Origin of the sequence: Campylobacter concisus (assembly GCF_002913765.1) — a bacterium.
GTDB classification, from domain to species: Bacteria; Campylobacterota; Campylobacteria; order Campylobacterales; family Campylobacteraceae; genus Campylobacter_A; species Campylobacter_A concisus_BB.
This window is the reverse complement of the sequence record NZ_PPCH01000025.1, coordinates 115,343-170,831: the sequence shown is the minus strand read 5'-3', so window position 1 is coordinate 170,831 and position 55,489 is coordinate 115,343. Positions and strand designations below refer to the sequence as shown.

At 39.3% G+C, this 55,489-nt stretch carries 64 protein-coding genes, 1 tRNA gene and 1 pseudogene (2 of these 66 cut by a window edge); 35 read left to right on the top strand and 31 right to left on the bottom strand.

The genetic code is table 11. The annotated features are described in order from the left end of the window. Positions 1 to 521 carry the 5' portion of a GTP cyclohydrolase I FolE gene (gene folE / locus CYO89_RS07640; RefSeq protein WP_004317386.1) on the bottom strand. It extends 52 nt beyond the left edge of the window, so the window shows 521 of its 573 coding nt (coding positions 1-521); its start codon is at positions 519 to 521; its stop codon lies off the left edge, out of view. 137 nt (positions 522 to 658) lie between these two features. Here folE and tig point away from each other — a divergent pair, with 137 nt between their 5' ends. The 11 genes from tig (at position 659) to CYO89_RS07585 (ending at position 10,504) form a co-directional block, all read left to right on the top strand. After that, on the top strand, positions 659 to 1,990 hold the full coding sequence (gene tig / locus CYO89_RS07635; protein ID WP_103597849.1) for a trigger factor: 1,332 nt from the start codon (positions 659 to 661) through the stop codon (positions 1,988 to 1,990). Further along, positions 1,990 to 2,580 (top strand): ATP-dependent Clp endopeptidase proteolytic subunit ClpP, encoded by a 591-nt coding sequence (gene clpP / locus CYO89_RS07630; RefSeq protein WP_004317374.1) that lies wholly within the window; start codon positions 1,990 to 1,992, stop codon positions 2,578 to 2,580. Before tig ends, clpP begins: the two co-directional genes overlap by 1 nt. An 8-nt stretch (positions 2,581 to 2,588) precedes the next feature. After that, on the top strand, positions 2,589 to 3,623 hold the full coding sequence (locus tag CYO89_RS07625) for a GGDEF domain-containing protein (RefSeq protein WP_103597848.1): 1,035 nt from the start codon (positions 2,589 to 2,591) through the stop codon (positions 3,621 to 3,623). A gap of 1 nt (position 3,624) precedes the next feature. Continuing rightward, the gene (def, locus tag CYO89_RS07620) at positions 3,625 to 4,143 is read left to right on the top strand and encodes a peptide deformylase (protein ID WP_012001014.1); all 519 of its coding nucleotides are present in this window, start codon (positions 3,625 to 3,627) and stop codon (positions 4,141 to 4,143) included. Continuing rightward, a complete protein-coding gene (locus CYO89_RS07615; RefSeq protein ID WP_103597847.1) occupies positions 4,140 to 5,645 on the top strand; it encodes a YifB family Mg chelatase-like AAA ATPase in 1,506 nt (501 codons plus the stop codon). The genes def and CYO89_RS07615 overlap by 4 nt, the downstream gene beginning before the upstream one ends. A 1-nt stretch (position 5,646) precedes the next feature. Then, the gene (locus CYO89_RS07610; protein WP_103597846.1) at positions 5,647 to 7,050 is read left to right on the top strand and encodes an NAD(P)H-hydrate dehydratase; all 1,404 of its coding nucleotides are present in this window, start codon (positions 5,647 to 5,649) and stop codon (positions 7,048 to 7,050) included. Next, on the top strand, positions 7,032 to 7,619 hold the full coding sequence (gene purN, locus CYO89_RS07605) for a phosphoribosylglycinamide formyltransferase (protein ID WP_009295075.1): 588 nt from the start codon (positions 7,032 to 7,034) through the stop codon (positions 7,617 to 7,619). Before CYO89_RS07610 ends, purN begins: the two co-directional genes overlap by 19 nt. Next, a complete protein-coding gene (locus CYO89_RS07600) occupies positions 7,612 to 8,340 on the top strand; it encodes a TerC family protein (protein ID WP_103597845.1) in 729 nt (242 codons plus the stop codon). Before purN ends, CYO89_RS07600 begins: the two co-directional genes overlap by 8 nt. A gap of 238 nt (positions 8,341 to 8,578) precedes the next feature. After that, on the top strand, positions 8,579 to 9,904 hold the full coding sequence (locus CYO89_RS07595) for an MATE family efflux transporter (protein ID WP_103597844.1): 1,326 nt from the start codon (positions 8,579 to 8,581) through the stop codon (positions 9,902 to 9,904). 52 nt (positions 9,905 to 9,956) lie between these two features. Next, a complete protein-coding gene (locus tag CYO89_RS07590; protein ID WP_087583405.1) occupies positions 9,957 to 10,196 on the top strand; it encodes a hypothetical protein in 240 nt (79 codons plus the stop codon). Next, positions 10,193 to 10,504 (top strand): type II toxin-antitoxin system RelE family toxin, encoded by a 312-nt coding sequence (locus CYO89_RS07585; RefSeq protein ID WP_021088842.1) that lies wholly within the window; start codon positions 10,193 to 10,195, stop codon positions 10,502 to 10,504. Before CYO89_RS07590 ends, CYO89_RS07585 begins: the two co-directional genes overlap by 4 nt. 9 nt (positions 10,505 to 10,513) lie before the next feature. Here CYO89_RS07585 and CYO89_RS07580 read toward each other — a convergent pair whose 3' ends face one another. From CYO89_RS07580 to CYO89_RS07565, 4 genes are read right to left on the bottom strand one after another with little or no spacing between them, the layout of a single operon-like run. Then, entirely contained in the window at positions 10,514 to 11,320 is an 807-nt protein-coding gene (locus CYO89_RS07580; protein WP_103579174.1) for a metal ABC transporter permease, read from the bottom strand. A 9-nt stretch (positions 11,321 to 11,329) separates the two neighbouring features. Continuing rightward, a complete protein-coding gene (locus CYO89_RS07575) occupies positions 11,330 to 12,112 on the bottom strand; it encodes a metal ABC transporter ATP-binding protein (RefSeq protein ID WP_021086647.1) in 783 nt (260 codons plus the stop codon). Next, positions 12,109 to 13,602 carry a DUF1007 family protein gene (locus tag CYO89_RS07570; RefSeq protein ID WP_103597843.1) on the bottom strand — a complete coding sequence of 498 codons (1,494 nt, stop codon included), beginning with the start codon at positions 13,600 to 13,602 and terminating at the stop codon, positions 12,109 to 12,111. Before CYO89_RS07570 ends, CYO89_RS07575 begins: the two co-directional genes overlap by 4 nt. Before the next feature lie 2 nt (positions 13,603 to 13,604). Further along, entirely contained in the window at positions 13,605 to 14,513 is a 909-nt protein-coding gene (locus CYO89_RS07565) for a metal ABC transporter solute-binding protein, Zn/Mn family (RefSeq protein WP_103597842.1), read from the bottom strand. Positions 14,514 to 14,657: 144 nt separating this feature from the next. On the opposite strand from CYO89_RS07565, the gene CYO89_RS07560 reads away from it, so the two are divergent. Beyond that, positions 14,658 to 15,017, top strand: a complete 360-nt coding sequence (locus CYO89_RS07560) for a Fur family transcriptional regulator (RefSeq protein WP_103597841.1) — start codon at positions 14,658 to 14,660, stop codon at positions 15,015 to 15,017. Here CYO89_RS07560 and CYO89_RS07555 read toward each other — a convergent pair. Beyond that, positions 15,008 to 15,400, bottom strand: a complete 393-nt coding sequence (locus CYO89_RS07555) for an acyl-CoA thioesterase (RefSeq protein ID WP_103597840.1) — start codon at positions 15,398 to 15,400, stop codon at positions 15,008 to 15,010. The two genes, CYO89_RS07560 and CYO89_RS07555, sit on opposite strands and share 10 nt — an antisense overlap. A gap of 46 nt (positions 15,401 to 15,446) precedes the next feature. On the opposite strand from CYO89_RS07555, the gene CYO89_RS07550 reads away from it, so the two are divergent. Beyond that, positions 15,447 to 16,172 (top strand): class I SAM-dependent methyltransferase, encoded by a 726-nt coding sequence (locus CYO89_RS07550; protein WP_103597839.1) that lies wholly within the window; start codon positions 15,447 to 15,449, stop codon positions 16,170 to 16,172. On the opposite strand, the gene CYO89_RS07545 is transcribed toward CYO89_RS07550, so the two are convergent. Together CYO89_RS07545 and CYO89_RS07540 are read right to left on the bottom strand one after the other, a co-directional pair. Beyond that, positions 16,169 to 17,047 carry a DMT family transporter gene (locus tag CYO89_RS07545; protein ID WP_103597838.1) on the bottom strand — a complete coding sequence of 293 codons (879 nt, stop codon included), beginning with the start codon at positions 17,045 to 17,047 and terminating at the stop codon, positions 16,169 to 16,171. The two genes, CYO89_RS07550 and CYO89_RS07545, sit on opposite strands and share 4 nt — an antisense overlap. Next, entirely contained in the window at positions 17,044 to 17,793 is a 750-nt protein-coding gene (locus CYO89_RS07540) for a DUF4197 domain-containing protein (protein WP_103597837.1), read from the bottom strand. Before CYO89_RS07540 ends, CYO89_RS07545 begins: the two co-directional genes overlap by 4 nt. A 108-nt stretch (positions 17,794 to 17,901) precedes the next feature. Here CYO89_RS07540 and CYO89_RS07535 point away from each other — a divergent pair, with 108 nt between their 5' ends. After that, the gene (locus CYO89_RS07535) at positions 17,902 to 18,459 is read left to right on the top strand and encodes a manganese efflux pump MntP family protein (RefSeq protein WP_103597836.1); all 558 of its coding nucleotides are present in this window, start codon (positions 17,902 to 17,904) and stop codon (positions 18,457 to 18,459) included. On the opposite strand, the gene CYO89_RS07530 is transcribed toward CYO89_RS07535, so the two are convergent. Next, positions 18,456 to 19,214: an exodeoxyribonuclease III gene (locus CYO89_RS07530; protein ID WP_004317338.1), complete on the bottom strand. Its 759-nt coding sequence runs from the start codon at positions 19,212 to 19,214 to the stop codon at positions 18,456 to 18,458. The genes CYO89_RS07535 and CYO89_RS07530 overlap by 4 nt on opposite strands. A 53-nt stretch (positions 19,215 to 19,267) precedes the next feature. Between CYO89_RS07530 and CYO89_RS07525 the strand changes: the two genes are divergently transcribed. Both CYO89_RS07525 and CYO89_RS07520 read left to right on the top strand, forming a co-directional pair. Next, complete coding sequence (locus CYO89_RS07525) at positions 19,268 to 19,633, top strand: diacylglycerol kinase (protein WP_004317396.1); 366 nt, start codon at positions 19,268 to 19,270, stop codon at positions 19,631 to 19,633. Beyond that, entirely contained in the window at positions 19,624 to 19,857 is a 234-nt protein-coding gene (locus CYO89_RS07520; RefSeq protein ID WP_004317364.1) for a winged helix-turn-helix domain-containing protein, read from the top strand. The genes CYO89_RS07525 and CYO89_RS07520 overlap by 10 nt, the downstream gene beginning before the upstream one ends. Positions 19,858 to 19,886: 29 nt before the next feature. Here CYO89_RS07520 and CYO89_RS07515 read toward each other — a convergent pair whose 3' ends face one another. The 4 genes from CYO89_RS07515 to rpsT all read right to left on the bottom strand — a co-directional run bounded on the left by CYO89_RS07515 (position 19,887) and on the right by rpsT (position 23,895). After that, entirely contained in the window at positions 19,887 to 21,452 is a 1,566-nt protein-coding gene (locus CYO89_RS07515; RefSeq protein ID WP_021083834.1) for a flavocytochrome c, read from the bottom strand. Positions 21,453 to 21,811: 359 nt separating this feature from the next. Next, complete coding sequence (locus CYO89_RS07510; protein WP_009295093.1) at positions 21,812 to 22,231, bottom strand: TOBE domain-containing protein; 420 nt, start codon at positions 22,229 to 22,231, stop codon at positions 21,812 to 21,814. Between the two features lie 312 nt (positions 22,232 to 22,543). After that, positions 22,544 to 23,611 (bottom strand): peptide chain release factor 1, encoded by a 1,068-nt coding sequence (gene prfA, locus CYO89_RS07505; RefSeq protein WP_103597835.1) that lies wholly within the window; start codon positions 23,609 to 23,611, stop codon positions 22,544 to 22,546. Between the two features lie 14 nt (positions 23,612 to 23,625). Beyond that, a complete protein-coding gene (gene rpsT / locus CYO89_RS07500; RefSeq protein ID WP_004317319.1) occupies positions 23,626 to 23,895 on the bottom strand; it encodes a 30S ribosomal protein S20 in 270 nt (89 codons plus the stop codon). A 157-nt stretch (positions 23,896 to 24,052) separates the two neighbouring features. On the opposite strand from rpsT, the gene glmM reads away from it, so the two are divergent. The 6 genes from glmM (at position 24,053) to CYO89_RS07470 (ending at position 28,745) form a co-directional block, all read left to right on the top strand. Continuing rightward, positions 24,053 to 25,393: a phosphoglucosamine mutase gene (glmM, locus tag CYO89_RS07495; protein ID WP_021086624.1), complete on the top strand. Its 1,341-nt coding sequence runs from the start codon at positions 24,053 to 24,055 to the stop codon at positions 25,391 to 25,393. Next, a complete protein-coding gene (gene lspA / locus CYO89_RS07490) occupies positions 25,386 to 25,838 on the top strand; it encodes a signal peptidase II (RefSeq protein WP_103597834.1) in 453 nt (150 codons plus the stop codon). Before glmM ends, lspA begins: the two co-directional genes overlap by 8 nt. Beyond that, positions 25,828 to 26,190: an NINE protein gene (locus CYO89_RS07485; RefSeq protein ID WP_103597833.1), complete on the top strand. Its 363-nt coding sequence runs from the start codon at positions 25,828 to 25,830 to the stop codon at positions 26,188 to 26,190. The genes lspA and CYO89_RS07485 overlap by 11 nt, the downstream gene beginning before the upstream one ends. A 9-nt stretch (positions 26,191 to 26,199) precedes the next feature. Continuing rightward, positions 26,200 to 26,634 (top strand): CopD family protein, encoded by a 435-nt coding sequence (locus tag CYO89_RS07480; RefSeq protein WP_021086620.1) that lies wholly within the window; start codon positions 26,200 to 26,202, stop codon positions 26,632 to 26,634. Between the two features lie 9 nt (positions 26,635 to 26,643). Beyond that, complete coding sequence (locus CYO89_RS07475) at positions 26,644 to 27,189, top strand: hypothetical protein (protein ID WP_103597832.1); 546 nt, start codon at positions 26,644 to 26,646, stop codon at positions 27,187 to 27,189. 116 nt (positions 27,190 to 27,305) lie between these two features. Continuing rightward, positions 27,306 to 28,745 (top strand): acetyl-CoA carboxylase subunit A, encoded by a 1,440-nt coding sequence (locus CYO89_RS07470; RefSeq protein WP_004317286.1) that lies wholly within the window; start codon positions 27,306 to 27,308, stop codon positions 28,743 to 28,745. Positions 28,746 to 28,785: 40 nt separating this feature from the next. On the opposite strand, the gene CYO89_RS07465 is transcribed toward CYO89_RS07470, so the two are convergent. Further along, positions 28,786 to 29,715: a PQQ-binding-like beta-propeller repeat protein gene (locus CYO89_RS07465; protein WP_103597831.1), complete on the bottom strand. Its 930-nt coding sequence runs from the start codon at positions 29,713 to 29,715 to the stop codon at positions 28,786 to 28,788. Between the two features lie 99 nt (positions 29,716 to 29,814). Here CYO89_RS07465 and CYO89_RS07460 point away from each other — a divergent pair, with 99 nt between their 5' ends. The 4 genes from CYO89_RS07460 (at position 29,815) to CYO89_RS10425 (ending at position 32,544) form a co-directional block, all read left to right on the top strand. Then, complete coding sequence (locus CYO89_RS07460) at positions 29,815 to 30,387, top strand: SMI1/KNR4 family protein (RefSeq protein ID WP_103597830.1); 573 nt, start codon at positions 29,815 to 29,817, stop codon at positions 30,385 to 30,387. Positions 30,388 to 30,517: 130 nt separating this feature from the next. Next, a complete protein-coding gene (gdhA, locus tag CYO89_RS07455) occupies positions 30,518 to 31,876 on the top strand; it encodes an NADP-specific glutamate dehydrogenase (protein ID WP_103597829.1) in 1,359 nt (452 codons plus the stop codon). A 326-nt stretch (positions 31,877 to 32,202) separates the two neighbouring features. Continuing rightward, positions 32,203 to 32,331 (top strand): hypothetical protein, encoded by a 129-nt coding sequence (locus CYO89_RS10615; protein ID WP_258032550.1) that lies wholly within the window; start codon positions 32,203 to 32,205, stop codon positions 32,329 to 32,331. 39 nt (positions 32,332 to 32,370) lie between these two features. After that, entirely contained in the window at positions 32,371 to 32,544 is a 174-nt protein-coding gene (locus CYO89_RS10425; RefSeq protein WP_181001908.1) for a hypothetical protein, read from the top strand. 1,161 nt (positions 32,545 to 33,705) lie between these two features. Here the strand turns inward: CYO89_RS10425 and infC are convergent. The 3 genes from infC to CYO89_RS07435 form a co-directional block, all read right to left on the bottom strand. Beyond that, positions 33,706 to 34,224 (bottom strand): translation initiation factor IF-3, encoded by a 519-nt coding sequence (gene infC / locus CYO89_RS07450; protein WP_103597828.1) that lies wholly within the window; start codon positions 34,222 to 34,224, stop codon positions 33,706 to 33,708. Further along, a complete protein-coding gene (gene thrS / locus CYO89_RS07445; protein ID WP_103568693.1) occupies positions 34,221 to 36,041 on the bottom strand; it encodes a threonine--tRNA ligase in 1,821 nt (606 codons plus the stop codon). Before thrS ends, infC begins: the two co-directional genes overlap by 4 nt. A gap of 341 nt (positions 36,042 to 36,382) precedes the next feature. Beyond that, the gene (locus CYO89_RS07435; protein WP_103597827.1) at positions 36,383 to 36,958 is read right to left on the bottom strand and encodes a YbaK/EbsC family protein; all 576 of its coding nucleotides are present in this window, start codon (positions 36,956 to 36,958) and stop codon (positions 36,383 to 36,385) included. 62 nt (positions 36,959 to 37,020) lie between these two features. Between CYO89_RS07435 and ung the strand changes: the two genes are divergently transcribed. Continuing rightward, the gene (ung, locus tag CYO89_RS07430) at positions 37,021 to 37,707 is read left to right on the top strand and encodes a uracil-DNA glycosylase (protein WP_103597826.1); all 687 of its coding nucleotides are present in this window, start codon (positions 37,021 to 37,023) and stop codon (positions 37,705 to 37,707) included. 7 nt (positions 37,708 to 37,714) lie between these two features. Here ung and CYO89_RS07425 read toward each other — a convergent pair whose 3' ends face one another. Then, positions 37,715 to 38,008 (bottom strand): hypothetical protein, encoded by a 294-nt coding sequence (locus CYO89_RS07425; protein WP_103597825.1) that lies wholly within the window; start codon positions 38,006 to 38,008, stop codon positions 37,715 to 37,717. 80 nt (positions 38,009 to 38,088) lie between these two features. On the opposite strand from CYO89_RS07425, the gene CYO89_RS07420 reads away from it, so the two are divergent. The 4 genes from CYO89_RS07420 to CYO89_RS07405 all read left to right on the top strand — a co-directional run bounded on the left by CYO89_RS07420 (position 38,089) and on the right by CYO89_RS07405 (position 41,869). Further along, a complete protein-coding gene (locus tag CYO89_RS07420) occupies positions 38,089 to 38,619 on the top strand; it encodes a pyridoxamine 5'-phosphate oxidase family protein (RefSeq protein ID WP_103597824.1) in 531 nt (176 codons plus the stop codon). A 20-nt stretch (positions 38,620 to 38,639) separates the two neighbouring features. Further along, entirely contained in the window at positions 38,640 to 39,806 is a 1,167-nt protein-coding gene (locus CYO89_RS07415; protein WP_258032561.1) for a replication-associated recombination protein A, read from the top strand. 40 nt (positions 39,807 to 39,846) lie between these two features. Then, complete coding sequence (locus tag CYO89_RS07410) at positions 39,847 to 40,362, top strand: ATP-dependent DNA helicase RuvA (RefSeq protein ID WP_103597822.1); 516 nt, start codon at positions 39,847 to 39,849, stop codon at positions 40,360 to 40,362. A gap of 88 nt (positions 40,363 to 40,450) precedes the next feature. Continuing rightward, entirely contained in the window at positions 40,451 to 41,869 is a 1,419-nt protein-coding gene (locus CYO89_RS07405; protein WP_103597821.1) for an alanine/glycine:cation symporter family protein, read from the top strand. 45 nt (positions 41,870 to 41,914) lie between these two features. Here CYO89_RS07405 and CYO89_RS07400 read toward each other — a convergent pair whose 3' ends face one another. Both CYO89_RS07400 and CYO89_RS07395 read right to left on the bottom strand, forming a co-directional pair. Beyond that, the gene (locus CYO89_RS07400; RefSeq protein WP_103597820.1) at positions 41,915 to 43,228 is read right to left on the bottom strand and encodes an Ig-like domain-containing protein; all 1,314 of its coding nucleotides are present in this window, start codon (positions 43,226 to 43,228) and stop codon (positions 41,915 to 41,917) included. A gap of 245 nt (positions 43,229 to 43,473) precedes the next feature. Continuing rightward, positions 43,474 to 43,549, bottom strand: a tRNA-Val gene (locus CYO89_RS07395). A 224-nt stretch (positions 43,550 to 43,773) separates the two neighbouring features. Between CYO89_RS07395 and CYO89_RS07390 the strand changes: the two genes are divergently transcribed. From CYO89_RS07390 to CYO89_RS10415, 4 genes and pseudogenes are all read left to right on the top strand, one after another. Then, positions 43,774 to 44,211, top strand: coding sequence for a cytochrome c3 family protein (locus tag CYO89_RS07390; protein ID WP_103597819.1), 438 nt, complete (start codon positions 43,774 to 43,776; stop codon positions 44,209 to 44,211). Then, entirely contained in the window at positions 44,208 to 44,912 is a 705-nt protein-coding gene (locus CYO89_RS07385; protein ID WP_103597818.1) for a cytochrome c3 family protein, read from the top strand. Before CYO89_RS07390 ends, CYO89_RS07385 begins: the two co-directional genes overlap by 4 nt. Then, a complete protein-coding gene (locus tag CYO89_RS10420; protein ID WP_181001907.1) occupies positions 44,912 to 45,265 on the top strand; it encodes a hypothetical protein in 354 nt (117 codons plus the stop codon). Before CYO89_RS07385 ends, CYO89_RS10420 begins: the two co-directional genes overlap by 1 nt. Before the next feature lie 74 nt (positions 45,266 to 45,339). Next, positions 45,340 to 45,525 (top strand): annotated as a pseudogene (locus CYO89_RS10415) (helix-turn-helix domain-containing protein); the annotation flags it as partial. 18 nt (positions 45,526 to 45,543) lie between these two features. On the opposite strand, the gene CYO89_RS07375 reads toward CYO89_RS10415, so the two are convergent. The 11 genes from CYO89_RS07375 to CYO89_RS07325 form a co-directional block, all read right to left on the bottom strand. Further along, on the bottom strand, positions 45,544 to 46,290 hold the full coding sequence (locus CYO89_RS07375; RefSeq protein WP_103597817.1) for a glycosyltransferase family 2 protein: 747 nt from the start codon (positions 46,288 to 46,290) through the stop codon (positions 45,544 to 45,546). Then, on the bottom strand, positions 46,256 to 47,437 hold the full coding sequence (locus CYO89_RS07370) for a glycosyltransferase family 4 protein (protein ID WP_103597816.1): 1,182 nt from the start codon (positions 47,435 to 47,437) through the stop codon (positions 46,256 to 46,258). Before CYO89_RS07370 ends, CYO89_RS07375 begins: the two co-directional genes overlap by 35 nt. Next, complete coding sequence (locus CYO89_RS07365) at positions 47,434 to 48,459, bottom strand: glycosyltransferase family 4 protein (RefSeq protein ID WP_103597815.1); 1,026 nt, start codon at positions 48,457 to 48,459, stop codon at positions 47,434 to 47,436. Before CYO89_RS07365 ends, CYO89_RS07370 begins: the two co-directional genes overlap by 4 nt. Beyond that, complete coding sequence (locus CYO89_RS07360; RefSeq protein WP_103597814.1) at positions 48,452 to 49,402, bottom strand: acyltransferase family protein; 951 nt, start codon at positions 49,400 to 49,402, stop codon at positions 48,452 to 48,454. Before CYO89_RS07360 ends, CYO89_RS07365 begins: the two co-directional genes overlap by 8 nt. Beyond that, on the bottom strand, positions 49,371 to 50,162 hold the full coding sequence (locus CYO89_RS07355) for an FkbM family methyltransferase (RefSeq protein ID WP_181001906.1): 792 nt from the start codon (positions 50,160 to 50,162) through the stop codon (positions 49,371 to 49,373). The genes CYO89_RS07360 and CYO89_RS07355 overlap by 32 nt, the downstream gene beginning before the upstream one ends. Next, positions 50,149 to 50,913 (bottom strand): glycosyltransferase family 2 protein, encoded by a 765-nt coding sequence (locus CYO89_RS07350; RefSeq protein WP_103597812.1) that lies wholly within the window; start codon positions 50,911 to 50,913, stop codon positions 50,149 to 50,151. Before CYO89_RS07350 ends, CYO89_RS07355 begins: the two co-directional genes overlap by 14 nt. Further along, positions 50,910 to 52,055: a glycosyltransferase family 4 protein gene (locus tag CYO89_RS07345; RefSeq protein ID WP_181001905.1), complete on the bottom strand. Its 1,146-nt coding sequence runs from the start codon at positions 52,053 to 52,055 to the stop codon at positions 50,910 to 50,912. Before CYO89_RS07345 ends, CYO89_RS07350 begins: the two co-directional genes overlap by 4 nt. Before the next feature lie 331 nt (positions 52,056 to 52,386). After that, positions 52,387 to 52,800 (bottom strand): class I SAM-dependent methyltransferase, encoded by a 414-nt coding sequence (locus CYO89_RS07340; protein ID WP_103597810.1) that lies wholly within the window; start codon positions 52,798 to 52,800, stop codon positions 52,387 to 52,389. Positions 52,801 to 52,834: 34 nt separating this feature from the next. After that, positions 52,835 to 53,935 (bottom strand): DegT/DnrJ/EryC1/StrS family aminotransferase, encoded by a 1,101-nt coding sequence (locus tag CYO89_RS07335; protein ID WP_103597809.1) that lies wholly within the window; start codon positions 53,933 to 53,935, stop codon positions 52,835 to 52,837. 89 nt (positions 53,936 to 54,024) lie between these two features. Further along, a complete protein-coding gene (locus tag CYO89_RS07330) occupies positions 54,025 to 54,885 on the bottom strand; it encodes a hypothetical protein (protein WP_103597808.1) in 861 nt (286 codons plus the stop codon). Between the two features lie 20 nt (positions 54,886 to 54,905). Further along, a protein-coding gene (locus CYO89_RS07325; protein WP_103597807.1) for a lipopolysaccharide biosynthesis protein crosses the window boundary here: on the bottom strand, positions 54,906 to 55,489 show its final stretch. 649 nt of this gene lie beyond the right edge of the window; the window shows 584 of its 1,233 coding nt (coding positions 650-1,233); its start codon lies off the right edge, out of view; the stop codon is at positions 54,906 to 54,908.

Sequence of the window (55,489 nt, the reverse complement as noted above, 5' to 3'; positions counted from 1 at the left end):
GTGTCTGCGTTTTTGATAAAGCAGCCTCTAAGCGCCGAGGTCGTAGTAGTCGAGTTTATCTTCTCCACGCCCCTCATCTCAACACACATATGTCTAGCCTCGACGACGACGCCAACGCCTTTTGGAGCGATAACGTCCTCAAGTGCCTTTGCGATCTGCTCGGTCATCTGCTCTTGAATTTGCAAGCGTCTGGCGTAGATATTTACCATGCGTGGAATTTTACTAAGGCCAACAACTTTGCCATTTGGGATGTACGCCACATGCACGCGGCCGATAATAGGCAGCAAATGGTGCTCGCAAAGGCTGTAAAACTCGATATTTCGCATTAAAACCATCTCGTTATTTGAGCTGGTAAATAGCGCGTCACCAAGGACTTCTTTTGGGTCTTGATCGTATCCGCTAGTTAGAAATTTAAAAGCTTTATAAACGCGCTCTGGGGTTTTAATAAGCCCCTCTCTGTTTGGATCTTCGCCGATGATAGTTAGCATATTTTTAACTGAATTTTCAAAACTCTCTTGCATAAATTTTCTCCATAATTTTATCGCCAAATTCTACGTTAAAACGCCTTTTATATCTATAAAAATTTACAAATTTACAATGAAATAAGGAAAATTCTGCTATATTTTGGGCTAAAAATTTGTATTCATAAAGGAATTCGATGGAAATCAAAATCAAAGCTCTAGATAGCGTAAATACCCTAGCTAGCACAACCGTAAGTGCAGATGCTATAAAGTCTAGCGTAGAAAAACTAGCAAAAAAAGCAGCAAAAACTATGAAAGTAGATGGCTTTAGGCAAGGCCATGTTCCAGTCGCTGTCGTGCTAAAACGCTACGAGAAAGAGCTAACAAACGACGCTGAGCAAGATGTCTTAAGAGATGTAGTCGAAGAGGCTATCAAAAAAGCAGGCAAGAAAAATGACGACCTTATCGGCGAGCCTATCGTTTCAAAATTTGATAGAAAAGATGACAAGATCGACGTTGAGCTAACTGTTTCATTTAAGCCAAGCGTCGATGTGAGTGGCTATGAGAGCTTGATACCAGAGTTTTCAAACCCACGCGTTTTGAAAAAAGATATTGATGAAAAGAAAACTGAGCTTCTAAAAATGATAGCTCCACTTGAAAAAGTAGATGGCAAAAGAGGCCTAAAAGTAGGCGATTTTGCTAAATTTGACTTTGAAGGCTTTGTTGATGGCGTTGCATTTGAAGGTGGCAAGGCTGAAAACTACGTGCTTGAGATCGGCTCAAATCAATTCATCCCAGGCTTTGAAGATGGCATGGTAGGCATAAAAGCTGGCGGCGAAAAAGATATCGAGGTTAAATTCCCAGAAAACTACGGCGCTGCACATTTAGCTGGCAAAGACGCTGTTTTTAAAGTCAAACTTCATGAAATTCAAGAGAGAAAGATCCCTGAAAAACTAGACGAAGAGATGCTAAAAACTATCCTTCCAAACGAAGAAAAACCAACTGAAGAGCTACTTGAAGAGCGCATAAAAGAGCAAATTCGCCAAGAGAAAATTTATAAGCTTATAAACGAAGAGCTAAAACCAAAATTTGCTGAAGCTGCGGTTGAGAAATTTAAATTTGACGTGCCAAAAAATATCGTTGAGCAAGAGATCGATATGCAGTTTAGAAACGCATGGAGCTCATTTACTCCAGATGATATGAAGAAATTTAGAGAAGACAAAGACGCTCTAGCTAAAAAACGTGACGAGTATAGAAAAGACGCTGAAAATAGCGTTCGCCTAACTTTCATCATCGATGAGCTAGCTCGCGTAAGAGGCGTGAAAGTGAGCGATCAAGAGGTTGTTCAAGCGATCTATTTTGAGGCGTATAGAAGCGGTCAAGATCCAAAAGCACACCTTGAGATGTACCGCAACCAAGGCATGCTTCCAGCTATAAAGATGTCGATGATCGAAGAGAAGCTATTTAGCGAGCTTTTCAACAAAGAAAAAGACGAGAAAAAAGCAAGCAAGAAAGAGAAGGCTGAGTAATGAGCTATTACGTTCCTGTCGTAGTTGAAAGAACTAGTAGAGGTGAGCGAAGCTATGATATATACTCCCGTCTTTTAAAAGACAGGATCGTTATGCTAAGTGGCGAGATAGAGGACGGCATGGCCGCTTCTATCGTCGCTCAGCTGCTATTTTTAGAGGCCGAAGATCCAGATAAAGATATCTACCTTTACATAAACTCACCAGGTGGCGTTATAACAAGTGGCTTTAGCATCTATGACACGATGAACTACATAAAGCCAGATGTTTGCACTATCTGCATCGGTCAGGCCGCTAGTATGGGTGCATTTTTACTAAGCTGTGGCGCACCTGGCAAGAGATATGCACTGCCAAATTCTCGTATCATGATACACCAACCACTTGGCGGTGCTAGGGGACAAGCGACTGATATCGAGATACAAGCTCGTGAAATTTTGCGTTTGAAAGAAATTTTAAATGGAATTTTGGCAAAAAATACAGGTCAAAAACTAAGCAAGATCGTGAAAGATACTGAGCGCGACTTCTTTATGAGCTCAGCTGAAGCTAAAGAATACGGACTTGTCGATAAAATTTTGGAGAAAAGTTTTAAATAAGGCCCAAAGTGATAAAGATAGATAACGCACCAGATCCAAAAAGAAAAGCAGCCGAAGCAAAACCAGCTGTCAAAAAAGAAAAGGTAAATATCTATAAATTTTCAGAGGACGTTTTACACGAACTAAGTGACGACAACGTCCCATCTACGCCGACAAACTACTCTATCTACTTTGAAAAGATGCTTGATGGGCAGTCAGATGAGTTTAGAAAAGAGATCGGCGATATCATAGTGGCAAATTCTGAAAACTCAGTGCCAACAAATGGCAACATCTCTATCGAAAAAGAGGTAAAACAAGGCTTTATCCAGATAAAGAGCATGCTTCAAGCAGTCGTGCTCATCTATAAAAATTTAGGCGTTATGAGAAGCCTAGTGCAAAAGCGTATGGATGGTCTTAAAAACAACACAAACGTCCTTGCGCTGCAAAACGTCCTAAGCGCCTTTAACCAAGACCTCATCAAGCTAAACGATCTCATGGACAAGCACCTTGACGTCATCAAGATGAGCTACGAAGAGGTCGGCAAGATGTTTAAGGCGATCGAAGAGCAGTCGATCTACGACACGACCTACGAGGTCTATAACAAGAAATTTCTGGTAGCGACCATAAGCAGCGAGATCGAGTCTGTTAGGCGCTACGGCTATAATGCCTCATTTTTGCTAGTCAAGATAAAAGATAAATTTGCAAACCGCGTTAAAAATTTAAAAGAGCGAAACAATATGCTTAAAAGCATGTCACAGCTTCTTTTAAGGACTTCACGTAGAAGCGATATAGTCGCACACTACGGCGATGGCTGCTTTGCTATGGTGATGAAATACACCGACGAAAACGGCACAAAGCAAGCGTGTGCGAGAATTTTAAACATGCTCTCATCCATGCCTTGGAAGATCGACAACGAAGAGTGCAAACTAGACGTGCAGATCGTCTCAAGCATGATCTCAAAGACAAAGAGCACCGAAGAGCTGCTCTCTCACGCGCTTGACAAGCTAGAGACCAACCAAGACCTAAATGAGCCGCTATTTTTAGACGAGAAAGCAGAGAATTAGTTTGATCCTAGAAGTTTTATCCTATCCAAATAAAAAACTTTATGAAATTTCAAAAGAGGTTGAGGTCTTCGATGAGAAGCTTCACAAACTTCTTGATGATATGTATGAGACGATGATCGCAAAAGAAGGCATCGGTCTTGCAGCCATACAAATAGGCGTTGCAAAGAGAATTTTCATCATAAATTTAGCCAACGAAGAGGGCGTGCAAGATAAAGAAAATTTAATCGAGATCATAAACCCAAAATTTGAGCTACGTGAGGGCGAGTGCGTCTATCAAGAGGGTTGCCTTAGCGTGCCTGGCTACTATGAGGACGTTAAACGAAGCGAGGTCGTTGCTATCAAATTTCAAGACCGCTTTGGCAAGGAGCAGACCTTAAAAACTGACGGGCTACTAGCGATCGCTATCCAGCATGAAAATGACCACCTAGACGGACATCTTTTTATAGAAAAAATAGGCTTTAACAAACGCAAAAAATTCGACAAGGAATACAAAAAGCAGAAAAAAGAAAAGACATCATGAAGTCCCTAAAATGTGCTACTTACGGCGACGGACTAAAGATCATTGATGTTGAGTCGATCTTTTCTCGTGGGCTTCCTGGCTTTAGCATCGTGGGCCTTGCAAGCACCAGCATCAAAGAGAGTACAGAGCGCGTAAAAGCGGCACTTTTAGTGCTTGACTTTGCCTTTCCAGCGCAAAAAATAACCATAAATTTATCCCCCTCAGACCTGCCAAAAAGTGGCTCACATTTTGATCTAAGTATCGCCCTTTTAATCGCTCTTCAAAAGGCAAAAAGCTTGGAGAAAATTTTTGTTTTTGGAGAGCTTGGGCTTGATGGCAGTGTAAAAAGCACGGCAAATTTGTTTTCGATCCTACTTTTTTTAAGCACGCAGGTGCAAAAGGCAAAAATTTTAGTGCCTAGTGAGATAGCTGCTAAAGCCTCGATGATCCCAAATTTAGAGGTTTATGGCGTTAGCACACTAGAAGAGGCGATAAAGTTTTTTAGCGACGCAGAATTTGCTAAAAGCACGCATTTTAGCGCCACACACGAGCTATTTTCAAATGTGATAGAAATTTCTGGCAAAAGATATGTTCCAAATTTAAACTTCGAGCTTGATTTTAAGGACGTTTTGGGTCAAGAAAGAGCCAAAAGAGTCTGCGTCATCGCAGCCGTTGGCATGCACAATATCTTATTTGAAGGTAGCCCAGGCAGCGGCAAGAGCATGTGCGCAAAACGCCTCGTCTATATCATGGCACCACAAAGCCTAGAAGAGGTGCTAAAGTCCGCCGCCTACCGCTCGCTAAATCTGCAAGATAGCGAATTTACAAGCACTAGAGCCTTTCGCTCGCCGCACCACACCTCGACTAAAAGCTCGATCTTTGGCGGAGGCTCAAACGTCGCAAAGATCGGTGAGATCGCACTTGCAAATGGCGGAGTGCTATTTTTTGACGAGTTCCCACACTTTGCTAAACAGGTGATAGAAAGCCTCAGAGAGCCGCTTGAGGACAATCAAATCCACATCGCAAGGGTAAATTCAAAAGTGACTTATGAAACAAAATTTATCTTCGTAGCCGCTCAAAATCCCTGCCCTTGTGGGAATTTGTTTTCTCGCAACCTAAACTGCAAATGCAGCGAAAACGAGATAAAAAACTACAAAGCCAGAATTTCTGCCCCAGTGCTTGACCGCATAGACTTAAAAGTCGCGATGGATGAGAGCTCGCCAAGCGACAAAGCAAGTTTAAGCTCACAGCAGATGAGCGAGATGGTTTTAAAAGCCTTTATCTTTCAAAAAAGGCGGGGTCAAGATGAGCTAAATGGCAAGCTAAATGACGCGCAGGTGGCTAAATTTTGCAAATTAAACGCCGAGGCGAGTGAAATTTTACAAAAGGCCGCCACAAAGTATAACCTCTCACAAAGGGGCATAAAAAGGACGCTTAGAGTGGCTAGAAGCATCGCCGATCTTGATGAGAGTGAGCAAATTTTAAAGCCCCACATCCTAGAGGCGCTTAGTTTTAGGGCATAGAATGAAAAATTTATATTTAGACACGAGAGTTTTAGACGAGCGAGCGAGCGAGAAATTTGGCCTTAGCGAAGAGCTTTTAATGGAAAATGCAGCCGCAGGCATAGCAAATTTCATCCGTAAGAAATTTAAAAAAGGCGAGAGGGTGCTTGGCATTTGCGGTGGCGGAAACAACGGCGCTGACGTACTTTGTGCTTTAAGGATGCTAGAAGGCGAGTATGAGTGTGAATTTATCCTAGCTAGTAAAAATTTAAAGCCACTAGCCATTAAACAGCTTGAAAGGGCCAAATTTGCTGGTGTGCGAGAGAGCAAAGACGCAAAAAATAGCTTAAATAGCGCAAAGTGTGTCATAGACGGGCTTTTTGGCTCAGGGCTAAATAGAAATTTAGACGAAAAGCACATAGAGTTAATCTCAAAAATAAACGCTAGCCCCGCTTGCATCATCGCTTGCGACGTGCCAAGCGGGCTAAGTAGCGATGGCAAGGTGCTTGGCGCTTGCGTAAAAGCAGACGCGACGATCACAATGGGAGCTAGAAAGCTAGCTCTTTATAGTGACGCGGCAAAGGACTACGTGGGCAAGATAAAGCTCGCCACTCTTGGCATAAGCGCGCAAAACTACGAGTGCGAAAGCGAATATCACCTGCTTGAAAAACGCGACCTCATGCTTCCAAATAGAAAAAATCAGTGCGTAAATAAGGGCGACTTTGGCCACGCATTTATCATATCTGGCGAGCACATAGGGGCTAGCAAGCTTTGCGCAAGGGCGGCATTTGCCTTTGGGGCTGGGCTAGTTAGCGTGATAGGCGAGCAAGGTTTAAATTTACCAACGCATATCATGCAAGCTAGCAAGATAAGTGAGAAAATGAACGCTGGAGCCCTTGGCATGGGGCTTGGCAAAAAGGGCATAGAAGAGCTTGAGGTGCAAATTTTAAATGGCAAAAAGCTTGTCCTTGACGCTGATATCTTTTACAGCCCAAAAGTGCTTGAGCTGCTAAGCAAAAACTGCGTCTTGACGCCTCATCCAAAGGAGTTTTGCTCTCTTTTAAAAATTTGCAAAATAGCCGATATAGATGTGCAAACTTTGCAAGAAAACAGATACGCTTACGCGAGGACTTGGAGCGAGAAATTTAAGGCTGTACTTGTGCTAAAAGGTGCAAACACCATAATCGCCAAAGAGGGACAAATTTACGTCATGCCTTATGGCAAAAGCGCGCTTGCAAAAGGTGGTAGCGGCGACGTGCTAAGCGGTCTTGTGCTAGCACTTTTGGCTCAAGGCTACGAGCCGCTAGATGCTGCCATTTCGGCCACTTTAGCTCATGCGCTTAGCCTTAGAAATTTTGGCAAAAACAGCTACGCGCTAGAGCCAACAGACATCATCAAAGGAGTAAAATGCTTACGAAAAAGATAGCCGTGCTTTTTAGCGGCAGTGGCTCAAATTTAGAAGCGATACTTAAAAAAGTTCATAATCAAATTTTTAACGGCGTAAAGATAGAAGTTTGCCTTTGTATCTGCAACAAGCCTGGTGCTTTTGGCATCGAGCGAGCTAAGAAATTTGGACTTGAAACGCTCGTCATAGAGAGTGCTAAATTTAAAAATCGTGAGGAATTTGACGCTGTTTTGGTGGAGCAAATTTTAAAAAGTGGGGCCGATCTAACGGTTCTTGCAGGCTTCATGAGGATACTAACGCCAGTTTTTACGGCGCAGATAAAAGCCATAAACCTTCACCCCTCTATCCTGCCGCTTTTTAAGGGCGCGCATGCGATAAAGGAGAGCTTTGAGAGCGACATGATGATAGGCGGTGTGAGCGTGCACTACGTGAGTGAGGAGCTTGACGGGGGCAAACTGATCGCGCAAAGGGCGTTTGAGCGCGAGGACGGCATGAGTTTAGATGAGTGGGAGGCTAAAATTCACGCCATAGAGCATGAAATTTTGCCTGAGAGCATAATAAAAATTTTAACAAAGGAAGTAAATGTTTGAATGGTTGAGTTCGCCAGAGGCGTGGATATCGCTACTTACGCTAACTGGCTTGGAGATAGTTTTAGGCATAGATAACATCATATTTATCGCTATTTTAGTAGGCAAACTGCCGCCAGAGCAAAGGGGCAAAGGCCGCATTTTAGGGCTTGGCTTTGCGATGATCACTAGGATCATCCTGCTACTTTCGCTATTTTGGATCATGAAGCTTACAAAGCCGCTCTTTAGTATAGGCGAGCTTAGCATCACTGGACGCGATCTAGTGCTCATAATAGGCGGTCTATTTTTGATAGTAAAATCATCAATGGAGATCCACGCAAACGTCACTGGCAAGCATGAAGAGGCTCACGAGAGCAAGTCTCACCCAGGATTTTTCGCAACTATCCTTGAGATAGGCATTTTAGACATAGTCTTTTCGCTTGATAGCGTTATCACCGCAGTTGGTATGGCTCAGCACATCGATATAATGATACTTGCCGTCATCATCGCAGTTGGCGTGATGATGTTTGCCTCAAAGGCGATCTCAGAATTTGTCGATAACAACCCAACCATAAAAATGCTCGCACTAGCATTCTTGGTGCTAGTTGGCTTTGCGCTCGTGCTTGATGGCTTTGGTGTGCATGTGCCAAAAGGCTACATCTACTTTGCGATGGGCTTCTCGTTAGCGGTTGAGTGCCTAAATATCTACGCTAGAAAAAGGGCATCAAGAGATCAAAAGAGCTAAAATTTAGTTTCAAATTTGTCTCATAAAAGATAAATTTAGATAGTTGAAGGCGAGCTTTGCTAGCGACATATAAAGCTCTCGCCTTCTCCAGTGATGATATAAAAATACTCGCAAAAGACGCAGGGATCAAGCTTAGTAAAGTGGAGCGAAACGGAGCACTTAAAGCAATGAAAATTTATATATTTATGGCAGAAATTTGATAGAGCTTAGTCCAGATAAAATTTAACAAGAAGACAGCTTGGACCTACTAAAAGACCCGCTAAATAAACTAATCATCTCGCTCTCGCTGCCAGCTGGCGTGGGCATGATGTTTAACACCCTTTACAATGTCACTGGCACATTTTTCGCCGCTAAAATTTCAACCATTGCAGTTGCTGGCATGGCAATGAGCTTTTTGCTCTATCTAAGTGTCGTAGGCATCGGACTTGGCTTTGGCTCGGCACTCACCGCGCTAATAGGCAACAGTCTAGGCGCAAACAAACCAAAAATGGCTAAGCTTTATGCGGCAAATGGCATCATCTTTGTGCTTCTTTTTGCCCTATTTATGGGACTATGTGGCTACTTACTAGCGCCAAATTTACTAATTCTTTTAGGCGCCGATCACCACTACATCAAAGAAGCACTTGACTACGCTGGCGTCATCTTTCTTGCAGCTCCATTTTTCTTGCTTATAAAATCGCTTAATGGTGTTCTAGTCGCACTTGGCGATACTAAAAGCTACCGCAACTGGCTATTTTGCGGCCTTTTTATCAACGCATTTTTTTGCTATCTTTTTGCTTTTATCTTTGCTCTTGGCGTAAAAGGTCTTGCTCTAGCAACGGCTAGCGTGCAGTTTTTAGGTATGATCTATCTCTTTTTTAAAGTTAGAAAAAGCAAGATGATAGAGCCTAGAAATTTAGGCTATTTTATGCCAAATTTAGCCGTCTGGGCAAAGATACTAAAGCAAGCTTTGCCAGCTTGTCTAAACTACCTCTCAATGTCACTTGGCTCGCTCGTGCTTTTAAAATTTGTAAGCTTTTACGGCGTCAATGCAGTGGCAGGTTATGGCATAGCCTTAAGGATCGAGCAAATTTTAGTGCTTCCAACCATCGGCATGGCAGCAGGAGTGCTTAGCATCATCTCAAGAAACTACGGCGCTAAGAGCTTTCAAAGAGCGATGCAGTGCTACAAACTATCGCTTCTTTTTTTGCTCATCTACTGCGCCTTTGCCTACATCTTCATCAGGCTTTTTGGCGAGAGCGCGATCAGGCTCTTTGACAACACGCCAGCCGTGCTAGAAGTGGCAAAGCTCTACCTTGGCATCAACTCACTTGCCTACATGGCTTATGGCACGATAAACATCTCAGGCAGCACGCTACAAGCGATAAAACGCCCAGTGGCGATCTTTTTACTAAATGGCTTTAGACAGCTCGTGCTTCAATGCTCGCTCTTTTACGTGGTGGTCTTTTGTCTGGGACTTGAGATCAAATTTATGTGGCTAGCGCTCTTTTTTAGCGTCTATTTTACGGCGATTTGCTTTTTGGCTTGGACGCTTTTTAGGTTAAAAAGAGCTAATAAATTTTAGCCACAAACATCTATGATATAATCTCGCAAAATATAAATTTTAAGGAGCTAAAGTGACTAACACAGTAATGCTTCAAGGGCAAAATGGCTTTATAATCACAAGCGAAATCATCAGCGCTATGAAACAGCTTTTTGGCGAAAAGATCAAAGTAGTAGAGATAGATGATGAGTTGATCGATAATGTTTTGGATATAAAAGATGCAAAAGAGGCTGAGGAAATTTATGCTAGATTTGTAGCAAGTAACAGCAAAGGCACAACGCTTGATGAACTCAAAAAAGAAAACTGCTTATGAAAGTTATCATTACCGATGAAGCAAAGGTAAATTTTAACAAACTTGATGGCTCTGTTAAAAAGCAAATCATCAAGGCTCTCGAAAAACTAGAAACCCTAAAAGACCCGCGTGATAGCGGAAAGGCTCTAGTAGCAAATTTAAGCGGACTTTGGCGTTATAGAGTTGGCGATTATCGCTTGATTTGCTTGCTAAAAGACGACGAACTAATAATCCTGCTTTTAAATATCGTAAAAAGAGATGAAGCTTACTTAGACAAAAACGTAAAACTACTTTTAAAGCTCAAAGAAAAAGCAGAAAAACCTTCTTAAGAGCTAAATTTAACTCCTCAAGCTTTTAAATTTAAAGCTAAACGCAAAAAAGCAAAGCGAGGCGACTAAGATGATGCTAGCTCCGCCTGTGAGGTTAAAGTAAAAGCTTATCACAAGCCCGATAAAGCAAAAAATGATAGAAAAAATGGTTGAGATTAGCATCATTAGTCCAAGTCTTTTGGCAAAAATTTGCGCAATATATGGCGGTATGGTAAGTAGAGCGATGACAAGTATTAGCCCTACGACGCGGATCGTAGCCACCACACAAAGCGCCATCATGCAAACTAGCAGATAGTGAAAAAATGTCGTATTTACCCCGCGAAGTTTTGCAAACTCCGCATCAAAGCTGATCGCCACAAACTGGCGGTAAAAAAGTGCGATGAGCGCCAAAAACAAGAGGTCTAAAACGCTCATAAACGCGATATCTGTGCCGCTAACTGCAAGGATCGAGCCAAAAAGATAGCTCATGAGATCAGCGTTATAGCCAGGCGTTAGATCGATGAAGATGATGCCAATCGCCATGCCAATCGCCCAAATAGCGCCTATAACAGAGTCGATGTTTGTCTTATCTTTTAGCGTGATCGTGGCGATGATGAGCGCTAAAAATAGTGAAAATATGCTCGCTCCAAAAAGTGGCTCGAGTGAGAAGAAAAATGCAAGTCCTATGCCGCCATACGCGCCGTGTGCTATGCCTCCAGCGATGAAAGTCATCTTGTTTATCACCACAAGCGAGCCTATCATGCCGCATATTATGCTTACTAAAATGCCCGCAATAAAGGCATTTTGCATAAAATTTAACTCTAAAATTTCGCTCATTTTCTCTCTTTAAAATTTAAAAACATTGCTCTTTGTTTTTTCGCAGCCGCACTCGCCAAGCGCGATCTCGACATCACAAAAATGGCTATGCGTTCTAGCTAGATGCTCGATAAATTCCCTCTTTGCAAGGTTTTCATGCGTTTTATGAATGTGTAAATTTTTACTCACGTAAGCGATCTTTGTAGCATAATTTAGCACGATATTTAGGTCGTGACTGACTAAAACCACGCCCACGCCATTTGCGTTTATGCCCTTTAAAATTTCATAAATTTCAGCCTGCCCTTTTGTGTCGATGCTGGCTGTTGGTTCGTCTAAGATGAGCACTTTTGCGTTTGCACAAAGCGCTCTAGCGATATAGACGCGCTGCCTTTGACCGCCGCTTAGCTCGCCGATCCTTGCGTTTGCAAACTCCCTCATACCGACTTTTTCAAGGGCACTTAGCGCTAGGGCTTTTTCATCTTTTGAGTAAAAACCAAAGATTTTTTTATCGATTAGACCCATTAAAACGACTTCTAAAACCATCATCGGAAAGCTTTGATTTGATAAGAAATTTTGCGGTACGTAGCCTATAAATTTACTAACCTCGCTTGGCTCTTTACCAAAGAGCTTTATCTCGCCACTTTGAGGCTTAAGCAGACCCAAAATGAGCTTTAAAAGCGTGCTTTTGCCCCCGCCATTTGGGCCAATTATCGCTAAAAACTCGTCGCTACTATAGTCTAAATTTATGTCCTCTAAAACGACTTGTTTATCGTAGCTAAAGTTTAAATTTCTAATTTTTATAATATCTTTCAAAACAGACTCTTTTGCGTAAATGTCGTGACAAAAATGAAAAGTCCAAGCCAAAGCATGATGCCAAGGGCTGCAAATTCTGCATAGATTTTAAACTTTTTTAGCTTAATGTTCGTGCTGATCTTTGAGCCAAAAACTGCCGCTACAAATATCACCACGCTCATGCCAAGCGCCATAAATACGCCACTTATCACGCCTGCAAAGTAGCTACCTATCTCATTTGCCAGCACAAAAACTAGGATCGTGCCTGGACAGGGCACAAGAGCTGCAGCGGCCGCTACTAGCCACTCCTCTTTGCTCTTTGGCTTTTTGGTTGAGCAAATTTGACAGCCACATTCACTTTTAAATTTTGTATTTTTACTCAAATTTTGGCTTAGATTTGATCTAAAAATATAAAATTTAGTCTCATTTTTGTTTGAGAGATAAAATTTGATCTTTTTAACGAGCATAAAAATCGCTACAAAAAAGATCACGACACCTGAAAACGCAGTCGTTATGCTAGCAGTGTCTCTTGTAAGGTCGCTGCTTACTTCACGAAGCAGCAAAAAGCTAGCAAAGACAAAGACAAATGCACCCACAACGTGCAAAAAGCCGATCTTTAAGGCAAATAAAAACGCCCTTTTGTAGCTGCCACCAGTTGCGGCAAAATATGAGCTTGTTAGCACCTTGCCATGGCCTGCTCCAGCAGCGTGCAAGAAGCCATAGCCAAATGATATAAATGCCAAAAATAGCAGCGCAAGCGGACTTTTGTAATCCACGCTTCTTAAAATTTGCTTTAGCCTATCAAGCAAGCTTAGGCTAGTTTTTGAGACGATGTCAAATTTCGCCTCATCGATCTTATCTATCTGGCTTAAATTCTCATCGCTCACGCCTACTACTGGCTCTTTTAGCAGCTCTTTAAGCGCTGGCTTTTCGTTGTGAGCTTTGGCTACTTCTTTGCTTGAAAATGTAAAAAATATCAAATTTGAGTTTGAATTTGGTATCACCCAGAAGCTTTTACCCACCAAAAATGCGTTATTTTGCGTGAATTTGAAGTTAAAATAGCCCTCTTTATCCTCCATATCAACCGACACGACAAGTCCGTCAGCGATCACTAAATTTGTCTTAAAACTCACGTCAAATTTAAGCCTGCCCTCGTCAAAATAGAGCTTGTATTCATTTAAATTTGGCTCTATTTTAGTGGCGTTTTCATCCTTGTAATAGTACTCGATCTCCGTTAGATAGTGCCTTGGCACGAGGTAGTCTAGCAAATTTAAGCGGATCTTTCTAAGCTCTTTATCATCTATCTTTTCATCTTGATTTAGGTCAAAATTTTGCTTCATCAGGTCTGAGAAATTTTGCGAAAAGGTCCAAGTAAAGGCTATTTGCGTGATATTATTTTCGTGTGCGACAAATTTCGCGCCAACATGAGCTGTTGGGCTATAAAGCGAGCATAGAGCACACCCGAAAGCATTTATCGCTAGTAGGCAAATGACGATCAGGCGTGCTAACATTTTTATAGACTTTTTGCGAAAATTTCAGCCGTTTTTTTCATCTCGGCTAGCCAGTTTTCAGGCAACTGATCTATCATGACGACCTTTGAGCCAGTCTCTTTTGCGATCAAATTTGCAGCCTTTGTTGGGAACTGTGGAGCTACGAAAATGACCTTTACACCGTGCTCTTTAGCCTCTTCTATGAGCTCTTTTAGCTCAGCTGGCTTTGGCTCTTTGCCCTCTATCTCGATGGCGATTTGCTCTAAGTTATAGCGCTTTGCAAAGTAGCCCCAAGATGGGTGATATACGATAAATTCGCGAGTTTTGACATCTTTTAGCTCGTTTTTGATAAAGCTATCAAGCTCGTCAAGGCTAGCTTTAAATTTAGCCAAATTCTCCTCATAAAGCTTTGCATTTTGCGGGAATTTCTCTATTAGCGCCTTTGCGATATTATCAGCTTGAGTTTTTACTAAGATAGGGTCAAGCCAGATGTGTGGGTCAAGGCCGTCATGGTGGTGGTGATGGTGCTCGCCCTCGTGGTCATGGTGCTCATGCTTATGCTCACCCTCGTGCTTGTGCTCGTGGTGCTCTTCATGTTCATGCTCCTCGCTCATAGCGATCTTTTCGATGCCCTCTTGCGTCTTTACGATGCGTAAATTTTTAAATGTCTTTGAGAAGCGATCAAGCCACGCGTCCTCAAACTCGATGCCGATAGCAAAGTAAAGCTCGCTCTTTTCAAGCTCCTTCATCTGCTTTGGCTTTGGCTCATAGGTGTGCGGATCAGCCCCTTTGCCAACCATCGCATTTACGCTAAGCGTATCTCCAGCGATCTGCTCGACAAAAAATTTCGTTGGCAGTATGCTAGTAGTCACAACCGGCTTTGCAAAAAGAGACAAAGCACAAACAGCTAAAAAAACGATAATTTTTCTCATTATCTCTCCTTTAAAAAATAATTGCGAAGTTTAGCAAAATGCAACTTGGTTGCAACTTAAAAAGCAAATGCCTAAATTTAGCCTTTTCTTTTAAATATAGTTTAAATCTTTTAGCGTTAATATACGAAAAATAAAAGGGCAAAGATGAACGCGAGAAATTTCTTAGAAGAGCACAATATCAAGGCTACGACGCTTCGAATAAAGCTTGTTGAAATTTTACAAAACGCCAAAACACCGCTAAGCTATGATGAAATTTTAGAGGGCCTTGACGCAAACAAGACGACTTTTTATAGAAGTATGGAAATTTTTGAAAAAGAAAATCTCGTTATAAAAACTGAAAACAACCACAAGAGCTACTACGAGCTAGCAAATGAAGCAAAAGCCTACTTCATCTGCGACGTCTGCCACAAAGTAACAAACATCGACATGCCACGCCTAAGCGTCGCTAAAAATATAAAAAGCGCCGTGATAAAAGGCGTTTGCAACGAGTGCGGTCACGAGTAAAGCGCGATGATCTCAGCCGGGATAGCTTTTGGGCGGTTTGTCTTTAGATCGATATAGACAAACTCTGTCTTGCCAGTTGCTATTAGCTCGCCATCTTTTTTAAACTCAAAATATCTGCAAGATGTCGCCTTACCCTCAGTCTGCGTGTAGGTGTGAATTTCTATCTTATCCATCAGCTTTGCGCTTTTTATATATTTTGCTTCATTTTTTCTAATGAGCCAAATTTCACCCCTTTTATACTGCGCCTCGACTGTGTCGCCAACAGCGGCGGAGTGGGCAAATGCGGCCTCTTGCATAAGGATGAAATAATAGACATTATTCATATGTCCGTGCATGTCGATGGCTTGTGGTGGGATGGTGACGTGATATATAAAATCTCTCATTTTTGACCTTTTTTGCTAAAATTATAACCAAAAATAAGGAGCTAAAATGCAAAATTTATGGGATAAAAAGGCGTCAAACTACCAAAGATTTGACGGCAAGATCAGCACTATACAGCAGCAAATTTTTGGTAAAGCCTTGGCTTGGGGGATAGACTTTAACGGTAAAGAAATTTTAGATATAGGCTGTGGCACGGGCGTTTGGAGCATATTTTTATCCAAAACCGCCAAAAGCATAACTGGCATAGATAGCTCTGAAAAGATGATAGAAATTTTAAACGAAGACGCAAAGAGATTTGGCGTGACAAATTTAAGTAGCGAGATTTGCTCGTGGAGAGAATTTAAGCCAGCAAGGCTCTTTGATATCGCCATTTGCACGATGAGCCCAGCCATTGCGAGCGATGAAGATTTTGCTAAATTTCAAAACTGCGCCAAGCAAAAGCTCTATCTTGGCTGGGACAAGCCTAGAAGCTCTGACCTACTTGAGCCGTTTTTTGAAAAATTTGGTCGCACGCTCTCACAAAAAAACGTTGTAAATAGGCTTGAAGCGTGGCTAAACGAGCAAGACATCGCTTACAAAAGCGAAATTTTAAACGAAACTAGGATCGCTAGACGAAGCGTGCAAGAAGCTGCTGAGAATATCTGCTGGCACCTTGAGATAAATGGGGCTAAAAACTACGATGAAAAGACAGTTTTAACGATGTTAAAAGAGAGATTTGAGGGTGAGTTTATAGATGAGAAAATAGACTCACAAATGAAGCTTTTTGTCTTTTAGAGCTTAAATTTAGAGCAAATTTGCTTGCCAAATTCGCTAAAAATGACGCCAAAGATGATGAGCATGGCTCCAAAAATTTGCCAGATACTAAGTATCTCGCCAGCAAAAAAGTAGCCTATTAGCCCAGCAGAGACTGGCTCCAAGCAGAAAAACAATGCCGCCTTGCTAGCGGTCGTGTATCTTTGAGCGATTGTTTGCACAAAGTAGCAAAAAATGGTGCCAATCACCGTCGTGATAAATATCGCTATGAAAAATTCCCTATCAAATTTTGGCACAACGCTACCTTCAAAAAACGCAAAGACAAACGAGAGCAAAGAGACGGTGAGAAAGACCACAAAGACAAGCAAATAAAGCTCGCTCTTTCTTACAAAGTGGCCATTTAGCGTAGTATAAAGTGCGTAAAATATCGCGCAGACAAGCGCTAGTGCCTCGCCGCTCCCAAGTGCGAATGTGGCGCCACTTAAGAGCCAAAGCCCAAAAATAGCGATGATAGCGCCAAAAATGGCAAAAATGCTTATCTTATTTTTAAAAATAAAAGCTGCCATAAAAGGGACTATCACACACTCAAGCCCCGTGATAAAGGCGACACTCGAGCTAAATGTGAGCTTTAGGGCGTAAGTTTGCGTGGCAAATGATAAAAATAGTACCGAGCCAAGGATAAGCCCGTAGATGACGCTTTTTTTGTCAAATTTCTTAGCAAATTTAAGCGCGACAAAGCCCATAAAGATAGCCGAGAGAAAAAACCGACAAAAAAGCATGACAAAGACGCCATTTGTCTTTAGCGCGTTTGCCATGGGTAAAAACGTAGCGCCCCAAACGACGGCAACTACGATAAGAGCGATGTCGGCTTTGTTTTGAGCGCTTAAATTTCTCATTTAAAGATCGAGTCAAGCACCTTTTTGCCGCTATCTAGGCTAAAGCCGCTTCTTAGCCCCTTTTCCTTCTCGCTCATCACGTTAAATAGCCCATCTAGCGTCTTTCTCGTGATATATGCGTTTAGGTCTTCGCCATCATCTGGCACATATTCGCTCGCGCCTAAATTTTTAGCTAGGCTCTTTACTGATTTTATAGTTTCGTTGTTTTTTGCTGAGTTGCCGATGAAAGAATTTAGCCCATTATAGGCAGTCGCAAAGCTATTATCACTCATCATTTTCTCAATTATCGGCGTAAATGCCGCCTTTAGCTTTTTGCTAGAGCTTTCCTGCAGATACTTCGTAACGCTGTCACTGCCGCCGTTAAAGAGCTTTTTCACGTCAGCCTCGCTCATATTTTTTATGCTCTCGCTAAAAATTTCAGCAGCCTTTGGCACGGCCGTGGTCGCAGCGTTGTTTATCGACTTGCTAAGGTCTTGCGCCCACTTCTCGCCGCCCACTTTTTTGGCTAAATTTGACGCCATTTCAAGGCTTTTTGGAAGCGGGATTTTAGCTGTGGCGTTGTTTATAAAGCCCTCTTTTGAAAGCTCGCTAACAGCGGCATTTAGTGCCTCGCTAACTAAGCTTTTATAGTCGCCACTTGATGCGTGAGTAGCGATTTTCACGCCTTTATTTATCATATCATCCATGCTTGCGGCTTGTAAATTTAAAGCAAGCGCGCCACAAAGAATAACAAGAGATCTCTTCATCTTCTCTCCTTTTTTAAATTTAAAGCAAAATCATACAAAAAATATCTAAACGCTTAAAATAAATTTAATATTTTTGCACTAGAATTCACCCTTTTTTGAGGGGAATTTATGCAGCTTTTACTTCTTAGCTTCGCTCTTAGCATGGATAGCGCAGCGCTAAATATGGCAAACGGCGCAAGGTATAAAAGCCTTGTCCTTGGCAAAATTTTATTTATCGCTTTTATGCTTGGCTTTTTTCAGTTTCTAATGCCGCTTCTTGGCTATTTTCTAGGCATTAGCTTTGCTAAATTTATAAGCTCTATCGATCACTTCATCGCATTTTTTATACTTTGTTTTCTTGGCTTTAAAATGCTAAAAGAGGCCTGTAGCAGCGAGGCTGGCGAGTCCTTGAGCATGGATATTAAGACCATTTTTGTAGGTGCATTTGCCACGAGCATCGACGCGCTTGCCGTTGGCGTCACGCTTAGCTTTGAAGCGGTTAGTATATTTAAGAGTGCACTCATCATCGGCGTAGTCTGCTTTGTGCTAAGTCTAGCCGCCTTTTACATCGGTAAATTTATGGGTGAAATTTTAGAGAAAAAGGCGCTTTTTTTAGGCGGAGCGATACTTATATTTTTAGGCTTTAAAATCCTAATCACCCACCTGTTAGAAGAGGGAGTGCTCTAAATTTCTATCTCTATGCCAACTGGGCAGTGGTCACTACCAACAATCTCTGGCAGGATGAAGGCGTCTTTTAGCCTATCTTTTAGCCCTTGTGAAATGAAGAAATAATCAATCCTCCAGCCTACGTTTTTCGCCCTTGCGTTAAAGCGGTAGCTCCACCACGAGTAGGCGTCTGCAACGTCGCCATTTACGGCTCTAAAGGTATCTATAAAGCCACTTTTTAGCACCTCATCTATCCACGCTCGCTCGATAGGCAAAAAGCCTGAAGTTTTGGCATTTGCCTTTGGATTTTTCAGGTCGATCTCGCGGTGAGCGGTATTTACATCGCCGCAAAATATCACCTCTTTGCCGCTTTTTACTAGCTCTTTGCAGTAAGCTAGAAATTTCTCGTAAAAGTCCATCTTGTAAGCTAGCCTCTCATCGTCCTTTTGACCGTTTGGAAAGTAGATGTTAAAAAGCACGATATCATCAAATCTATGCTCCAAAACTCGCCCCTCCGTGTCGTCAAAAAAGGCCGCTTTTTGCGTCTGCACGTCAAATTTAGCAAGGCTCATCACGCCAGAGTAGCCAGCCCTTGCGCCTGAATTTACACTTATATCTTTAAAGCCAAGGTTGTAAATTTCTTTTGGCACGTCATCTTCTTTGACCTTGATCTCTTGCAGCCCTAAAAAATCAGGCTTAACCTCATCAAGCCAGCCAAAGCCATCTTTTGCCACGACTGCGCGCAGCCCATTTACATTCCAGCTAATAAGTTTCAAATTTCATCCTTTTTTTAATTATAATTATGCCAAAAATCACAAAAAGGAAAGTTATGAGAAACCAGCCAACGTATAAATTTTTTAAAAATTTTGGCTACGCAAGAGAGGGTTTGGCTGAAATTTTTAAAAACGAAAAGAGCTTTCGCATAGAAATTTGCATATTTTTGATGGCTACGATCTCGCTATTTTTTTGGAAATTTGACCTTATTTTTAATCTTTTTTTGATCTTTAGCATGGCATTTGTGCTAGTTTGCGAGTGCTTAAACTCAGCAATTGAGCGCATAACAGACCTTGCAAGCCCAGACTATCACGCCCTAGCAAAGGCGGCAAAGGACGCTGGAAGTGCGGCTGTGATGATCGCAAATTTCTTATGCGGCGCGCTTTGGTGCGTAGCGATAGGATATAAAATTTGGGGCTAGAAAAAGAAATTTACAAGGCACTTCTTGGTGAGAAAAAGATAAAGATCATAAATTTACTTTGCGAGCTAAGCGATGAAAATGGCTTTATCATGCTTAAAATTTCAGACATTTGCGAGAAGCTAAATGTGAGCAAACCAACCGTGATAAGCACGTTTAAGCTGCTTGAAGAGAAGAAAATTTTTGAGCGAGTAAAAAACGGGGTTTATAGATTTAAAAATTTATAGTGGCAAGCAAATGCCTGCCACTAGTAGTTTTAGCCGATAGTCTCAGCAGCGATCATACCAAATGTCAAACAATCAGTTATAGCCACTGATCCCAGACGGCTGGCTCCGTGAACGCCACCTGTGATCTCGCCAGCTGCATATAAATTTGGTATAGGCATAGCTGTTTGAGAGTTCATAACTTGAGCTTTTGTGTTGATATTTAGGCCACCCATTGTGTGGTGAACTTTTGGCGTGCCACGCTCTGCGTAAAACGGCGGGACTGAGATATCAATGCCCTTTGTCGTAGTCGCAACAACTGGCTTGCCAAAGTCCTCATCAACGCCTTTTTTGACAAATTCATTGTATCTTGCGACTGTTTTTTTGAGCTCATCAACTGGGATCTTATACTCAGCTGCCAAAGCATCAAGTGTGTCAAATTTCTTGCAAATTCCAGCTGCGATAGCCTTTTCATAGTGAGCTGGGAGCATGTGAGGAAGGGCTCTTGAGTCGCAGAAGTTGATAGGGAAGTTTTTATCGTCTTCGCCTTTTTCGTGGATGACTTTAAACATCGCTTCAGTTCTTGTCCTGCGGTCAGCTAGCTCGTTCATATAGCGTTTGCCAGTTCTTGGATTGACTGAAATTCCAAATGGAAAAGCGCCATTTACGTTAAACATCGATCCCACGCCAAAGCCTGTCTCGTCGGCACATCCCCAAGGGCCATACTGGATCCAGCTTGGCTGAACTGGATAAGCACCCGCTCTAAATGCCGCTAAAAGTGCGCCCGCTGTTGAGCCTGGTTGGTTTGTCGAGTCTGTCTCAGGTGTGATCCTTGGATCTTGAAGGCGTCTAAAAATTTTATCCCTACAAAAGCCACCAGCTGCTAGCACAACGCCTTTTTTGGCTTTTATATATTTTGTATCGCCGCCTTTGTTTTCGACGTCATCACTCATCAAATTGCCATCAAATTTGTAGTTTTCTCTGACTATGACGCCCACAACTGCGCCCTTGTCGTCAAAGACAAAATCATCAAATTTTGTCCTTTTTTTGATCGACGCGCCTTCTAATTTTTCAAATGTCGCAGTCATAGGAAGCACGATACCAGCACCGCTGCCGACTTCTGTTTGAAGGCTTCTTGGCACTGAGTGACCACCTGCGTGAGTGATCTGATCGATATATTTTGCACCACAATCAAGTGTGAGTTTGTAAGCATCTTGCGCCCTCTCGCCGATCTTTGCCAAAAGATCAACGTGGTTGATGCCGCGACCTGCTTTCAAGCAGTCTTTGATAAATAGCTCGGTGCTATCTTTGATGCCAGCTTTCTTTTGCATGTCGCTATTTGGAACGGCAAAAATTCCGCCGTTGATGACAGAATTGCCTCCTGTACGGCCCATCTTTTCGATCAAGACGACTTTGTTGCCTTTTTTGGCTGATGTCACGCCAGCTGCAAGAGCTGCAAAGCCTGAGCCGATGATGACTACGTCATACTCCTCGTCCCATTTGACATCTTTTTCGTTCATTGGGCTGGCCATTAAATTTGTAGCGCCCATGCCAAGTGCCGTGGCTCCGATAGCGCTAAATTTCACAAAATCTCTTCTAGATAAACCTGAATTTTTCATGCTCTCTCCTTTGAAGTAAGATAATTGCTATTAAGCATTATAGGGTAATTTATTAAAATTTGCAATTTAATTTTTATAATTAAATTTTATTAAAGCTAATTATGAGTGGGACGTAGTTTGGTAATATTTAGTGAGATTAAATTCATTTAAATTTGACTTTAGATTTACGCTAAATAGGCATTTAAAGTAAATTTGGCATAAAGTTTGGAATTTTTATTTTTAAATTTACAAAAATAAGTATTAATTAAATTTTGTATTTTAAAAAATTTATGAGAAATTTTAGAGCTTGATTTTAGATATTAGCTTAAGTTTAGAAATTAGTTTAAAAGGAGAGGATCGGAGCAAATTTGCCCCGAAAATTATTTAACGCCAACTATGATTTGAGTTGCTTTGATGATAGCAGTTACTTTGTCGCCTGCTTTTAAAGCTAAGTTATGAACTGACTCTCTTGTGATGATAGCTGAAATTTTGCTGCCGTTTGCATCAATGATAACCTCAGCATTTACAGCGCCGTCTTTTATCTCACTAACAACGCCTTTGATTTGGTTTGTTGCGCTAAGCTTGATGCTGTCGTCTTTTGAAACGATAACGCTTGAAGCTTTGAATAAAAATATAGCTTTTTTACCAACCTTAAGATCAAGAGCTTTCTCACTATCAACTGTAATAGTTGCTTTTAGCACCTCACCACCTGCTAGTTTGCCAGCTATTAGCGAATTTACCGCACCTGTTCTTACTTCTGATATCTCAACATTTAGTTGATTTCTTGCACTTAGTGACATATTTTCTCCTTGTTTTGATTTAATGTTTGGGTATTATAGAGTATTATTATTAATGCGAACTTATGATCAATTAATAAATTTTTTTAATATCACAAGTAAAGATTTATAATTTACCAAAGCCCAAAATATCGCGCTAAATGAACTAAAATCTAAAAATTTAATTTAAATTATTTTTGAAAAAATATATAAATAAATATTATTTTTTATTATAAAACAGACAAACTAAGATCGTTTCAAGATCAGATGACTTTAGATCTTAGTTTGTAGATTTTTGATTTTTAATGATTTGGTAAGAATTTATAAATTTTGCGCTTAGATGCCAGCCTCAAGCATAGCTTCTGCTTGATAGTGTGTGATAAGCGGCTCGATGATCTCGTCAAATAATCCTGCAGCCATGATCGCATCAAGGCGGTAAAGTGTTAAATTTATGCGGTGATCGCTTATTCGGTTTTGCGGGTAGTTATAAGTTCTTATCCTGCCTGAGCGGTCGCCAGTGCCGACCTGACTCTTGCGCTCACTAGTCTCTTTAGCAAGTCTCTCTTGCTCTTGCATCTCGTAAAGTCTAGCTTTTAGCACCTTCATCGCAGCTTCTTTGTTTTTGTGCTGGCTCTTGCCATCTTGGTTTGTGACAACAAGTCCTGTTGGTATGTGGGTGATCCTAACGGCACTATCAGTTGTATTTACTGACTGACCGCCGTGACCAGAGCTTCTCATAACATCAACTCTTATATCATTTGGATTGATCTCGATCTCGCTGTCTTCAACCTCTGGCATGATAGCCACAGTCACAGCCGAGGTATGCACCCTGCCCTGACTCTCAGTCTCTGGTACACGCTGAACTCTATGTGTGCCACCTTCAAATTTTAGCCTAGAGTAAGCGCCTTTGCCCTTTATAAGCACGATGATCTCTTTAAAACCGCCAGTGTTGCCTTCGCTTTGGCTAACGATCTCAAATTTATATCCTCGAAGCTCCGCATATCTAATGTAAGCGTTAAAAAGATCTCCAACAAATAGTGCAGCCTCGTCACCACCGGTGCCTGCGCGAATTTCTAAAAATATATTTTTATCATCGTTTGGATCTTTTGGAAGAAGTAAAATTTTAATCTCTTCTTCAAGCTTCTCTCTTGAAATTTCTAAATTTTTAAGCTCATCTTTTGCAAGTTCGCCAAGCTCAGAGTCCTCAAGTAAGACTTTATTCTCTTCGATGTCGTTTAGAATTTGTAGATATTTTTTTGCAGCAGTTGCGACTGGTTCGATGGATGATTGCTCTTTTGAGAGCTTTGTCATCTTTTCGATATCGTTTGCTATATTTGGATCGCTTAGAAGCGTAGAAATTTCATCATAGCGATCCAAAAATGGATGAAGTTTATCAGCAAACATTAAAATTTAATAGATTAAGCAGCTTTTAGAGTATTTACTAATTGAGCAAGGCGACTAACGCGACGAGCAGCAGTTTGTTTCTTCAAAAAGCCTCTACTTACGAAGCTGTGGATGCTTTTGTTAGCAACTTTTAAAGCTTCATTTGCAGCATTTAGATCTTTAGCTTCTACAGCTACGCGCACTGCTTTTGTTATATTTTTAAGTCTAGTGCGGTAAAATCTGTTTCTTTCTGTTCTTTTTATAGTTTGTCTAGCTCTTTTTTCAGCAGATTTATGGTTTGCCATAATATACCTTTTTTGATAATTTTAGTCCGTGATTATATGAAAAATATATTTAATTGTAACTGAATTTAAGTCAGCTTTAAAACAAATAAAATTTTAGATTTTAAATTTGATAATTTCTGATAAAATAGCACCATTTTATAATAAAAAGGATAAATTTATGAAACTTTTTGGAACAGACGGAGTTCGTGGTAAGGCTGGCGAAAAGCTTTCAGCTCAAACATCTATGCGCCTTGCAATGGCTGCTGGAATTTACTTTAGAAAGACCTCAGCGACAAATGTGATTTTAGTCGGAAAAGATACTAGAAAAAGTGGCTATATGATAGAAACCGCCATCGTTGCAGGGCTAACTGCAGTTGGCTACAACGTCCTTCAAATAGGCCCTATGCCAACACCTGCGATCGCATTTTTAACAGAAAATATGCGCTGTGACGCTGGCATAATGATAAGCGCCTCACACAACCCATACTACGATAACGGCATCAAATTTTTTGATAGCTTTGGCAACAAGCTTGATGAGACGATAGAGGCCGAGATAGAAAAAATCTTCTACGATGACGAGCTCATCGCAAATGCCCAAAAAACGATGACAGAGATCGGCGCAAACAAGAGGATCGACGACGTTATCGGCAGATATATCGTCCAGATCAAAAATTCATTCCCAAAAGAGCTAAATTTAAAGAATTTACGAGTAGTTTTAGATGTGGCAAACGGAGCTGCTTACAAGGTCGCACCAACTGTATTTAGCGAGCTTGGAGCTGATGTCATCGTCATAAACGACGAGCCAAATGGTAGCAACATCAACCAAAACTGCGGTGCGCTTCACCCAGAAGATCTAGCAAGCGAGGTAAAAAGGCTTCGTGCTGACATCGGCTTTGCATTTGACGGCGATGCTGATAGACTTGTCGTTGTCGATGAAAACGGCGAAGTTGTGCATGGCGACGCGATACTTGGCTCACTTGCAGCATTTTTACACGAGCAAAAGGCACTAAAAGGTGGAGCCATCGTGGCTACGGTGATGAGTAATGCCGCACTTGATGACTATCTAAAAGCTCACAAGATCAAGCTACTTCGCTCAAATGTAGGCGATAAATACGTACTTGAGATGATGAAAGAAAATGGCATAAATTTTGGTGGCGAGCAAAGCGGTCACGTGATATTTAATGACTACGCTAAGACTGGCGACGGCCTTGTTACTTCGATGCAAGTCGTTGCTATGATGCTTAAAAAAGGCAAAAAAGCTAGTGAAATTTTTGGCGAGCTAAAGCCGTATCCGCAAATTTTGCTAAATTTAAAGATCACAGAGAAAAAGCCGCTTGATAAGATAGAGGGGCTAAAAGAGCTTGAGGCTAGCCTTGCAAAAGAAGGCATAAGATCGCTCTTTAGATACTCTGGCACTGAAAATTTGATCAGGCTTTTGCTTGAGGGCAAAAATCAAACTTTAGTTGAAAAACGTATGGATGAAGTTGAGAAATTTTTTGTAAAAGCCCTAAATGCGTAAAAGCTTGGTTAAATTTTTCATCGCGTTTTTTCTCATTTTTATCGTTGATCAAGCGATAAAGATGATATTTATAGATGGTTTTTCGTGGAAGGGCGAGTTTTTCTCACTAGTTCTTACATATAATAAGGGCGTTGCATTTTCGATGTTTGCCTTTTTAGATGAGTGGCTGAAATTTATCCAGATCGCCCTCATTTTAGGCGTTTTTGTATATCTAGTCGTTGAAAAAAAACTGCTTTGCTCGCATGCCATTTGGCTTGGAGCTTTGCTAGGAGCTGGCAGCTCAAACATCATAGATAGATTTATCCATGGCGGCGTCGTGGATTATGTCTTTTGGCACAAGTGGTTTAACTTTGCGGTCTTTAACTTCGCTGACGTGATGATCGATCTTTGCGTCGTGATGATACTTTGGCAAAGTTTTAGAAAAAGGAGAGAGAGTGGGAAATAATATCTACGTCGCATACGCACTTTGGCTACTTACTGGCTGGCTTGGAGCGCATAGAATTTATCTTGGTAAATTTATCACTGGCTTTTTGATGATGGGGTTATTTTTCGTTGGGTATGCTACGCTTTATTTTATTATAGGCATACCATTTTTAATCATCTGGGGCATTTGGTGGCTTATAGATGCATTTTTGGTTGGCGCTTATGTAGAGAAAAATTTACAAAAGGCCGAGCTAAAAGAGAGGCTAAAACTAAAAGATAAAGAGGACGACTTAAAAAGGCTTTACGAGCTTTTTGAGAGTGGTGCGATCAGCAAGGCTGAATTTGAAGCTAGAAAAGAGATACTTTTTAGATAAGGAGACGTTATGGCAGAATATTATCTTTACTTAAAATACCTCCACTATTTGTTTTTCATCTCGTGGATGGCAGTGCTGTTTTATCAGCCAAGGCTCTACGTTTATCACGTAGAAAATATGGACAAGCCAGACTTTGTAAAAGTGGTCGAGGTGATGGAGTACAAGATGTATCACTACATCGGCTGGGTCGCACTCATCGGCTCATTTGTCACTGGTATATTGATACTTATCGCGATGCCTGATCTTATAAAAACTGGTCACATCCATGTCAAAATTTTAGTTGTCATCATTATGGCTATCTATCACCTAGACCTTGGACGCTACATGAAGCAGCTCAAAGAAAAGCGCTGTAACAAAAGTGGCATCTTCTTTAGAGCTTACAACGAAGTGCCAACTATCGCGATGCTCATCATCATCTGGGTAATGATAGTAAATCCATTTTAAAGGAATTTGATGAAGAAATTTTTAGCATTTATCGCTTTGCCAGCGCTCTTGCTCGCGGCTACTCAGTATTTTGAGCCGATGCAGATAAAATTTGACAACAGACTCTACTCGCTAGCAAGCTCAGCCAAGCCTGTGCCAAATTTATTCACGCAGGAGTACTTGCTCCCTGGTGAGAAACTAGATAGTTTTAGCTATATGCTCTCGCTAAATACCCTTAAATTTGACGCTACGCCAGAGCAAGCAGTCGAGCAAAAGATAAATGATCTAAAAGAGCTAAAGACAAAAGGGCTAAAAGTAGCTTATAAAAAGGGCTCGATGGCAAATGAAATTTATCTTGATATCACGATATTTTCAAACCTAAATGGCACTCCAACAGCCGAGCACTCGATATATCGCTACACCAAACAAGGCGGAAATTTAGTCCTTTTTACCATCCAAAGGCGTGCTTATAAAAAAGAGGGCATTCAAAGATTTGCTACAAATTTCACGATCGAGTCGCAAGATTTTAGCAAAAAAGCCCTGGCCACACCTTTTCCACAGATCGTTAGCAAATAAAGAAATTTGAGTGTAAATTTAACCTTTGCACTCAAATTTTAAAACCAGACTTAACAAATTTATCTAAAAATAAAACGAATAGTTATATGATAAGAAAAACTCAAAAAGGATAGCCTATGATACATAAAATTCTTATCGCAAATCGTGGTGAGATCGCAGTTAGGATAGTCAGAGCTTGTAGGGATTTACACATCCAAAGCGTAGGAATTTACACAGCGCCAGACAGCGAGTGCTTGCATGTCAGGATCGCTGATGAGGCCTATCAAGTGGGTGAAGATCCGATCAAAGGCTATCTTGACGCCAAAGCGATCGTAAAGCTTGCTAAAGAGTGCGGAGCTGATGCGATACACCCAGGATACGGCTTTCTAAGCGAAAACTACGAATTTGCAAAGGCAGTCGAGGACGCTGGGCTTATCTTCATCGGTCCAAAGGCTGAAGTCATCAAGAAAATGGGCGATAAAAACATCGCTAGATATCTGATGAAGAAAAACGGCATACCGATAGTGCCAGGCACTGAAAAGCTAAATGATGAGAGCATGGATGCCATAAAAGAGCACGCTAGGCGCATCGGCTATCCAGTCATCTTAAAAGCAAGCGGTGGTGGTGGTGGCCGCGGTATCAGGGAGGTCTGGCAAGAAGAAGATATGCAAGATGCCTTTGAGTCGTGCACCAGAGAGGCAAAAGCATACTTTAACAACGACGAAGTTTTTATGGAGAAGCTTGTCGTCAATCCTCGCCACATCGAGTTTCAAATTTTAGGCGATAACTACGGCAACATCATCCACCTTTGCGAGCGTGACTGCTCTATCCAAAGGCGCCACCAAAAGATCATCGAGATCGCACCTTGCCCATCGATCAGTGAAAATTTAAGAAAGATCATGGGCGTGACCGCAGTGGCTGCAGCAAAGGCTGTGGGCTACTCAAACGTAGGAACGATCGAGTTTTTGCTAGATGACTACAACAACTTTTACTTCATGGAGATGAACACCCGTATCCAAGTGGAGCACGGCATCACTGAAGAGATCACAGGACATGACCTGGTCGTTAGACAGATAAGGATCGCAGCTGGTGAAATTTTAGAGATAGAGCAAAGCGACATCAAACCACGAGGCTACGCGATAGAAGCTAGGATCACGGCTGAGAATGTCTGGGAGAATTTCATCCCAGCACCAGGCACGATCGAGGGCTACTACCCAGCCCTTGGCCCATCTGTGCGCGTCGATAGCCACGTCTATAAGGACTACACCATACCGCCATTTTACGACTCACTTATCGCAAAACTGATCGTCAAGGCGACTGATTACGATCTAGCTGTAAATAAGCTTGAAAGAGCACTTGAAGAATTTACTATCGAGGGCGTGCGAACGATCATCCCATTTTTGCTAACGATCAGCAAAAGTAAGGAGTTTAGAAGAGGATTTTTCGATACTAGCTACGTCGAGAAAAACTTAAAAACTATCCTTGAAAACACCTATGATGATATGAACAAAGAGCCAAACGACGACCTAGAAGAGGTCATCGTAGAGGCGATAAAAAGATATAAAAAGAAGAGGTAAATTTATCTCATTATGGCTTTGGCGATAAATTTCGCCAAAGCTAAATTTCCGCGCAAACTGCGTAAATTTTAGCTCCGTCATTTGCCACAGCGTAGAGCCTGCCACCGCTTACTAGCATGATCTGATCTGCGCTAAGGCTAAATTTCTCAAACTCTATCTCTTTTAACAGCAAGCCATCTTTGGCGCTTATCAAAACTGGCATATTTTTGCGGCTTGCGAGTAAAATTTGATCTTTGATACAAACAAAATGCTCCGTGCCACTGGTTTTAAACTTAAACACCACCTCGCCACTTTTTGCATCCACGGCGTATAGATCTCCGCCCTTGCCAGCGGTGCCAAAGTAAAGCACTCCCTCACGCAGGCAAACTGGCGTGTAGAGATATGCACCAAGCTTTAACCGCCAGATAGTTTTGCCTATCCTTGCGCCCTGCTCTTTGGGCGGCAAATTAGCGTTTAAATTTTCATCTTTTGCTTCGCTTTTGAACTCTGTACCGTCCAAAATTTCTTTGCACTCCATCATAAATGGCGAGCTCATGCGCACGCAAAAGCCATCAAATTCATACGTTTTAGCGTCGTTATATATCTCTTTTACAGGCTCCTTAGCAACGCCAAGCTCGCTCATCAGCCCGTCACTTATCTTTATAAGCTTTGCTGGGGAGTTTATGTAGCCCTTGTAGTATCTAGTATTTAGCACGAAGTAGCCATTTTCTGGGTAGCAACGCGCATTGCTGGCTATAAAAATTTCGCTTTGTTTGTAGGTTAGCACTGATCTTTTATGCTCGCTAAAGTCGCGTGAAAATGTATCTAGTAGCACGTAGTTTGGCGTTAGTTTTTGAGCTATCTCTGGCTCGCTAGGCACGCCAAAAGCAAAATGCACAAATGCAATGCGCCCATTCATCTCGTAAATGCCAGTCACGCCGTGCCCGCGAAACTCCACGCCAGGCATATCAAGAGGATATGATCTAACCACGCTAGCTCCTTAAATTTATGGCGATTATAACCCAAATTTAAAAGCACACTGGACTAAATTTGATAAAATTTGCCAAATTTAGCAAATTTAAGGAGCGATATGTTTTTAAAACTAGACGAGATCGCTAGAAAACTAGATCAAATTTTCTTGCCACTAGAGCAAGAGGGCATAACTGGTATGAGACTTTTGCCGCAAAAGGATGCTTTGGCGTTTATGCAAGCACAAAAGAGCCTTGGCGTAAATTTCCCAGCTAAATTTACAAAGCTTTTAAGCAAATTTGAGCTTGACAACTTTGAAATTTGCAATGTCAGTTTTGGCAGTAAAGGCGACTACGCGAGCGAGCTAGTGCGCCTAAATAGCGTAGATGAGTTTGGTGGCAAATGGTGGCAGGGTGAAGCTCGCCCAGCAAATTTGATAGTTTTTGCCGTGGGAGATCCTTGGATATTTTTGCTTGATTGCACGAGTGGCGCGGTCTATGCGTGGCTACTTGAAGATAAAAAGCTTTGCAGCAGACGCGTTGCGAGTGACTTTGAAAAATTTTTCATAGCGCTTGCCAGCACCTATATAGCAAGGCTAAATGACGAAACCCTACCATCAGCCGAGCATTTCCTAAATTTTGTCCAAGCAGACGACGTGGCACTTCCTTTTTGGCAAGAGATGGCGCAAATTTAGTAAATTTTATAAATTTAGTTTCGATATGTAACACTCATTGCCCAAAATAAAAATATTAAAATATCTTTAAATAAAAATTTTTTCTAGCCGAGCTAATATTTAACTACAAAAAAAGGAAAAAGGAGCAAAAATGAGCGAGTACATCGAACAAACGATGGAATGGATAAAGAAGACCAATCCAGGTCAAGGTGTCTTTGTCCAAGCTGCGACTGAGGTTTTAAACAGCCTAGAGCCGCTTATCAAAAGAGAGAGCAAGTACCAAAAACACGCGATCCTAGAGCGCATCGTCATCCCTGAGCGCACGGTGATCTTTCGCGTGACATACACGGGCGATGATGGCAGACCAAAGGTAAATAACGGCTACCGCGTGCAGTTTAACTCAGCCGTTGGCCCATACAAGGGCGGTCTAAGGCTCCACCCAAGCGTCGATCTTGGCGTGCTAAAATTTCTTGGATTTGAGCAAATTTTCAAAAACTCGCTCACTGGCGTAAATATCGGTGGCGCAAAAGGCGGCAGCACATTTGATCCAAAGGGCAAGAGCGAGGGCGAGATAATGCGCTTTTGCCAAGCATTTATGAGTGAGCTTTACCGCCACATCGGCAACACCGTGGATGTGCCAGCAGGCGACATCGGCGTGGGCGCTAGAGAGATCGGCTATATGTTTGGTCAGTATAAAAAGCTAACTGGCAGGTTTGATGGCATCCTAACTGGCAAGGGGCTAAACTGGGGCGGCAGCCTAGCGCGTACAGAGGCTACTGGATACGGACTAGTATATTTCACACAAAACATGCTAAAAAAAGCTGGTCTATCACTTGAGGGCAAAAAATGCAGCGTCAGCGGTAGCGGAAACGTAGCCATCTACACGGTCGAAAAGCTCTATCAAGCAGGCGCACTGCCTATCACCGTCTCTGACTCAAACGGATATGTCTATGACGCTGAGGGCATAGATCTAGCGGTACTTAAAGAGCTAAAAGAAGTAAAACGCGCTCGCCTTAGCGAATACACCAAATTTAGACCGAACGCAAAATATGTAAGCGTGAGCGAATACAAAGAGGGCAGAAACGGCGTCTGGGACGTGCCATGCGACGGGGCCTTCCCATGCGCGACACAAAACGAGCTTCACCTAGCTGACATAAAAGTGCTTTACGCAAATGGCTGCCGCTTCGTGGCTGAGGGCGCGAACATGCCAAGCACGCTTGATGCGATAAATTTCATGCTTGCGCAAAAAGACTTTCACTTTGCTCCAGCAAAAGCAGCAAATGCTGGCGGCGTGGGCACAAGCGGACTTGAGATGATGCAAAATGCCGGCATGACTTCGTGGAGCTTTGAAGAGGTCGATCGCAAACTTCATGGCATCATGAACCACATCTTTGAGCTAAGCTACGAAACGAGTAAAGAGTTTGGCGATGAGGGCAACTTGGTGCTTGGCTCAAATATCGCTGGCTTTAGAAAAGTGGCTGATGCGATGATAGATCAAGGATATGTGTAGGCTGATTTGCTCTGTAAATTTACGTCCAAGTTAAATTTGGACGTAAATCGATACGAGGCAGGCTATGGTTTTTAGGCAAAATAGAATTTGACTTTTGTGTGGCAAATTTTACTAGCAAGCTATCAAATTTACGCAAGCTTGAAGCATTTTATGCGGTGCATATAGAGCGTTCGTTTTCGACAAAATTTTGCTGGTGTGGCAGATATAAATTTGAAGCTTGACTAAATTTCACTAGGGTGGTGAGCAGATCACTATTTTTAGAGCTTTTAGTATAAATTTTGTCAAAACAGCCGATATGGTGGAGTGGCGAGGTTTGAGCAGTAAAATTGAAAGTTTTTGCCGTGGAGCATCCTGTTGATATTTTGCTTGATTACACGAATGGTGCGGTCTATGCGTGGCTACTTGACGACAAGAAGCTTTGTAGCAGGTGTGTCGCAAACGAGAAATTTTCATAGCGCTTGCAACTTCGACATAGTAAGGTAAATGACAAAATCTTGCCAGAGAATGAGCAAAACCTAAAATTTCACAAGCAGATAACAGAGCATTTTTGGCAAGAGATAGTTAAATTTTATAAATTTAAGCCACACCTAAATTTCTCTTATCAAATTTTGCTACCACATAAAACAAAAGCCATCAAATCCTTTGCAAAAAGTATTTTAAAGCGATAAAAACTACTCGCATTTTTACAAGAAAAACCAAATTTCACTTATTAAATTTAACCAGCTATTAGGCAAAATTTAGCTCAAAAGCACTCGCATAAACACTACAAATATCGAATTTACTCAAAAAGAAGCTTTCATTTTTACTCTAGTATGTGGCTCTCACCCAGTCAAATTTCTGTAAAGCATCCATGCGAGCGATAAAAAAATAGAACAAATTCCAGCAAGCAAAAATTAAAATTTTATAAATTTAAGCTATAAACAAAGAAATTTCTTGCTAAATTTTGCTCCAAATAAAATAAAAGCAGTCAAAAGATTTGCAAAGGGCACTTATTAAAGCTATATTTCTCTCGTCAAGTTCAGCAACCTACTAGATGAAATTTAGCTCACGGCACTCGCACACGCACCATAAATTTATAAACTCACAAGAAGTTCAAATTTACTTTATTAGATGGCGTTTGCTTGGTCAAATTTCAATAAATCACTCGTGTAAGGGTTGGCAGAAAAAAGGTGTGATAAATTTTGGTAAGCGAAAATTAAAATTTACTGTATTTAACCCACAAATAAGCAAATTTCTCATCAAATTTAGTCACCACATAAAAAGTATTATTAAAACAATATTTCTCTTGCCAAATTTAGCTAGTTCATAGGCAAAATTTAGCTTAAAAACTCTCATGCAAGCATATAAAAAAAGAAATTTAAAAACCCACAAGAAGTTTTTAGGCACAGCGCTTTTGCAAGTGACAGTAAGATAATCAAATTCGGACAAGATAATTTAAATTTTGCTAAATTTAAGCAACAAATAATCAAGTTTCTTACCAAATTTAGCCTACAATTAGACAAAATTTGGTTTAAAACACCCACGCAAACACTAAATATTTGCAAGCTCACAAGAAAGTCAATTTGTCTAAATTATTTTCAGCACAACGTCTATACAAGTGATGTCAAAGTATTAAAATCCAGTAAGTAAAAATCAAAATTTACTAAATTTAAGCCGCGTCTAAATTCATACTACAAAATTTAACCACAAGCCACATCGGCCCAGCAAACGCCCTTGCGTAAATTTAACACATATAAAAATGATAGAATTTTTGAAAATAGTTATTTGTGAGTTTTTGTATTAAAAATTTAATGAAAAAGAGCAAGCCCTAGCCTGCTCTTTGTGAAAATTTAACCCTTTTTTGGAGTTACAAGCATATTTACATAACGACCTTCTATTATAGGCTCTTTGTCGCGGTCAGCCTCATCTTTGATCATCTCCCAGACCTTCTCAAGCATGGCTACGCCAGCCTCTGGGGTGCTCATCTCGCGACCCTTTAAAAATACACGAAATTTAACGTGTTTGCCATCTTGCAAAAACTCGCTTGCGTGTTTAACCTTGTAGTTTATATCGTTTTGGGCGATCTTGACAGAGAGTTTTATCTCTTTTATCTCGATGGTTTTTTGCTTTTTCTTAGCCTCTTTTTGCTTTTTCTCTTGCTGATAGCGGAATTTACCATAGTCCATTATCTTGCAAACTGGCGGCTTCGCGTCTGGCGCTATAAGCACTAGATCAAGCCCAAGCCTATTTGAGATCTCTAAAGCCTCTTCTCTTGAGATGACACCGTATGCCGTGCCATCATCCCCTACACATCTTACCTCTCTCGCCCTTATGTCCTCATTGAGCAATACTTCATTTTCCTTACTCAAAAATGTACCTCACTAAGTTTCTCCTTCGTTAAATTTATAAATTCCGCCAAGCTCATATCGCTCTGCGTCCTAGCCTGTCTATCGCGCAATGCAACGCTCTTGTTCGCTACTTCGTTGTCTCCTAGCACGACTATCATAGGCACCCTTTGTTTTTCTGCCGTTCTTATTCTCTTATTTAAACTCTCATTTTTACTTGCGATCTCGCTATCGACGTTGATCTTTCTTAGCTCGCGTGAAATTTCTTTTGCGTAGTCTAAATGCGCGTCGCTAATAGGCACGATGACGACTTGCGTAGGAGCTATGAAAAATGGTAGCTCGCCAGCAGTGTGCTCAAGTAAAATTCCTATAAATCTCTCAAAACTACCAAGCAATGCTCTGTGAAGCATTACGGGGCGCTGTCTTTCGTTATTTGCATCGATGTAGCCTAGATCAAAGCGCTCTGGCAAGTTAAAATCGACTTGTATCGTGCCGCACTGCCACTTTCTCTTAAGCGCGTCAGTTATCTTAATGTCGATCTTTGGTCCATAAAATGCGCCGCCACCCTCGTCGATGCCGTATTTAAAGCCATTTTCATCAAGAGCTTCTTTTAGCGCTTTTGTAGCAGTATCCCAAATTTCATCGCCACCGATCGCTTTGGCTGGCTTGGTTGATATCTCCATCTCATAGTGGAAGCCAAAATTTTCCATTATCGTGCCAGCAAATTTTAAAATTTCTAAGATATTTTCTTTGATCTGGCTTGGCATACAAAAGATATGTGAGTCATCTTGTGCAAATTCACGCACCCTGAAAAGTCCGTGAAGCACGCCGCTTTTCTCATGGCGATGCACGACGCCGTACTCGAAAAATTTAAGCGGCAAGTCGCGGTAAGAGCGGATATCGCTTTGATAAACTTTGATGTGACCAACGCAGTTCATCGGCTTGATGCCATACTCTGTCTCATCGATCGTTGTAAAGTACATATTTTCTTTGTAGTTTGCGTAGTGACCGCTTCTTCTCCACACATCAGCCTTTAAAAGCTCAGGACCTCGCACTGGCTCGTAGCCGCGGTCACGGTGAGCTTTGTATAGAAGTTGCTCTAGTTTTGATCTTAAGCGTCCGCCATTTGGTAGCCAGATAGGCAAACCGCCACCCACTTCTTCATCAAATGTAAATAGCTTCATCTCGACGCCAAGCTTTCTGTGATCGCGCTTTTTAGCCTCTTCGATGATGCGGATGTGCTCTTTTAGACTCTCTTTGTCTGCGTAAGCTGTGCCGTAAATTCTAGTTAGCATCTCACGGCTCTCATCACCGCCAAGATATGCCCCAGCCACGCGTGTAAGCTTGAAGAATTTTAAAAATTTAGTATTTGGCACGTGCGGTCCGCGGCAAAGGTCTTCAAAATCGCCTTGTGCGTAGCTGCTCACTTCGCCATCTGGAATTCTTTTTAAGACCTCTTGTTTAAGATCGTCGTTTTTAAATTTCTCACTCATATTAGCTTTAGTTGAGCAGGTTTTAACGATGTCAAATTTCTTCTCAGCAAGCTCTTTCATCTTATCTTCGATCGCTGCTAGATCGCTCTCACCTAGCTTCGTGCCCTCATCATCAACTCTAAAATCATAATAAAATCCATCTTCTACGTTTGGTCCGACAAAGAATTTCGCCTTTGGATAGAGTGATTTGATAGCTTGTGCCATGAGGTGCGCACAGGAGTGTCTGATAACGTGTAGTGCCTCTTTTGAGTTGTCAAAATAGATAGGCTCAGCACTACTTTCACGCCCTGCGATACTTTGAGTATCGACTATTTCGCCATTTAGTTTGTATGCGATGATATCGCTCATTGTTTTTCCTTATATCAAATTGTCTTTTTTACGATAAAAGAACGATTAAGGATTTTATCAAAATGGGCTTTAAGCTAAACTTAATAATTGCTAAGCAAATTTTTATAAATTCTTTTTAAATTTAATGAAATTTGAGCCAAAATTTTTGGATTTTAAAATATATTTTTTTATATATAAAGATAAAAATCCCTAAAATATGCATATTTTATCAATATAATTTATTATACTTTAAGATTATCCCTGATAATATTTGCTCTTGAAATGAATTTAGCAATTTCTCGTCTTTGCATTACTTAAATTCATTTTTCTCCCGACAAATTTAGTGCTAGGAAGTGGTTAGCCTAGCACTTTTCTTTCACAAATTTTACAAGAGTTGGTCTTACTATTTTGGCATAGTCTTTTGCGTTTAAGATGAGCGATCTATCAAGAAGTCCTGCATTAAAGGCGATCTCCTCGTTTCGCTCTAGCAAACTCTCATCCACAACAAGGTGCAAATTTTTATGAAAACTAAATGGTGGAACCGAGCCAAAAACGCAATCAGCAAGCGCTGTAACCTCCTCTGGACTAGCAAGGCTCGCTCTTTTACCATCAAATTTTTGCGTAAGCGCGTCAAGATCAGCCTGCTCATCCGCTGGCAAGACAGCGAGCAAGTAAATTTTACCAGCCTTCATCGCTGGCTTTTCGTCATCTAGCAAGTAGCCATCTAGCACATTTTCATCTTTAAAAATTTCTCTAAATTTAGCTTCATCTACGCCCTTTATAGAGCATACCAGCGCCTTTGCGCCCTGACTCATCTTAGTGCCTCTTATCTTAGCGACCTCCTCTGAAGTCCTCGCACTCTCATGCTCTATCACTCTAAATTTCGCCCCATTTTTGCTAAGAAGCTCGTGGATTTTATTAAAAATTTGCTCTGACACAGCTCTTTCCTTTGGATAAATTTAGTTAAAATTATAGCGCTAAAACAAAAAAGGGCAGGAAAATGCAGATAAATTTAGATGACGTAAAGATCGAGCCAAGCTGGAAAGAGGTGCTAAAAGATGAGTTTTTGAGTGAAAATTTCGCTCGCATCAAAGAGAATTTCTTAAAAGCAAAGAGCGCTGGCGTCGTCTATCCACCAAGTGGGCTTATATTTAACGCATTTAATCTAACGCCATTTCACGCCGTAAAGGTCGTCATCCTTGGACAAGACCCATATCACGGCGCAAATCAAGCCATGGGGCTAAGCTTTTCAGTGCCAAGTGGCGTGAGAGTGCCGCCAAGCCTTGTGAATATTTATAAAGAAATTTACGCCGATCTTGGCATAAAAGAGCCAAATAGTGGCGATCTTACAAAGTGGGCAAGGCAAGGCGTGCTGCTTCTAAACTCGACTTTAAGCGTTAGTGCTGGAGCGGCAAATTCTCACGCTGGCTTTGGCTGGCAGGGCTTTACAGACGCCGTCATAAGAAAGATTAGCCAAAATTTACAAAACGTAGTTTTTATGCTCTGGGGCAACCCAGCCAAGGCAAAAGCACCGCTTATAGACGCTAGCAAGCACCTCATCTTAGAAGCAGCCCACCCAAGTCCGCTAGCTCGTGGGGCATTTTTTGGCTGCAGGCACTTTTCAAAGGCAAATATCTACCTAGCAAACCACGGCAAAACGCCCATAGAGTGGGACTTAAACGCTTAAGTTTGAGCTATTTTTTAAGCTCACTAAGAAGTTTATTTACCTTTTCAAGCTCGCTTTTGCAAAATTTCTCATCGTTATTTTGCATTATCATCGCCTCTTGGCCGCTTTGCCTTTGCTTAAACTCATCAAATTTAAGCTCAAAAAGCCTTAGCGCCTTCTCATCGCTTGCAAGCTTCTTGCTCTCTTTGGCGTAAAGCTCATCAAGATAGAGTCTACTTTGCTTGACATACTCCTTGCAAACCTCGCTTGCACCAAATAAATTTACGCCCAGCAAAAGGGCAAAAATGGCAAATTTTTTCATATTTTTCCTTGAAATTTTTGCGTTATACTAGCCTTTAAGCACTTAAATTTTAAAATATTTTGCAAAAAAAAGGATGAAAAATGAGGCGAAAAGATAGAGAGCTTAGTCGTGAAGAGGCGCTTGAGATCATCGATAACTGCGAATACGGCGTGATCTCATGCGTGGATGATGAGGGAGAAATTTTTAGCGTACCGATCTCGCCTGTTAGGGTTGGTGGGAGCATTTTCATCCACGGAGCGAACGCTGGTAGCAAGGCAAAACTGCTTCAAAATGGGCGAAAAGTGGAGTTTGTCTGCGTGAGCTTCAACAAAGTCCCACACCTAAATGATAGCGAGCTAGAAATGATAAAAGACGACGGCAAGGCGCTTGGCGGCAAGGTCTTTACGACTGAATATAAAAGTGCCATCGCAAAAACAAGAGCCTACGAAGTGACAGATGAAGCAAAAAGATATGAAATTTTAAAAATTCTCAGCCAAAAATACACCGCCTACGCGATGAGCACCTTTGACGTGGCGGCCGAGTATGGGCTAAAAAATATGAAAATTTACGAGCTAAAGATAGAGAGCCTTAGCGCAAAGGCCAAAATTTTGCCAAAAGCGGTAAAGGAGTAAATTTGAACTCACTTGCACTGATGTTTAGACCAAAAAATTTGGATGAAATTTGCGGTCAAAAGGCGGTTAAAGCGTCCTTTTTAAAATTTATAGCCACAAGCAAGATACCGCACTCCATATTTTATGGTCCAGCAGGCTGTGGCAAGACGAGCTTTGCAAGGGCTGTGGCAAGCGGTGCAAACTACGACTTTTACGAGTTTGACGGCGGAAATTTAAAGATAGACGACTTTCGCAAAATTTTAAAAAACTACGAAAACGCCCTAAACAAGCCACTCTTTTTCATAGATGAGATCCACAGGCTTAGCAAAACCCAGCAAGAAGCGCTACTCATCCCCATGGAAAACTACAAAGCCCTAGTCATCGGCGCTAGCACGGAAAATCCCTTTTTCACGCTAAGCTCAGGCATAAGAAGCCGCTCGATGCTCTTTGAGTTTAGACCGCTTAGCAGTGGCGACTTTGAGGAGCTTCTTGGCAAGATAAGAGAGCAAATTTCATTTAGCATTGACGAGGAGGCGAAGGAGTATCTTTTTAAAAGTAGCGGTGGCGACGCAAGGGCTATGCTAAATTTACTCGAATTTGCCATCACGCTTGATGAAAATGTGAGCCTAGAAAATTTAAAAATACTTCGCCAAAACGCCCTAAAAGAGGGAGCAAAAGAGGATGACACGCACTACGAGCTAGCAAGCGCTTTTATAAAAAGTCTGCGCGGAAGCGACGAAAACGCCGTCATATACTATCTCGCAAGGCTCATAGACTCTGGCGAGAGCGCTGACTTCATCGCTAGAAGGATGGCGATATTTGCCAGCGAAGACATCGGCAACGCAAACCCAAATGCACTAAATTTAGCCGCAAGCACGCTAAGCATCGTAAAAGAGATAGGCTTTCCAGAGGCTAGGATCATACTGGCTCAGTGCGCCGTCTATCTAGCTAGCTCGCCAAAGTCAAACTCCAGTTACAACGCGATAAATGCCGCCCTAAGATACGTGCAAAGCGAAGAAATTTTAAAGATCCCGCCATATCTAAAAAATCACACAAAAGAGAGCAAAGACTACCTTTACCCGCATGATTTTGGCGGCTGGGTCGAGCAAAAATACCTAGAAAAACCGCTCGTTTTTTACAAAAGCAAGGGCATAGGCTTTGAAAAAACGCTAAATGAGTGGCTAGAAAAGATAAGGTCAAAGGGCTAAATTTAGGCTTTACTCTTTTGAAATTTTAAAAGGTACGCGCATGAACGAGCAAAATTTAACATATATCACAAATTTAAATATAAAAGACGTGCCGTGGGCGAAGCTAAGCTGTAGTTACGGCACGGCGGAGCTTTTTGCGCAAATTTTAAACACACTTACAAAGGCTGTAAAAAAGAGCAAATTTGATGAAAAAGAGCTTAATGAACTGCTTGATGAGATAGTAGCTCAGTGCGAGTATCAAGAGACATTTTGGCACGCAACGCCCTTTGCGCTCGTTTTTTTGGTGCGAATTTATAAAAGTACGCTAGGCGAAAAAGACGAGGCAGCTAAATTTATCTCGAGTAAGCTTGAAGAGTTTTTTAAATTTATGCTTGAAATTTGCGAGAAGATAGAGCAGCTTGAGCATGCAAAGCCGCTTACTAAAATGGAGCAAATGCTAGAGCCAAAGTATCTCGAGATCATTGATCAAGACGAGCTAAGCTATGACGATAGGCTATTTTACAGCTTTTACTACTACTCAAGCATGGTTTTGCAGGACGCTTTTGTAAAAATTTAGCTTGGCTATGATTTTTTAGTAGTTAATTTAAATTTTATATTTATTCAAATATACTTCTCAAATCCAAATCAATCACGAAAGTTAAAAAATGCCTACAAATTTTGCTGAAATTTTAAATAACTGCGTTGAAAGTATAAATTCATTTCTCTGGGGTCCATACTTCCTCATCGCCCTACTTTGCGGCACTGGACTATTTTTCACTATTAGACTTGGCTTTGTTCAGATTTTTAAATTTAAGATGGGTTTAGGCGAACTTTTTGGAAATTTCTCACTTCACGGCGAGGCTGCTGGCAAGGCTGGTATGAGCTCGTTTCAGGCAGTAGCAACGGCGATCGCAGCGCAAGTTGGCACTGGCAATCTAGTAGGTGCGACGACAGCGCTTATCATGGGTGGCCCTGGAGCCATTTTTTGGATGTGGTGCGCAGCCTTTTTAGGCATGGCTACAAATTTTGCTGAAATTTGCCTCGCTCAAATTTACCGCACCAAAGATGACAGCGACCACACGATAGGCGGCCCAGCCTTTTACATAAGCCGCGGTTTAAAGGGCAAATGGGCGAAATTTCTAGCTGGATTTTTCGCTATCGCTATCATCATCGCGCTTGGCTTTATCGGCAACATGGTTCAAGCAAACTCCATATCAGACGGCTTTAGCGGCGCTTTTGGCATACCGCAGTGGCTAACAGGGGCGTTTTTGGCTCTCATTTGCGCGCTAATTTTCATAGGTGGCGTAAAGGCGATCGCAAGGGTCGCTGAAAAGATCGTGCCGTTAATGGCGCTACTTTACATCGTTGTTGGCGTGGTTATCATCGCTTTAAATTTTCACCAAATCCCAGAGGCGATCTCACTAATATTTAAAGCTGCGTTTAACCCTTCGGCTGCTTGGGGTGGGGCAACTGGAGCTAGCATCGCAGCTGCCATGAGATACGGCATCGCAAGGGGACTTTTTAGCAACGAAGCTGGCATGGGCTCAACTCCACACGCACACGCTGCTGCAAACGTCAAACACCCAGTCGATCAAGCTGTCCTTGGCATAATGAGCGTCTTTATAGACACCTTTGTCATCCTAAATATAACCGTTTTTGTGGTGCTAACCGCAAACGTCATCAGCTTTGAAAACGGCAAGGCAGTCTTTACTGGCATCACCTTGGTGCAAGAGGCGTTCTCGTCGCACATATTTGGCAAAACTGGCGGTTATAGCTTCGTGGCGATCTGCCTATTTTTCTTCGCATTTACGACGATCATTGGCTGGTACTACTTCGCTGAGATCAACGTGCGCTACCTTTTTGGCGCAAAAGCGGTTAAAATTTTTAAAATTTTAGTTGTTGTTTTTGTCTTTTTAGGCAGCTTGCAAAAGGTTGATTTTGTCTGGAGTTTAGCAGATATGTTTAACGGACTTATGGTTGTGCCAAATTTGATCGCCATTATCCTTCTAAGCCCAGTCGTGGCTAAACTTTTAAAAGATCACGACGTTGGCAAAGAGTACGACGTAAAAGAGTATTTGAAGTAAATTTAAGAGTGAGTGGAGAGAGGCCTCTCCACATTAAATTTATTATTATAGGTGGTCAGTTGGAGCGACAGTTATAGGCTCAAGTGGCATATAAAATGTCGTTGCTTGAGGCTCAGCATATTTATTGCCAGCCTCATCTACTGATGAAGCTTGGACTGTGTATTCAAAATCTCTATTATTTAAAACGCTACTTTCAACTTTCCAGTTGCCATCAGCATCTGCCTTGGCGCTTAGTTTCTCAACCACATGAGCTTCGTTGCCTTTCTCTACCCAAGAGTGACCAAAGGCATCATTATAAATAACCTCAGCTTTTGTGATGACTAAATTTATATCAGCAAATGGCTCTGCTTTGCCCTCGATAGTCGGTGAGAAGTCATATTGTTTATTGCTATCATACATTGTGTTATAGTGTGACAAGTCAGAAAAGTCATCAGTAGATATTTTTGTGATAGACAAGGTGCTATTGTCTGTATCAACAGTTATCTCTTGCGTGCTTGTAGCTTTTAGCTCTTCGCCATTTGCAGCTACTTTGCTAGCCTCGATAGTAAATTTATGATCTCCATCAGCTAAAGGCGAAGTTGGTGTGTATGACCAGTTGCCATCATTATCAGCAGTTGTCGTGCCAAGCAGTGGTGCATTTTCACCTTCACCATCAAATATGCTTATAGTAGCGTTTGAAGTAGCCTTACCTACTAAAGTTGGAGTATTATCATTTGTGATATGCAGACCTGTTCTTTGTGAATTTTCATGTTCTAAGATATTGCCCTCGATGTCAAGGTTGCTGCTTACTGCCTGATCTGTATTTCCAGTCACTACGTTATCATCAACTGCTGTGACAGATACTTCTAGTGGCTGCGAGAATATATTGTTATATACATTATCTATCGCAGCCGCAAGCGTATCAAGACTAAAGCCCTCCTCACTTGCGCCACCGCTTACATTTGTAAAAGCCTCTGCGCTAGCGTTTGCTTGAGAGCTTAGATCGCCAAAATTTGCACTTACGTTTGACTCATGACCGCCATTTGCAAAGCCAGCAGCGCCAAGGCTCACGCCATTCGAGCTTACTCCGCCTGCTGATTGAGTGCCTCCAGCTGCAGTCTCTTCAAGATCAGAGATATTTTTACCATTTAATAATTGCTCTTGTAGCGATGCTATCTCTTTGCCAGTCTCATCACTAGCATTTTCATTTTGTGTTTGTGCAGCTTGCACCTCGACCTTTACGCCGTCTTGCTCTTTTATGACCTCGTTGTCATAGATCACGTCGCCTGCTTTTAGAGTTCTTTGATTTCCATTAGCATCAACTGCGACGATGGCATCCGTGCCGATTATTGATTTTATTAATCCTTTAACTTTACTCATAGTTTTTCCCCTTTTTTATATTTTTATGTCAGCAATTATAAGTAAAAAATTTATTTTATAGCTATTGTACTTTGGTACAGTTGTGACATTTTAGAAATGTGAAGTTGTAAATTTTTGAGTTAAATTTAGTAAAAATTTGCTGTATTTTAGGGATTTAGTTTAAAATTTAAAAATGACAGAGTTACAAAAATATTTTTAAATTTTATTTTTTGGGTTTTTGTGTTTTGGAGAATTTGATATAAAAATGGTGGCCCCGAATGGACTCGAACCATCGACCACTACCATGTCAAGGTAGTGCTCTACCAACTGAGCTACGGGACCAAAGATTTGGGATTATATTTTATTTTCCATTTTATTTAGCTTAATTATCTTTTTCTTTAAAATTCAACTTCATAAAACTAGTCTATATTTTAGTACTCTAAAATATTATTAATGCAGATTTAATCAAGCAAGGACTATAATTTCATAAAAATAAGTTTAAGCAAAAATATTAGTTTTCCATTGAAATTTGATGTTTATAAAATCTTAAAAGAAAGGAAAAGGGTATGAATAAGCTTAAATTCATCGCTATTTTTGCCTGTTTATTTTCGCTTCATCTCTTTGGCGCCGATATGCCAAAGGGCGATCTAAACGTCACAAAAGTAGTAGTCTCTGATGAGCTAAGAGCCAAGTATAAGATCAAACCTCATCATGAACACCTAAGCCTTGACTGCGTTGATTGTCACCAAAACCAGGGCGATGATCCTAGCAAATTTAAAGCGATCGGCGACGCTGGCTGCCTATCCTGTCATAAGAGCAAAAAGCTCTTAGCCCAGAGGCTAAAATTTATGGATACTCTAAAGGCAAATCCTCACAACTCTGTTCACGATGGTCCGACTTTGTACTGCGACGAGTGCCACAACGAACACAAACCATCTACAAACATGTGCTCTGAGTGCCATGAACACGAGGTACCACAATGGATGAACGGAGTAACACCATGAAAATTTCAAAAAAATTACTAGCGCTTATAATCTTCATAAGCGGAATTGTTGGATTTTTAGTCGTTCTGCCAGTTCATTACGCGCTTGATGAGACGAGTGGGGATAAATTCTGCATCGTTTGCCACGAGATGGATCCTATGGTGATCGCCTACAACGACGATATCCACAGCGGCAAGGGCAAAACAGGTATAAAAGCAAGATGCGTGGATTGTCACATACCGCATGACAATATCGTAAAATACGCCCTAACAAAGGCAAAAAACGGCATTTTAGAGGGCTGGGTGCATTTCTTTGGCGATCCTAGCGCGATCGACTGGCACAAAAACCTCAAAAACCGCGAGCATTTCGTCTTTGACAACGGCTGCACAAGCTGCCACACAAACGTGATAGATAGCAACAACACTTCAGCGCAAGCTCAAAAGATGCACGCTCACTACAAAAAGCTCCTTGACACTCCTAAAGAGCTAAAATGTGTAAGCTGCCACTACGACGCAGGTCACAGCGCTGGCTTTAGAAACTATCTTGAGTATTGGAAGCCAACATATAAAATTTATGATAAGAAGATGCTTGAAAAGAGGATCGAAACTAAGCAAAAATTCTTCAAAGATGAGTACAAACCTACAAAAGACGAAGAGGAATTTTTAAAACAAAAGGCTGAAAAAGACGCCAAAAAACCAGTCGGCGGTGGCATGGCTGGCTGATGAAGAAGATCTTGCTGCTCTCAAGCGACTTTGAGCAAAATGTCATCCTAAATGCATCGCTTTACCGCTTTGGATTTAGGATGATGCAGCTAAAAAGCGCCAGCGAAGTCATCAAGGACTTTGAGTGTGGCAACAGATATGATCTATATGTTTTTGACGTAAAGGCTAGAAATTTAAACCTTGATCTGGTTAAATTTATAAGAGATAGCCAAAACATCACTCCCATTATGCTTTTGTTAGATGAGAGCGTCCCTAGCGTTTTTAAGAGGATTTACTACGCTAGGGTTAATGATTTTATCATTAAGCCATTTAGTTTTTATTTCATGTTTTTAGGCTTTGCAAGGTGCTTTTAGGCTCTAAATTTGAGCTAAATCTTTGACAAAAACTCCCAGTGTATAAGAAAATCTGATTTGACAAAAAAGAGAGCGAGCTACTTGAAATTTTATGCAAAAACTCGCCCCACGTCGTCACCTACGACGAGATAGATCACCACATATATAAAAACGAAACCTTGTCACAAGACCGCATAAGATCGCTCGTGCGAGAGATAAGAGCTAAGATACCAACTATCTGTCTAAAAACCGTGCGAGGCACTGGATATAAGGTGGAGTGAGGGGGTTTACATATAAATTTATTTTTTTATAAATTGAATTATCTTTGAAAAAGGCTTTAGTAGAAACCTTAATGGGTTTATGTAAAGACCATTAGCTTTCCATGCCATATATGATTCCATATTTGCTTTTATGATATTTTTAATGCTTTTGTTGCTCTTGCCACCTATTCTCATTTTTACAAAAACTTCATCGACATAGCTACTTGTGATCTTGTATTTTTCAAAAAATCTTAACATAAGCTCATAATCAGCGGCAATTTTAAAACTAAGATCAAAAACTCCATACTTTTCGTAAATTTCTTTTTTGACAAAAAAGGTAGGGTGTGCTGGGTGCCAGCCAGATCTAAAAAGACCTTCTTGGTACTTTTTTGACCTCCAGTATCTTATAACTCTTTTTGGATCGTTTGCATCTATGTATTCAAGATTTGCATATACACTATCGATATTGCCCTTTAAAAACTCATCAGCCACTATCTGCAAAATTTTATCACTTGCGTAAAAATCATCACTATTTAATATACCCACAATATCCCCAGTAGCCATTCTAATGCCCTTATTCATAGCATCATATAGACCATTATCCTTTTCACTGATAAATTTGATATTATCTCCGTAGCTTTGCACTATCTCTATAGTACCATCTGTGCTAGCTCCATCTATGATAATATACTCTATATCTTTATAGCTCTGATTTAAAACAGAATTTATGGCATCTTTTATCGTTTTTGCATTATTCCACACAACTGTTATGATTGATATTTTCAAATTTATTCTCCAAAATATTTTTATAAATTTCAATCTGCTTTTCAATAACATACTCATTTTTGTATTGTTTTGCGCTCTCTTTTGCAGCCTTTGATAGCTTATCATAATTCTCAAAATAGTACGATCTTTCTATCACATTTTTTAGCTCATCAGGGCCACTTAAAAATCCATTTACACCATCTTTTATAAAATCACCCCTTGTTCCTATGTCATATCCTATGACTGGCACTCCTACGCTCATGGCTTCTACGATAGTCAATCCAAATGTTTCATATAATAGCGATGGTTGCAACAAATACTTTGAATGTGAGATAATAGTCATGGTTTCTTCTCTTGGACACTTACCTTTAAATATTATGTTTGACTTTGTATATCTTTGTCTAAGTTGTGCTTCAATATCTCCGCCACCAACAATGGTTAAAATATACTTTTCGTCTAGCTGATCCCAAATTTCTAAAAGCCCTAAAATCCCCTTTGACTCCTCTAGCCGCCCCACATATACATAGTTATGTTTTTGTATCTCTATGTCAAATCTCATTTGTAAGCTATTTGGCTTTAAAATGATCTTGCTTTCACTCACTCCAAGACTTTTAACCTTATCTTTTTGAAAATTTGTTAAGACAAAAAAATAGTCGATATTTTTAAAAGCTCTAATTAACTTATAAAACCAAAAAGCCAGCTGTGCTACAAAACTTTGAAGAAGTGATTTTCTATAACATCTATTTAAAATGCCAGATAAAGAAAATTTTTTATGCGCACAAATTTCACAGATACCAAAACCATCTCTATATAAGATCCCAGATATACACCACAATCTATAATTATGCAAAGTATGGATCACTTTTGTTTTACTATCTTTAGCGGCCTTAAAAACAGCAGGCGTAAGAAGCGGGAAAAAATTATGAACATGAACGATTTCAATGCCATTTTCTTTTATTATTTTTCTAACCTCTTCGTAATATTTTTTTGAAAACCATATCTCAAAAAGAAGCTTAAACTTATTTATATTGTCATTTGAAACTTCATAGAAAAAAACATTTTCATCTCCTAGTTTTTTGCGCAGTGCGTTTAGCTCATTTTTATAAACAATATCCTCACCACCGATATTGTTTGATTGATATTTATTGTGGATTATTAGAATTTTCATAAGTATGCGCTTATTTGCTGTGTATCTTTGGCATTAATGTCATAGCTATCAGCATTGCTACATAAATTTTGCAATAATGTATCGTCAAAATTTCTTATTATTTTTATAAGATTATCTTTGTCAGTAGGATCAAATATAAAGCCATTTATGCCGTTTTTGATCAATTCAGAAGAGCCACAACGATCGCTTATCAAAACTGGTAGTCCAAAATACAATGCCTCCTCTACTACTAACCCCCAAGGCTCGATCAAACTAGGTAAAATGAAAACATCATTTTTGGCAAATTCGGCACCTATAAATTTATTTTCCACAGCTCCTCTTAAGATTATATTTTTATTTGAAATAGACTGCAAAAACTCCTGCTGCTCTCCAACACCAATAATAGTGAGAGTAAAATTTGGCATAGCATTAAAAATCTCTACTAGAAATTTTAAATTTTTGATATCCACAATCCTGCCAATATATAAAAATCTACCACTAAATTTCTTTTGAGTTTTTATAAATTCTGGTTTATTTATGATGCCGACACCATTTGTGACTTTTACTTCTCCTTGAAAATTTAATGCTTTTAGCAAATCACAATGCAAGCTACCAGAGGCAAAAACTGTAGAAATCCTTGACAAAAATATCTTTTTTATAAAGCCTTTTAGTCCCTTATAACTACTTTCAAAGATAGTTGACTCAAGAGCTAGACAATTTTTGATTTTCTTGCTCGTAAAAGCTATATACCAAAATTCTGGCAAGTCCCATCCGCTGACCAAAATTCTCTTAAATTTTACTCTGCTCAGTATAGTTTTAATAGCCAATATATTTTTAAAAATTTTTCTTGTTTGAAAATCTCCTTGATATAAGACCTCGTAACCAAATAGTGCATCATTTACACTAGAAAAGTTATTTGAACGCTTTTGCGAAGTATCTGATGAGATAAATATCACAAATATCTTTAATCTTTTTGCCAATTCGTTATATAAATTTATCTTATAAAAAGCTGGTATATGAGTCACTATCAAATAATCATACATATTTAAAAACCAACCAATTTTTATTTCTCTCTTTTATAAAAATCATAAGAGAAAGTAACACCATAGAAATAATAAATTTAAATAACCAGTAATCTGATTGTAAAACCTTTTGAACAACTATGTGAGCGATATTGTTGGTATATGGATGCAGTATAAAAAGTAGCATGGTATTACTGCCCCATATTTTGATAAATTTACTATTTAATCTTATACTTTTTATGCAAAAAATAAGCACATAGACGAAAGAGACAGCCCAAATCACATTTAAAAATTTATTAGAGTAAGCTTTACTTGCCATGTCCAAATTTAAGTTAAATCCAAAAAGATAGATCGCCACAAGCACTACAAAAGACAGCAAAACCAGTATATTAGGCAATCTTTTTTCAAAAATAATATTCCCCACATAGACAAATATCAATGAATTTAGGGCGCTATCGAGTCCAAAAGGAAGATCTATATAAAAACTACCTATAAATAAAAACACGACTGCAAATGATTGTAAGAGCAAGCTAGGTATATTATTTTTTATCAAATATAAAAATACTCTTGAAAAAAATAGTGCTGGTAAAAACCATAGAACGAAAGCATAGGTGTTGCAAAGTCCAGCAAAATCCATATCTATAAAAATACCTTTGATCTCATGTACATAATCCAGAGCCTCTCTATGCAGCAGATATCTTTTTAGCATCTCCATAAAAAGACCAATAATAGAAAAAATAAAGTATGGGATCATTAATCTTTTGAAATTTTTAACTACAAAATCTTTAAAAGAGGTTTCAAATTTTATAAAAAAACCAGAGACCATAAAAAATAGCGGCATGTGCCAAGTATATATGAAGCCATTTAATGGGAAATTTATATGCCCTAGTATAACCGACAAGATCCCTATGAATTTTAAAGTATCAACCCAATCAACTCTTTGTTGCACAATAGTTATTCTCACTTAACTTTTTAATTTCTGTAAAACCATACGTTTCTAATATATCAAATACTCTATTTTGAGAAAAACATTCAAATACAATAGCTTGAATATTATATTGTGTAAAAAAGTTCCTTCCTCCCTTTAACACTTGTTCTTCGAAGCCTTCAACATCAATTTTTACTATGTACCTATTATCTTGGGAAAAATTACTATCAACAATAAATTTATCTAATGTTATTGCTTGCACCTCTATGCCATCTTCTGTTTTAATTATATGGTTTACAGTCGAGCTTCCGCCATAATCTGAAAAATGGACACTACCTATACTATCTGATAGAGCTAATTGTTTTACAAGTGTTTCGTTCAAATTATTTAGCAAAAAATTCATTTTACATCTTTTAGATGTATAAGGATGTGGCTCAAATGCTATAACACTATCGCAAACATCGATCATTGAAATGCTATAGGAACCAATATTTGCACCAATATCTAAAAATATAGTTTTACCGCATTTCTGACAATTGTTTTGCTTTGCAAATTCTCTTAATAGTAAAATTTCTTCTCTATCTGGTATATCGGTATATGCATACATGCTCGATACATTGCAATTAGGATATAAAAAAATATTTTTGCCATTAAAAATGGTCTTTGATATTATTTTTTTTGATAATCTTTTAAAAATTTGAAAAGACATGCCAATAAACAAATATTTTATTTTACATATACCATTATTTTTATTCCATATATATTTTAATACATTTAGCATTTCATAATCTCCCAATATACCTTTTGACATAGTATTTAAATAAAATCCAATATTTAATTAGATCCAAAACTAATGCACTGGCTACTTTATTATCTCTTTTTATCTTATCATACTCTTTAAATATCTCCAGAGTTCTTCCATTCCCAATGCCGTCATCTCGCCATCTGGCAGAAACGATATCTTTAGTTATAACGCTTGGAAAATTTTTATAACTTCGAAGCAAATGCTCATAGTCCATACAAAATTTATTATTTAGATCAAAAAGTCCATATTTTTCAAAATAGCTCCTTGGTACAAACAATCCCTGATGCGGCAAGGACATCCTAAATAGCAGTGATCTTTTATCAAAATTCTTGACAAATTTGGAGCTATAAATTTCATTTCCTTTTTCGTCTACTCTTTGTATCCTTGTGCTTATTATAGATGACTCTCCAGCCTTTATATCTTTAAAAATCTCCTCTAAAGTTTCACTAGATAAAAATCCATCGCCATCACCTTGAAAATTTATATAATCACCTTTTGCAGCTGTTACACCCTTATTAAAAGCATCGCTTATGCCATTATCCTTTTCGCTAATCCAATATGAAATTTTATCTTCATATTTTTTTATGATTTCTAAAGTACCATCAGTACTTCCACCATCTATTATGATGTATTCAAAATTTTTATAAGTCTGATTTATGATGCTTTTAATAGTTTGCTCTAAATATTTCTCGCCATTAAAAACAGCTGTTATGATAGAAATTTTTGGTTGCTCTAAACTCATGAATTTATTATCTCTAGGATTGATTTTTTGTAAGCCTCATAATCAAAACTATTTATTTTTAAATACCCTTGTTCTGCTTTTTCTGTCAGAAGCTTATTATTACTTAAATACATAATCATCTTTTTAGCAATGTCATTTTCATTGTTTGGATCAAATAGCAAGCCAGCCTCACCCACTTGTTCAGGCAAAGCTACAACATTAGAACAGCAAACCGCAACTTTTAATGAAAATGCTTCATATATGGGGATGCTAATGCTCTCAAAAAGTGTGGGCATAACTAAAAATTTAGACATCTTGTATAAAAATGGAAGATCAGAATAATCTATATAACCAAGATAAACAATGTCATTTTCTAATTGCAGTTCTTGTATCCTACGATCCACATTTTGGAAATTATTTTGTTTTGACCCAGTAAAAACTAATTTTAAATCCTTGAATTCCTTTTTAACAATACCAAAAGCTTCTAATAATTTTATATGGTTTTTATGTGGCCAAAATTGAGCTGGATAGAAGATATATTCTTCAGGAAGGTTATATTTTGCTTTTATAGTTTTATACAAATTTTCATCTATGGTGCTACTGTTAAAGCACTTTGGAGGTGGTGATTGGACTACATGCACCTTATTTGGATCAGCTCCCAAAAATTTTATAATATCACTTTTTACAAATTGAGATTCACATAAAATTTTATCTGCTGTTTTTGATAAAGACCTATTGTTTAGCAATCTTATAACCTTATCTCTTAATGTAAAAAAATATGGATAATATCTTTCTTGCATGTCATGCAATGTAAAAACAAAAGGCTTATTTAAATAGAAATGCGGATACAAGGATATAACAGGACAAATGAATTTATCTATATCAAGAAAAACATCCTTCTCAGATTTTGTAAAAAAAAATGGCTTTCTAATTAATAATAAAATTTGAAGAAATCTTATTAATTTATTTAAAATAAAAATATTTGGTTTATTTATTTTCCTAATCTCTATATTATATTCATCAAAACTATCATTATTGGCATCAGTAAATACAATATATGTGTTATTTTTATCTTGCGTGATGACATCTATAATAGAACGAGTATATTGATAAACCCCACCGCCTTTTGGATCTCCAAATGCAAGAATGCCAATTTTTTTCATTTCACTTTCCATCTAATTCTCATAGAATGTGCTAGTAAATTGGGAGCTAGATTGACTGTATATTTATTCGAGATTAACCTCACAATACATTTTAGTATTTTATTACCTATATAACCAGTTGCGCCATAGCTTACTTTATCAACTATTAGCCCTAGTTTCTCACCCATCTCAAGAACATCTTTTGGTCTAAAAAAACGTATGTGATCATAATTATAACTTCTAAACTTCTTATAATTATCAATTCCATAGCATAAATTGTCCAAACTAATAATGCTACCTGTAAATAAAATTTTTAATCTATCCAGAAAATCAAAATAAAGAGGAACACTAACTATGACATACCCCCCCCAACACCTATATCATTATTGTCTCGCATTATTAGTTTCACCGACTCTTCAAGCAATCTCATCGGATCAAATACATGTTCCAATACATCTAGCAATAATACAACATTAAAACGTTCGTTTATATTTAAGGGCTCTGAAATATCTTTTTTATAAATTTTAAATCCTCTATCCAAAAGAACTTTTAATGCTTCATTGTTGATCTCAACCCCAGATACAATAAACCCTTTCTTAATAAGCTCATAACTAACACTACCGTATCCGCAGCCTATATCCAAGAATTCTTCATTGCCATAAAGTTTTGGCAACATATCTTCTATCTTGGAAAAAGAATTATTTTGCATATCTACTTTAGATAACTCCTTGTAAAAATCATTATAGTAACCCTCAAATACAGCCAAAAAATATCCTTTTTTATATAATTGTTATAAAATATTATTTTTCGTATAAAATTTCTTTTATAGTTTTACATATAGATAAAACTTGCTCTTTTGTGATATCAAAAAAACTTGGCAAATTAAGTCCTGTCTTATAAATATTATGAGCATTATAAGTATTTACGCTATCAAAAATAGGCATGTCTGATAATGGATAAAAATATGGTCTTCCATCAATACCTTTTTCTTTTAGCTTTACCAAAAAATCATCCCTTTGTTTTTCTGTATAGCCCGATATTTCTAGACATATCATCCAATAAACATTTTTTATACCTGCCTGAGTTCTGTTTAATGAAATATTTTCAGCGTCAAATAACCCTTCTTTATACCATTCAAATATCTCGATTCTTTTTTGGATTAAATCTTCTATCCTCCTCAATTGAGCTAACCCAAGTGCCGCTTGGAGATTTGTCATACGATAATTAAATCCTACTTCGGTATGCCAGTATCGTTTTTCTGAACTCATTGCATGATCTCTTAAGAATTTTAATCTTTCATAAAGATTCTTGTTGTTAGTCGTAATCATACCACCTTCACCAGAAGTTATAATTTTATTACCATAGAAACTAAAAACACCAACATCACCAAAACCACCAACACGTCTTCCATCTATCTCTGCACCATGAGCTTCAGCCGCATCCTCTATAACTAAAAGATTATTTTCTTTAGCTATTTTATTTATTTTATTCATATCCGCCGGATGCCCATAAAGGTGGACTGGGATAATTGCTCTTGTGTTTTTAGTGATGGCTTTGTTGATACCATTGGCATCCATACAAAGAGTATCTGGATCAATATCAACAATTATGGGCTTAGCGTTCACATATTTTACGACATTTCCAGTTGCTACAAAAGTTAGATCTGGGATAATAACTTCATCGTCTTTGCCAATACCAAGCGCGACTAAACTTAAATGCAATCCAACCGTAGCATTTGAAACAGAGAGAGCATATTTTGTCCCACAAAAAGATGCAAATTCATTCTCAAATTTAGTAATATATTCACCTAGCGAAGATACCCATCCAGATCTTACGGCATCATTCACATAGTCTATTTCAAGTTGTGTAATAGATGGTTGTGATATAGGTATAAAGTTCATTTTACCATTTTCCTTTCCTTTTTGATTATTTTATCCAAAAAATAAACTCTAATAAGTATAAAACCGTTGATACTGCAATCTTGGCTGCATTACCCACCCATTATATTTTTAAATTTTTTGTACTCAAACATATTTAACAAACTATCGCCCGAACAATTAAATATTTCACCATTTTTAAAATTTTCAGCAATTAACTCTTTTTCCAAAAATACCTTACCAGTAGAAAAAAATTCATCTGATTTCTTGGTGCCCATTCTTATTTGTTCATTATGTTGATGAATAGAAGTCTTATAAAATCTAAAGCTCTCTTCATTTTTTAAGCAGATGTAGTTGTGATCAACTCCAAGTAAATATATTTCTTTAAATCCCATATAAATAGCAACTATTAAAGCATATGTACTAGCAGTATTTGCAGCCCAAATTTGATTTTCAATACTTATATCTTTCTCTTTAAACTTATATTCTTTGTCTACATTGATTCCAGCAAAATACCAATTAATATTATGTTTTTTAAATATTCCGTATTTTTCAAGGATATATCTTATATTATAATCATACATATTAAGTCCAAAAATCATATTAACATTTACAGGTACATGCTTTTCCATATCTTCAAGCCATCGCCTCCATTCATCTTCCGTTTGTGGTGGGTGAATAGGAGCGACTAAATAATATTTTTGTATATCTCCGCTTGCAATCTCATCAAAATCGTTATGTACATAAAAATTATTAAGTGCGAACACGATTTCATTTTTTAATGGCTTTAGATCTTCGCTTTTTATTGATGGACCACTACCAAGAATAAAGCATCTTTTGCCTTTATGTTTGTCTTTTAAGTTAATATTCTTTAATATTATTTCTTTATATTTTAAAAAATGAATATAGCTTCTTGCATATCTTAATCCATTTAATAGTATTGGTGGTATTATTTTTTTTACTAAACGTTTCATTACTACACTCCAACCTAAGCTCAACTAACACACTGCAAATATATTTTTTTAAGTATATCAGCATAAAAATATCTTTTTACTAAAATAAAATAAATACCTAAAGAAAAAATTGTTGAATAACTATAATATAAAATATCAGTATGATAAAAAACAAAAATACTATTTAAAATTAAATTTAAGGCTAAAATTATAAATTGATATTTTAATAATACAAAATGATGATTATCACTAATCATATAATAAATATACATATTATTAATCGACAAAAATATTGCGGATAAAATCAGAACAAAAAATAGAAATTCTGTACCAAGATATCTTTTAACAATAATTTCTAAGAATAATGGATATGTTATTACTGCAATTATAGAGGTTACTGCCAAAAAAACATATACTTTTTTATTGGTAGTCTCCACGATATTTTTTACAGAAATGAAATCTTTTTGTGCTACGTATGTGTATAATAGTTGAGAATATGGCCCAAAAAAACTCATCGATAACAGCCATATGTTCATAGCTAACGAAGATGTAAAACCATATGTAGCAAGTTCTTCAGAAGAATAAAAGGTAGATATAAACCATCTATCTGCAGTTCTAAAGAGCA

What these genes read in the sequence shown, in the direction of transcription:
- tig (WP_103597849.1), top strand. Translation starts at nt 659, where the DNA reads ATGGAAATCAAAATCAAAGCTCTAGATAGCGTAAATACCCTAGCTAGC.
- CYO89_RS07390 (WP_103597819.1), top strand. Translation starts at nt 43,774, where the DNA reads ATGAATAAGCTTAAATTCATCGCTATTTTTGCCTGTTTATTTTCGCTT.
- CYO89_RS07580 (WP_103579174.1), bottom strand. Translation starts at nt 11,320, where the DNA reads ATGAGCGAAATTTTAGAGTTAAATTTTATGCAAAATGCCTTTATTGCG.
- purN (WP_009295075.1), top strand. Translation starts at nt 7,032, where the DNA reads ATGCTTACGAAAAAGATAGCCGTGCTTTTTAGCGGCAGTGGCTCAAAT.
- CYO89_RS07525 (WP_004317396.1), top strand. Translation starts at nt 19,268, where the DNA reads ATGAGAAACCAGCCAACGTATAAATTTTTTAAAAATTTTGGCTACGCA.
- prfA (WP_103597835.1), bottom strand. Translation starts at nt 23,611, where the DNA reads ATGTTTGCTGATAAACTTCATCCATTTTTGGATCGCTATGATGAAATT.
- glmM (WP_021086624.1), top strand. Translation starts at nt 24,053, where the DNA reads ATGAAACTTTTTGGAACAGACGGAGTTCGTGGTAAGGCTGGCGAAAAG.
- ung (WP_103597826.1), top strand. Translation starts at nt 37,021, where the DNA reads ATGCAGATAAATTTAGATGACGTAAAGATCGAGCCAAGCTGGAAAGAG.
- CYO89_RS07535 (WP_103597836.1), top strand. Translation starts at nt 17,902, where the DNA reads ATGCAGCTTTTACTTCTTAGCTTCGCTCTTAGCATGGATAGCGCAGCG.
- CYO89_RS07385 (WP_103597818.1), top strand. Translation starts at nt 44,208, where the DNA reads ATGAAAATTTCAAAAAAATTACTAGCGCTTATAATCTTCATAAGCGGA.
- CYO89_RS07470 (WP_004317286.1), top strand. Translation starts at nt 27,306, where the DNA reads ATGATACATAAAATTCTTATCGCAAATCGTGGTGAGATCGCAGTTAGG.
- CYO89_RS07585 (WP_021088842.1), top strand. Translation starts at nt 10,193, where the DNA reads ATGAAAGTTATCATTACCGATGAAGCAAAGGTAAATTTTAACAAACTT.
- CYO89_RS07420 (WP_103597824.1), top strand. Translation starts at nt 38,089, where the DNA reads ATGAGGCGAAAAGATAGAGAGCTTAGTCGTGAAGAGGCGCTTGAGATC.
- CYO89_RS07555 (WP_103597840.1), bottom strand. Translation starts at nt 15,400, where the DNA reads ATGAGAGATTTTATATATCACGTCACCATCCCACCACAAGCCATCGAC.
- CYO89_RS07350 (WP_103597812.1), bottom strand. Translation starts at nt 50,913, where the DNA reads ATGAGTTTAGAGCAACCAAAAATTTCTATCATAACAGCTGTTTTTAAT.
- CYO89_RS07550 (WP_103597839.1), top strand. Translation starts at nt 15,447, where the DNA reads ATGCAAAATTTATGGGATAAAAAGGCGTCAAACTACCAAAGATTTGAC.
- CYO89_RS07540 (WP_103597837.1), bottom strand. Translation starts at nt 17,793, where the DNA reads ATGAAGAGATCTCTTGTTATTCTTTGTGGCGCGCTTGCTTTAAATTTA.
- CYO89_RS07610 (WP_103597846.1), top strand. Translation starts at nt 5,647, where the DNA reads ATGAAAAATTTATATTTAGACACGAGAGTTTTAGACGAGCGAGCGAGC.
- CYO89_RS07410 (WP_103597822.1), top strand. Translation starts at nt 39,847, where the DNA reads ATGAACGAGCAAAATTTAACATATATCACAAATTTAAATATAAAAGAC.
- CYO89_RS07460 (WP_103597830.1), top strand. Translation starts at nt 29,815, where the DNA reads ATGTTTTTAAAACTAGACGAGATCGCTAGAAAACTAGATCAAATTTTC.
- CYO89_RS07475 (WP_103597832.1), top strand. Translation starts at nt 26,644, where the DNA reads ATGAAGAAATTTTTAGCATTTATCGCTTTGCCAGCGCTCTTGCTCGCG.
- CYO89_RS07400 (WP_103597820.1), bottom strand. Translation starts at nt 43,228, where the DNA reads ATGAGTAAAGTTAAAGGATTAATAAAATCAATAATCGGCACGGATGCC.
- CYO89_RS07570 (WP_103597843.1), bottom strand. Translation starts at nt 13,602, where the DNA reads ATGTTAGCACGCCTGATCGTCATTTGCCTACTAGCGATAAATGCTTTC.
- CYO89_RS07405 (WP_103597821.1), top strand. Translation starts at nt 40,451, where the DNA reads ATGCCTACAAATTTTGCTGAAATTTTAAATAACTGCGTTGAAAGTATA.
- CYO89_RS07335 (WP_103597809.1), bottom strand. Translation starts at nt 53,935, where the DNA reads ATGAACTTTATACCTATATCACAACCATCTATTACACAACTTGAAATA.
- CYO89_RS07345 (WP_181001905.1), bottom strand. Translation starts at nt 52,055, where the DNA reads ATGAAAAAAATTGGCATTCTTGCATTTGGAGATCCAAAAGGCGGTGGG.
- CYO89_RS07415 (WP_258032561.1), top strand. Translation starts at nt 38,640, where the DNA reads ATGTTTAGACCAAAAAATTTGGATGAAATTTGCGGTCAAAAGGCGGTT.
- CYO89_RS07330 (WP_103597808.1), bottom strand. Translation starts at nt 54,885, where the DNA reads ATGAAACGTTTAGTAAAAAAAATAATACCACCAATACTATTAAATGGA.
- CYO89_RS07480 (WP_021086620.1), top strand. Translation starts at nt 26,200, where the DNA reads ATGGCAGAATATTATCTTTACTTAAAATACCTCCACTATTTGTTTTTC.
- CYO89_RS07425 (WP_103597825.1), bottom strand. Translation starts at nt 38,008, where the DNA reads ATGAAAAAATTTGCCATTTTTGCCCTTTTGCTGGGCGTAAATTTATTT.
- rpsT (WP_004317319.1), bottom strand. Translation starts at nt 23,895, where the DNA reads ATGGCAAACCATAAATCTGCTGAAAAAAGAGCTAGACAAACTATAAAA.
- clpP (WP_004317374.1), top strand. Translation starts at nt 1,990, where the DNA reads ATGAGCTATTACGTTCCTGTCGTAGTTGAAAGAACTAGTAGAGGTGAG.
- CYO89_RS07560 (WP_103597841.1), top strand. Translation starts at nt 14,658, where the DNA reads ATGAACGCGAGAAATTTCTTAGAAGAGCACAATATCAAGGCTACGACG.
- CYO89_RS07365 (WP_103597815.1), bottom strand. Translation starts at nt 48,459, where the DNA reads ATGTATGATTATTTGATAGTGACTCATATACCAGCTTTTTATAAGATA.
- CYO89_RS07600 (WP_103597845.1), top strand. Translation starts at nt 7,612, where the DNA reads ATGTTTGAATGGTTGAGTTCGCCAGAGGCGTGGATATCGCTACTTACG.
- CYO89_RS07545 (WP_103597838.1), bottom strand. Translation starts at nt 17,047, where the DNA reads ATGAGAAATTTAAGCGCTCAAAACAAAGCCGACATCGCTCTTATCGTA.
- CYO89_RS07510 (WP_009295093.1), bottom strand. Translation starts at nt 22,231, where the DNA reads ATGTCACTAAGTGCAAGAAATCAACTAAATGTTGAGATATCAGAAGTA.
- CYO89_RS10420 (WP_181001907.1), top strand. Translation starts at nt 44,912, where the DNA reads ATGAAGAAGATCTTGCTGCTCTCAAGCGACTTTGAGCAAAATGTCATC.
- gdhA (WP_103597829.1), top strand. Translation starts at nt 30,518, where the DNA reads ATGAGCGAGTACATCGAACAAACGATGGAATGGATAAAGAAGACCAAT.
- CYO89_RS07370 (WP_103597816.1), bottom strand. Translation starts at nt 47,437, where the DNA reads ATGAAAATTCTAATAATCCACAATAAATATCAATCAAACAATATCGGT.
- CYO89_RS07615 (WP_103597847.1), top strand. Translation starts at nt 4,140, where the DNA reads ATGAAGTCCCTAAAATGTGCTACTTACGGCGACGGACTAAAGATCATT.
- CYO89_RS07565 (WP_103597842.1), bottom strand. Translation starts at nt 14,513, where the DNA reads ATGAGAAAAATTATCGTTTTTTTAGCTGTTTGTGCTTTGTCTCTTTTT.
- lspA (WP_103597834.1), top strand. Translation starts at nt 25,386, where the DNA reads ATGCGTAAAAGCTTGGTTAAATTTTTCATCGCGTTTTTTCTCATTTTT.
- thrS (WP_103568693.1), bottom strand. Translation starts at nt 36,041, where the DNA reads ATGAGCGATATCATCGCATACAAACTAAATGGCGAAATAGTCGATACT.
- CYO89_RS07515 (WP_021083834.1), bottom strand. Translation starts at nt 21,452, where the DNA reads ATGAAAAATTCAGGTTTATCTAGAAGAGATTTTGTGAAATTTAGCGCT.